40 protein-coding genes and 1 pseudogene (1 of these 41 cut by a window edge) are annotated in these 57671 nt (G+C 32.7%); 26 read left to right on the top strand and 15 right to left on the bottom strand.

Translation table 11 applies throughout. From position 1 onward, the window contains the following. Positions 1 to 35: 35 nt before the first annotated feature. A complete protein-coding gene (locus tag OLM52_RS07690; RefSeq protein ID WP_264547957.1) occupies positions 36 to 1631 on the bottom strand; it encodes a peptide chain release factor 3 in 1596 nt (531 codons plus the stop codon). A 125-nt stretch (positions 1632 to 1756) separates the two neighbouring features. On the opposite strand from OLM52_RS07690, the gene OLM52_RS07685 reads away from it, so the two are divergent. The 8 genes from OLM52_RS07685 to OLM52_RS07650 all read left to right on the top strand — a co-directional run bounded on the left by OLM52_RS07685 (position 1757) and on the right by OLM52_RS07650 (position 14307). After that, positions 1757 to 3724, top strand: coding sequence for a peptidylprolyl isomerase (locus OLM52_RS07685; protein ID WP_264547956.1), 1968 nt, complete (start codon positions 1757 to 1759; stop codon positions 3722 to 3724). After that, positions 3725 to 4576, top strand: a complete 852-nt coding sequence (locus OLM52_RS07680; RefSeq protein WP_264547955.1) for a hypothetical protein — start codon at positions 3725 to 3727, stop codon at positions 4574 to 4576. Beyond that, the gene (locus OLM52_RS07675; protein WP_264547954.1) at positions 4560 to 5912 is read left to right on the top strand and encodes a peptidylprolyl isomerase; all 1353 of its coding nucleotides are present in this window, start codon (positions 4560 to 4562) and stop codon (positions 5910 to 5912) included. Before OLM52_RS07680 ends, OLM52_RS07675 begins: the two co-directional genes overlap by 17 nt. Positions 5913 to 6004: 92 nt before the next feature. After that, positions 6005 to 6958: an AAA family ATPase gene (locus tag OLM52_RS07670; RefSeq protein WP_264547953.1), complete on the top strand. Its 954-nt coding sequence runs from the start codon at positions 6005 to 6007 to the stop codon at positions 6956 to 6958. 40 nt (positions 6959 to 6998) lie between these two features. Beyond that, positions 6999 to 8108: an acyltransferase family protein gene (locus OLM52_RS07665; protein ID WP_264547952.1), complete on the top strand. Its 1110-nt coding sequence runs from the start codon at positions 6999 to 7001 to the stop codon at positions 8106 to 8108. 281 nt (positions 8109 to 8389) lie between these two features. After that, a complete protein-coding gene (locus OLM52_RS07660; protein ID WP_264550527.1) occupies positions 8390 to 11161 on the top strand; it encodes a bifunctional aconitate hydratase 2/2-methylisocitrate dehydratase in 2772 nt (923 codons plus the stop codon). A 123-nt stretch (positions 11162 to 11284) separates the two neighbouring features. Continuing rightward, a complete protein-coding gene (locus OLM52_RS07655; protein WP_264547951.1) occupies positions 11285 to 13549 on the top strand; it encodes an aconitate hydratase in 2265 nt (754 codons plus the stop codon). A gap of 224 nt (positions 13550 to 13773) precedes the next feature. Then, positions 13774 to 14307: a TlpA family protein disulfide reductase gene (locus tag OLM52_RS07650; RefSeq protein ID WP_264547950.1), complete on the top strand. Its 534-nt coding sequence runs from the start codon at positions 13774 to 13776 to the stop codon at positions 14305 to 14307. Between the two features lie 46 nt (positions 14308 to 14353). On the opposite strand, the gene OLM52_RS07645 is transcribed toward OLM52_RS07650, so the two are convergent. Continuing rightward, entirely contained in the window at positions 14354 to 15802 is a 1449-nt protein-coding gene (locus OLM52_RS07645; RefSeq protein WP_264547949.1) for a glyceraldehyde-3-phosphate dehydrogenase, read from the bottom strand. 149 nt (positions 15803 to 15951) lie between these two features. On the opposite strand from OLM52_RS07645, the gene OLM52_RS07640 reads away from it, so the two are divergent. Then, entirely contained in the window at positions 15952 to 16587 is a 636-nt protein-coding gene (locus tag OLM52_RS07640; RefSeq protein ID WP_264547948.1) for an acyloxyacyl hydrolase, read from the top strand. Positions 16588 to 16653: 66 nt separating this feature from the next. On the opposite strand, the gene OLM52_RS07635 is transcribed toward OLM52_RS07640, so the two are convergent. Then, positions 16654 to 18027, bottom strand: coding sequence for a Do family serine endopeptidase (locus OLM52_RS07635; protein ID WP_264547947.1), 1374 nt, complete (start codon positions 18025 to 18027; stop codon positions 16654 to 16656). 123 nt (positions 18028 to 18150) lie between these two features. On the opposite strand from OLM52_RS07635, the gene dapF reads away from it, so the two are divergent. The 6 genes from dapF to OLM52_RS07605 all read left to right on the top strand — a co-directional run bounded on the left by dapF (position 18151) and on the right by OLM52_RS07605 (position 23034). Beyond that, positions 18151 to 18933 carry a diaminopimelate epimerase gene (gene dapF / locus OLM52_RS07630; RefSeq protein WP_264547946.1) on the top strand — a complete coding sequence of 261 codons (783 nt, stop codon included), beginning with the start codon at positions 18151 to 18153 and terminating at the stop codon, positions 18931 to 18933. Beyond that, positions 18933 to 19712 carry a DUF6090 family protein gene (locus tag OLM52_RS07625; protein ID WP_264547945.1) on the top strand — a complete coding sequence of 260 codons (780 nt, stop codon included), beginning with the start codon at positions 18933 to 18935 and terminating at the stop codon, positions 19710 to 19712. Before dapF ends, OLM52_RS07625 begins: the two co-directional genes overlap by 1 nt. Further along, positions 19713 to 20240: a GNAT family N-acetyltransferase gene (locus OLM52_RS07620; RefSeq protein WP_264547944.1), complete on the top strand. Its 528-nt coding sequence runs from the start codon at positions 19713 to 19715 to the stop codon at positions 20238 to 20240. Between the two features lie 16 nt (positions 20241 to 20256). Continuing rightward, positions 20257 to 21297 carry an endolytic transglycosylase MltG gene (gene mltG / locus OLM52_RS07615; protein WP_264547943.1) on the top strand — a complete coding sequence of 347 codons (1041 nt, stop codon included), beginning with the start codon at positions 20257 to 20259 and terminating at the stop codon, positions 21295 to 21297. A gap of 102 nt (positions 21298 to 21399) precedes the next feature. After that, on the top strand, positions 21400 to 22293 hold the full coding sequence (locus OLM52_RS07610) for a YfiM family protein (RefSeq protein ID WP_264547942.1): 894 nt from the start codon (positions 21400 to 21402) through the stop codon (positions 22291 to 22293). Between the two features lie 96 nt (positions 22294 to 22389). After that, positions 22390 to 23034: a peptidoglycan-binding protein LysM gene (locus OLM52_RS07605; RefSeq protein ID WP_264547941.1), complete on the top strand. Its 645-nt coding sequence runs from the start codon at positions 22390 to 22392 to the stop codon at positions 23032 to 23034. Here the strand turns inward: OLM52_RS07605 and OLM52_RS07600 are convergent, their stop codons facing one another. The 3 genes from OLM52_RS07600 to dnaA are packed head-to-tail and all read right to left on the bottom strand — an operon-like array spanning position 23035 to position 25661. After that, positions 23035 to 23772, bottom strand: a complete 738-nt coding sequence (locus OLM52_RS07600) for an SAM-dependent methyltransferase (RefSeq protein ID WP_264547940.1) — start codon at positions 23770 to 23772, stop codon at positions 23035 to 23037. 4 nt (positions 23773 to 23776) lie between these two features. Next, positions 23777 to 24232 (bottom strand): low molecular weight protein-tyrosine-phosphatase, encoded by a 456-nt coding sequence (locus tag OLM52_RS07595; protein ID WP_264547939.1) that lies wholly within the window; start codon positions 24230 to 24232, stop codon positions 23777 to 23779. A 1-nt stretch (position 24233) separates the two neighbouring features. Continuing rightward, on the bottom strand, positions 24234 to 25661 hold the full coding sequence (gene dnaA / locus OLM52_RS07590; protein WP_264547938.1) for a chromosomal replication initiator protein DnaA: 1428 nt from the start codon (positions 25659 to 25661) through the stop codon (positions 24234 to 24236). A 205-nt stretch (positions 25662 to 25866) separates the two neighbouring features. Here dnaA and OLM52_RS07585 point away from each other — a divergent pair, with 205 nt between their 5' ends. After that, on the top strand, positions 25867 to 26268 hold the full coding sequence (locus OLM52_RS07585; protein WP_264547937.1) for an acyl-CoA thioesterase: 402 nt from the start codon (positions 25867 to 25869) through the stop codon (positions 26266 to 26268). Between the two features lie 4 nt (positions 26269 to 26272). On the opposite strand, the gene OLM52_RS07580 is transcribed toward OLM52_RS07585, so the two are convergent. Genes OLM52_RS07580 through ribD form a run of 4 tightly spaced genes read right to left on the bottom strand, consistent with a single transcriptional unit; the run spans position 26273 to position 29399 of the window. Further along, positions 26273 to 26887, bottom strand: coding sequence for an IMPACT family protein (locus OLM52_RS07580; RefSeq protein ID WP_264547936.1), 615 nt, complete (start codon positions 26885 to 26887; stop codon positions 26273 to 26275). A gap of 2 nt (positions 26888 to 26889) precedes the next feature. Then, positions 26890 to 27750: an EamA family transporter gene (locus tag OLM52_RS07575; protein ID WP_264547935.1), complete on the bottom strand. Its 861-nt coding sequence runs from the start codon at positions 27748 to 27750 to the stop codon at positions 26890 to 26892. 7 nt (positions 27751 to 27757) lie between these two features. Beyond that, the gene (locus OLM52_RS07570; RefSeq protein WP_264547934.1) at positions 27758 to 28363 is read right to left on the bottom strand and encodes an HAD family hydrolase; all 606 of its coding nucleotides are present in this window, start codon (positions 28361 to 28363) and stop codon (positions 27758 to 27760) included. Further along, positions 28356 to 29399 (bottom strand): bifunctional diaminohydroxyphosphoribosylaminopyrimidine deaminase/5-amino-6-(5-phosphoribosylamino)uracil reductase RibD, encoded by a 1044-nt coding sequence (ribD, locus tag OLM52_RS07565; protein WP_264547933.1) that lies wholly within the window; start codon positions 29397 to 29399, stop codon positions 28356 to 28358. Before ribD ends, OLM52_RS07570 begins: the two co-directional genes overlap by 8 nt. 174 nt (positions 29400 to 29573) lie before the next feature. Here ribD and OLM52_RS07560 point away from each other — a divergent pair, with 174 nt between their 5' ends. The 4 genes and pseudogenes from OLM52_RS07560 to OLM52_RS07545 all read left to right on the top strand — a co-directional run bounded on the left by OLM52_RS07560 (position 29574) and on the right by OLM52_RS07545 (position 32298). After that, on the top strand, positions 29574 to 30050 hold the full coding sequence (locus tag OLM52_RS07560) for a GNAT family N-acetyltransferase (protein WP_264547932.1): 477 nt from the start codon (positions 29574 to 29576) through the stop codon (positions 30048 to 30050). A gap of 37 nt (positions 30051 to 30087) precedes the next feature. Continuing rightward, the gene (locus tag OLM52_RS07555; protein WP_264547931.1) at positions 30088 to 30996 is read left to right on the top strand and encodes a hypothetical protein; all 909 of its coding nucleotides are present in this window, start codon (positions 30088 to 30090) and stop codon (positions 30994 to 30996) included. Continuing rightward, positions 30996 to 31850, top strand: a complete 855-nt coding sequence (gene prmC, locus OLM52_RS07550; protein ID WP_264547930.1) for a peptide chain release factor N(5)-glutamine methyltransferase — start codon at positions 30996 to 30998, stop codon at positions 31848 to 31850. Before OLM52_RS07555 ends, prmC begins: the two co-directional genes overlap by 1 nt. 79 nt (positions 31851 to 31929) lie before the next feature. After that, positions 31930 to 32298 (top strand): annotated as a pseudogene (locus tag OLM52_RS07545) (four helix bundle protein). A gap of 52 nt (positions 32299 to 32350) precedes the next feature. Here the strand turns inward: OLM52_RS07545 and OLM52_RS07540 are convergent. Then, a complete protein-coding gene (locus OLM52_RS07540; RefSeq protein ID WP_264547929.1) occupies positions 32351 to 33592 on the bottom strand; it encodes an ABC transporter permease in 1242 nt (413 codons plus the stop codon). Positions 33593 to 33747: 155 nt separating this feature from the next. On the opposite strand from OLM52_RS07540, the gene OLM52_RS07535 reads away from it, so the two are divergent. From OLM52_RS07535 to OLM52_RS07520, 4 genes are all read left to right on the top strand, one after another. Further along, positions 33748 to 34110 (top strand): four helix bundle protein, encoded by a 363-nt coding sequence (locus OLM52_RS07535; RefSeq protein ID WP_264547928.1) that lies wholly within the window; start codon positions 33748 to 33750, stop codon positions 34108 to 34110. Between the two features lie 56 nt (positions 34111 to 34166). Continuing rightward, complete coding sequence (hisS, locus tag OLM52_RS07530; protein ID WP_264547927.1) at positions 34167 to 35822, top strand: histidine--tRNA ligase; 1656 nt, start codon at positions 34167 to 34169, stop codon at positions 35820 to 35822. 179 nt (positions 35823 to 36001) lie between these two features. Next, positions 36002 to 36349: a hypothetical protein gene (locus OLM52_RS07525; protein WP_264547926.1), complete on the top strand. Its 348-nt coding sequence runs from the start codon at positions 36002 to 36004 to the stop codon at positions 36347 to 36349. Between the two features lie 16 nt (positions 36350 to 36365). Beyond that, positions 36366 to 36878: a MepB family protein gene (locus OLM52_RS07520; protein WP_264547925.1), complete on the top strand. Its 513-nt coding sequence runs from the start codon at positions 36366 to 36368 to the stop codon at positions 36876 to 36878. A 52-nt stretch (positions 36879 to 36930) separates the two neighbouring features. Here OLM52_RS07520 and OLM52_RS07515 read toward each other — a convergent pair whose 3' ends face one another. From OLM52_RS07515 to OLM52_RS07500, 4 genes are all read right to left on the bottom strand, one after another. Further along, complete coding sequence (locus OLM52_RS07515) at positions 36931 to 41526, bottom strand: LamG-like jellyroll fold domain-containing protein (protein ID WP_264547924.1); 4596 nt, start codon at positions 41524 to 41526, stop codon at positions 36931 to 36933. A 296-nt stretch (positions 41527 to 41822) separates the two neighbouring features. Next, positions 41823 to 42767 carry a tRNA dihydrouridine synthase gene (locus tag OLM52_RS07510; protein ID WP_264547923.1) on the bottom strand — a complete coding sequence of 315 codons (945 nt, stop codon included), beginning with the start codon at positions 42765 to 42767 and terminating at the stop codon, positions 41823 to 41825. 17 nt (positions 42768 to 42784) lie between these two features. Beyond that, the gene (locus OLM52_RS07505; RefSeq protein ID WP_264547922.1) at positions 42785 to 43462 is read right to left on the bottom strand and encodes a prolyl oligopeptidase family serine peptidase; all 678 of its coding nucleotides are present in this window, start codon (positions 43460 to 43462) and stop codon (positions 42785 to 42787) included. A 102-nt stretch (positions 43463 to 43564) separates the two neighbouring features. After that, complete coding sequence (locus tag OLM52_RS07500) at positions 43565 to 48487, bottom strand: LamG-like jellyroll fold domain-containing protein (protein WP_264547921.1); 4923 nt, start codon at positions 48485 to 48487, stop codon at positions 43565 to 43567. 463 nt (positions 48488 to 48950) lie between these two features. Between OLM52_RS07500 and OLM52_RS07495 the strand changes: the two genes are divergently transcribed. Together OLM52_RS07495 and OLM52_RS07490 are read left to right on the top strand one after the other, a co-directional pair. Then, entirely contained in the window at positions 48951 to 53912 is a 4962-nt protein-coding gene (locus OLM52_RS07495) for a reprolysin-like metallopeptidase (RefSeq protein WP_264547920.1), read from the top strand. Positions 53913 to 53925: 13 nt separating this feature from the next. Next, on the top strand, positions 53926 to 57671 hold the 5' portion of the coding sequence (locus OLM52_RS07490; RefSeq protein ID WP_264547919.1) for a choice-of-anchor D domain-containing protein. Its footprint extends 1936 nt past the window's final position; only the first 3746 of its 5682 coding nucleotides appear in the window; it begins with the start codon at positions 53926 to 53928; the stop codon falls past the right edge of the window.

The following is a 57671-nucleotide window of genomic DNA, read 5'->3' as shown; positions in this document are numbered from 1 at the left end:
ACTATTGTATAATTACATGCAATTATACTAATAAATTATCTTTTTTGAAAATCTGATGTAAAAAATAATTCTACTGTAGGATATTTTTGCTGAGTCATTTGTATTGAAAATTCACTATCAGCTAAAAAAACTAATTGACCATATTTGTCAGTCCCCATAAATTTTTGCTTAACTCTTTTAAATTCTGCAAATTCAGTGTTTTTTGGATCTTGTGGTTTTACCCAACAAGCTTTAAATGCAGGGAAGTTTTCATACGTACATTTAGCGCCATATTCGTGTTCTAAACGGTATTGAATTACTTCATATTGAAGAGCGCCAACGGTTCCAATAACTTTTCTTCCGTTCATTTCAAGTGTAAATAACTGCGCAACTCCTTCGTCCATTAATTGGTCAACTCCTTTTTCTAATTGTTTTGATTTTAATGGATCGGCATTATTAATATATCTAAAATGCTCTGGTGAAAAACTCGGAATTCCTTTAAAATTCATCTTTTCACCTTCAGTTAATGTATCACCAATTTTGAAATTTCCAGTATCATGCAAACCAACAATATCTCCAGGATAAGAAATGTCAACAATCTCTTTTTTCTCTGCAAAAAAAGCATTTGGGCTAGAAAATTTTAAATTTTTCCCCAATCTCACATGCAAATAAGGCTTGTTGCGTTCAAAAGTTCCCGAAACTACTTTCACAAATGCAATTCTGTCTCTATGCTTTGGATCCATGTTTGCGTGAATTTTGAACACAAATCCGCTTAATTTTTCTTCTTCTGGTTGAACTAATCTTGTGTCAGATTCTTTGGGTCTTGGTGTTGGAGCAATTTCAACAAAACAATCTAACAATTCTCGAACACCAAAATTATTCAAAGCCGAACCAAAAAATACAGGTTGTAATTCGCCCGAAAGATATTCTTCTAGATTAAATCCAGGATATACCTCTTCTATTAACTCTAATTCTTCTCGTAAACGCTGTGCTGGTTTTTCACCTATGATTTTTTCTAACTCTGGATTGTTAATGTCGTTAAATGCGATGGTTTCCTCAATATTTTTTCTGCTATCACCTTCAAAAAGATTGATATTTTTTTCCCAAATATTATAAATCCCTTTGAAGTCATATCCCATTCCAATAGGAAAACTCAATGGAGTTACCCGAAGTTTTAATTTTTGTTCTACTTCGTCCATCAAATCAAAGGCATCTTTACCTTCACGGTCTAATTTGTTGATAAAAACAATCATTGGGATATTTCGCATTCTACAAACTTCAACTAGTTTTTCGGTTTGCTCTTCAACCCCTTTGGCTACATCAATTACAACAATAACGCTATCTACCGCGGTTAAGGTTCTAAAAGTATCTTCTGCAAAATCTTTGTGACCTGGCGTATCTAAAATATTGATTTTTTTATCTTTATAAATAAAAGCCAATACAGATGTGGCTACCGAGATTCCTCTTTGACGTTCAATCTCCATGAAATCAGAAGTTGCGCCTTTTTTTATTTTATTACTTTTTACAGCTCCAGCTTCTTGAATAGCTCCTCCAAATAAAAGTAGTTTTTCGGTTAGAGTTGTTTTACCAGCATCTGGGTGTGATATAATTCCAAAGGTTCTTCTTCTTGCTATTTCTTCTGTAAAGCTCATGTGTTATAATTTTGTGCAAAAATAACTTTTTTTGCAGAATTTTCTGTTAATACTCGTTGATAAATGTTGTGGAATAGTCTTGAATTGTTATTTTTGTCGATTACAACTTAAAATGTATGAATTATATGAAAATTAGTCGTCTGCTTATTTTTGTTTTTTTACTGACACAAACATTTCTTTCTGCTCAAAATAAAGAAATTTTGTTTACAATTGATAATCATCCGTATTATACAGATGAGTTTGTAAGGGTTTATAATAAAAATTTAGATTTAGTAAAGGATGATTCGCAAAAAGATTTAGATAAATATTTAGAGTTATTTTTAGGTTATAAGCTCAAAGTTGAAAAGGCTAATAAAATTGGATTACAAAATTCATCATCTTATCAAAATGAATTAAAATCCTATAGAAATCAGCTTTCAAAAAATTACATAAACGATTCGAAAGTAACCAATGAATTAGTGAACGAAGCCTATAATCGTATGACTAAAGAGATTCGTGCTTCGCATATTTTGGTGTTAGTTGATGAAGGTGCATCGCCAGAGGATACTTTAAAAGCCTTCAATAAAATCAAGGATATTAAGAATAGATTAAATGCAGGAGAAGATTTTGTAAAAGTTGCCCAACAATTTTCTGAAGATCCATCAGTGAAAGAAAATAATGGCGATTTAGGTTATTTTACTGCTTTTAGAATGGTTTATCCGTTTGAAAATGCGGCTTTTAATACCAATGCAGGTGAAGTTTCTAAACCTTTTAGAACACGTTTTGGATATCATTTAGTAAAAGTTGTAGACAAGCGAGAAAATAGAGGTGAAGTTACAGTTGCTCACATTATGATTGTAAAACCTACTACAGCAGATGCTCCATTAGAAGCCAAAGCAAAACAAACTATTGAAGAAATTTATCAAAAAATTCAACAAGGTGAAGGTTTTGAAAGTTTAGCGTCTCAATTTTCTGAGGATAAATCTTCAGCTTCTAAAGGCGGTGTTTTACAACGATTTGGTGCGGGACAATTAAGTTCGGAAGAATTTGAAAATGTTGCATTTTCGCTTCAAAATAAAAATGATATTTCTAAACCATTTCAATCGCAATTTGGATGGCATATTATTAAGTTAATTGATAAACATCCCGTTCAATCATTTGAGGAATTGAAAAATGAATTGGAAGATAAGGTTCGAAAAGATGAGCGTTCGATGTTGATTACTAATTCGTTAGCTAAAAAGTTAAGAGCAAAATACACACAAACTAAAGATAAAAAAGTGTTGGCTTCCGTAAAAAAAGCAGTTACAGAAGATTTTTATGCACAAACTTGGGAATTGCCAACCAATTTAAAAGACTTCGAAGCAACTCTTTTGACTATTAATAAATCAAAACAAATTTCGGCAAATGAATTTTTAAACTTTATTCAAGTACAACAAAAATCTAAGCTTAAGACTAAACCCGTTTCAAAATTAGTTGATGAATTATTTGAAAAATTTATCGACGATCAAGTAACAGCATATTACAATGACAATTTAGAAAATGAATTTCCAGAATTTAAATATGTTATGGATGAGTATAGAGATGGTTTATTGTTGTTTGATTTAATGGAAAAAGAAATTTGGACAAAAGCTAAAACAGATTCATTAGGTCTGTCAAATTACTTCAATCAAAACAGTAAAAATTATCAGTGGAAAAAACGATATAATGTAAATATCTTTTCCTCAACAGATAAGGAAGCTATTGAAAAAGCAAAGAAGTTTTTGGAAAAAGGAAAATCTATAGATTATATTAAGGAAAAACTTAATAGTGACGGTAAAATTAATATCATGGTAAAATCGGGTCTTTTTGAAGAAGATTATGATATTTTGCCTCAGTATTCTAATTTATCAAAAGGAGTTTCAGATAGGGTTTCAAAAGATCAATATCATTTTGTAGTGGACGTTTTAGAAGTAAAAGATGTTGAAAATAAAGTGCTCTCAGAATGCAAAGGAAAAGTAGTAAATGATTACCAACAATATTTAGAAAATAACTGGGTGAATGAATTGAAAAAAGAGTTTGATGTTAAAATCAATTCAAACACTTTTGATGCTGTAAAAAAACAATTGCAAAAATAAATGAAGATTTGGATTCAAATAGTTTTACTTTCATTATTGGTTACTTCTTGCGACTATTTTAAAGCAGCAAAAGAACCAAAAGCCATTGCGCGTGTTGGAAAAAGTTATTTGTATTTAGACGATATTGCTAATTTAGTTCCAAGCGGAACTTCCAAAAAAGACAGTATTGCAATTGTAAAATCATTCATAGATAGATGGGCAACTCAAAAATTATTATTTGAAGCTTCTGAGCGAAATATTAGCAAGGCAAAAGTTGCAGAATTCAATGCACTAATTGATCAATATAAAGTAGATTTGTATACCAAAGCCTATTTAGAAGATTTAGTAATTAGGCAAATTGATACCGTTGTTACTGAAGCACAAATTGAAAGTTATTACAATGCAAATAAGCAATTTTTTAAAAATTCTTCGGAGTTGGTAAAGATGCGTTATATCAATTTAGTTAAAGAAAATCCAAAATTTGCGAATATTAAAGCAAAGTTTAGTTCCTTTACCAAAAAAGATATCAAGGAGTTAGAGCAACAGGCTGTTAAGTTCAAAAGTTATGCTTTTAATGACTCCATTTGGGTAGATATCAACCAAGTGTATGAAAAATTGCCGTTTGTAAATATTGAAAATAAAAATAAATATATTTCAAGTGGAATAAATTTTGATTATCCTGATTCAACAACTGTATGGTTAGTAAAGGTTAATAAAGTATTGCCTAAAGATAGCCCTACACCGTTAGAATTTTTAAGACCAACAATAAAACAGATTATCATAAATAATAGAAAATTAGAATTAATAAACACATTAGAAAAAGAGATTACCAATGATGCAATCAATGACAATAAATATGAAATTTATAAATAAGCAGTTCATTTTACCATTTTTAATACTAACAACTTCTATCGCTTTTTCGCAAAAGAAAGAAAAAGTTGATGGAGTAATTGCCGTTGTGGGCGATTATATAGTGTTGGATTCTGATATTGATCAAGAATTCATTCAGTTAAGAGCGCAAGGAATTGATACAAAAAATATCACGCGTTGCGAATTATTTGGAAAACAATTGGAGGATAAGTTATATGCTCACCAAGCCATTCAAGATAGTATTGTAGTTACAGATGCCGAAGTGAATAGTTATATGAATGAGCAAATCGACGCCATGGTAGAACAAGTTGGTGGAATGGATAAAGTGCTAACGTTTTACAGAAAGAAAAACGAAGAAGAGTTTAGAAGTTATTTCTATGATATCATCAAAATGAATAAGTTAACTTCTCAAATGCAAAAGAAAATTATTGACGAAGTTTCAATTACACCAGAAGAAGTTAGAAATTTCTTTAAAGGAATTCCTGCTGATGAAATCCCAACATTTGGCGCCGAAATGGAAGTAGCTCAAATTGTTGTTAAACCTATAATCACAGAAGACGAAAAGAAAAGGGTTGTAGAAAAGTTAAACGAAATTCGTCAAGAAGTTTTGGCGGGTTCAAGCTTCTTTAGTAAAGCAGTTTTATTTTCAGAAGATCCAGGTTCAAGTTCAAACGGAGGTTTTTATAAAATGAATAGAAAAACTGCTTTCGTAAAAGAATTTAAAGACGTTGCATTTAGTTTAGGTGAAGGTGAAATTTCTGAACCTTTTGAAACAGAATTTGGTTACCATATTATTATGGTTGAAAAAATCAAAGGACAAGAAGTTGAATTACGTCATATACTGATTTCGCCAAAGGTTTCTTCACAAGCAATCAAAGATGCGAAAGAGAAAATCGATATCATTAGAGCAAAAATTGAAAACAAAGAAATTACTTTTGCAGATGCAGCTAAATCATCTTCAGACGAAAAAGAAACAAGAAATAATGGTGGTGTTTTGTTAAATCCAAGAACAATGGAGCCAAGATTTGAATTGACAAAAATGGATCCAGCTTTGTATGCACAAGTTTCTGAATTAAAAGATGGACAGGTTTCAATGCCAATTTTAGATGAAGAACGTGGTGGAGGGAAATTCTATAAAATAATCACTGTTAATAATAGAACTGAAGAACATCAAGCCGATTTTTCTAAAGATTATTTAAAAATCAAAGAATTGGCACTTCGCGACAAGCAAATCAAACAAATTGCAAAATGGACCGAAGAAAAAATTAAAGAAACATATATCAAAATTAATGACGATTATAAAGATTGTGAATTCACAAATAACTGGTTAAAAAAATAAATTAAATTGCCCTTTGAATTTTCAGAGGGTTTTTTATAAGTTTTTTTCTTATTTTAGTCAATTAATAATTCAATTCAAATTTCAAATTCAATATGTCAGAAGTAGCAGCCATTCAAGAATTAGTTCAAAGACAAAAGGCGTTAAAAAATGAAATTGCTAAAGTAATCGTTGGGCAAGATGAAGTTGTACATCAAATTATTTTGAGCATTTTTTCAGGAGGACATGCTTTATTGGTAGGTGTTCCTGGATTAGCAAAAACGTTAATGGTAAATACTATTTCGCAAGCTTTGGGCTTAGATTTTAAACGCATTCAGTTTACACCAGATTTAATGCCTTCGGATATTTTAGGAAGTGAGATTTTAGATGAAAACCGTCAATTTAAATTTATAAAAGGACCGATTTTTTCAAATATCATCTTAGCCGATGAAATTAATAGAACACCACCAAAAACTCAGGCAGCTTTGTTAGAAGCAATGCAAGAAAGAGCTGTTACTGTTGCGGGTCATCATTATAAATTGAGTTTGCCTTATTTTGTTTTGGCGACTCAAAATCCAATTGAACAAGAAGGAACTTATCCGTTACCTGAAGCACAATTAGACCGTTTTATGTTTGCTATTAAATTAGATTATCCAAGTTTTCAAGAAGAAGTTGATGTGGTAAAAGCAACAACATCAGATTTAAAACCAGTGGTAAATCCATTGTTTTCTGCACAAGAAATTATCGATTTTCAAAACGTAATCCGAAAAATTCCTGTGGCTGATAACGTAATTGAATATGCGGTTTCCTTAGTAAGTAAAACACGTCCTGATAATCCATTGTCAAATGAATTTGTAAAAACATATATCGATTGGGGTGCTGGTCCACGTGCATCTCAAAATTTAATTTTAGCTGCGAAAACCAATGCCGCTTTTAATGGGAAATTCTCTCCAGATATCGAAGATGTTCAAGCGGTTGCAACCGGAATTCTTCGTCACAGAATTGTAAAAAACTATAAAGCCGACGCCGAAGGAATTTCGGAAGAAGATATTATCAAAAAGCTGTTTTAAACAGCTTTTTTTGTTATTTTTATAAATCAATTCAAACTTTTTGACAGTAAATTCACAAAATAGAATCTTTGGTTTAGATGTGCTAAGAGCTGCTGCTATTTTAATGGTTGTAAGTTCGCATGTGCTTTGGATTTATCCAAAAAGTAATGCTTTAATTCCAACACTTTTAGAATTATTTGGCTTTTGGGGTGTGGAACTTTTCTTTGTTTTAAGTGGTTTTCTCATCGGTTCCATTTTGTATCAATCATATGTTTCTAATTCATTTACAATACAATCTGTTTTTCGTTTTTTAAAACGTAGATGGTTTCGAACATTGCCAAACTATTATCTCGTTTTAATTCTGAATATTGGCATTGCTTTTTTTATTGGTTATCAGGTCGAAAATGTTGGGCTGTATTTTGTTTTCTTGCAGAACTTTTTAGGTAAAGCACCTGCCTTTTTTCCAGAATCTTGGAGTTTGTCGGTAGAAGAATTTGCTTATTTGTTATTGCCTTTTGCTTTATTTATGGGAACTTTTAGTGTCGTAAAAAACAAATCAAAACGATTTCTAATTATAGTTTTTTCGTTGTTTATTATTTTCGTTTCTACGAAGGTTGTTTTTAATGAGACACAAATGGTTTCAAATTTAACCGAATGGAATTCAAATTTAAAATCAGTTGTAATTTATAGAATTGATGCAATTTTAGTGGGTGTTTTAATCGCTTGGATTCGTTTTAATTTTGAAGTTTTTTGGAAAAAATATAAAGTGCATTTTGCTTTTTTAGGAATAGGTGTGTTTTTCTTTTTGCTTTTCGGAATTACCTCTTCAAATTTAAGAATCGAACAAAGTTCATTTTTTTGGAATGTGGTTTATTTGCCACTAACTTCATTTGGATTTGCTTTCTTTTTTCCAATTTTCACGGAATGGAAAATATCAACTTCTTGGTTAAAATTCCCTGTAGAATTTACCAGTAAAATTTCGTATTCCATCTACTTACTTCATTATAGTGTCATCTTACAATTGATGAAGTATTTTGTTGATACGACTGTTTTATCATCTTTAGAAAGACACTATTTTACATTATGTTACCTCTTAATTACATTTTTATTCTCTTCCATTTTATTTCATTTTTACGAAAAACCAATGATGAATTTAAGAGATAAAAATTAAGTTTTAGTTCTTTAATTATCACTCTATTAAAACTTAACTAGCTTTTTTGTTAATTTAGCAATAGTTTGTTTTTAAATTACGAATAATTCAATTAATTTTCATTTTGGTGTTTTTTATTGAAATATTAATAGTAAAATAGAATCTTTATAAATAATAATTCTTCTATTTAGGCTTTTTATTAAAAATTTTTAAATCTGATTAAGATTTATTAAATTTGTGCCACCAAAAAAAATACAACAAACACTAATTAACTTATTTATAGTATGGCATTAGCTACTGAAATGAATCTTTATAAAGAGTATATTAAAGAAATTGAAGAGAGAAAAGGTCAAGGATTACACCCAAAACCAATTGATAGTGCTGATTTGTTAAGCGAAATTATTGCTCAAATCAAAGATTCTAACAATCCAAATAGAGAAGAATGTCTTACGTTTTTTATCTATAACACTTTGCCAGGAACCACTCCTGCAGCTGGTGCAAAAGCTAAATTCTTAAAAGAGATTATTCTTGGTCAAGAATTAGTAGCAGAAATTACACCAACTTTTGCTTTTGAATTATTATCGCACATGAAAGGTGGACCTTCAATTGAGGTTCTATTGGATTTAGCTTTGGGAAATGATGCAGCAATTGCAAAGCAAGCAGCAGATGTTTTAAAAACTCAAGTATATCTTTACGATGCTGATATGGCTCGTATTAAAGAAGCTTTTGAAAATGGAAATGTAGTTGCAAAAGACATTTTAGAAAGCTATGCAAAAGCAGAATTTTTTACAAAACTTCCAGAAATTGCTGAAGAAATTAAAGTAGTAACATTCATTGCTGGAGAAGGCGATATTTCAACTGATTTATTATCTCCAGGTAATCAAGCGCATTCACGCTCTGACCGTGAATTACACGGAAAATGTATGATTACGCCTCAAGCACAAGAAGAAATTAAAGCCTTGCAAGCGCAACATCCAGATAAGTCGGTAATGTTAATTGCTGAAAAAGGAACAATGGGTGTAGGTTCTTCTCGTATGTCGGGTGTGAATAACGTAGCACTTTGGACAGGTAAACAAGCAAGCCCATATGTACCTTTCGTGAATTTTGCGCCTATTGTTGCAGGAACAAACGGTATTTCTCCAATTTTCCTAACAACAGTTGATGTTACTGGTGGTATCGGTTTAGACCTTAAAAACTGGGTTAAAAAAACAGATGCTAATGGTGAAGTTGTACGTAATGAAAGTGGCGATCCTGTTTTAGAAGAAGTATATTCTGTTGCAACTGGAACGGTTCTTACCATCAATACAAAAACAAAAAAATTATATAACGGAGACAAAGAATTAATTGACATTTCTAAAGCATTCACGCCTCAGAAAATGGAATTCATCAAAGCTGGTGGATCTTATGCGATTGTTTTCGGTAAAAAAATCCAAACTTTTGCTGCAAAAACACTTGGAATTGAAGCGCCACTTGTTTATGCACCTTCAAAAGAAATTTCGATTGATGGGCAAGGTTTAACTGCCGTTGAAAAAATCTTCAACAGAAATGCAGTAGGAACTATTTCTAAAAAAGCATTACACGCTGGTTCTGATGTTCGTGTAGAAGTAAATATCGTTGGTTCTCAGGATACTACTGGATTAATGACAGCTCAAGAGTTAGAATCTATGGCAGCTACAGTGATTTCTCCTATTGTTGACGGAGCGTATCAATCTGGTTGTCATACGGCTTCAGTTTGGGATAAAAAGGCGCAAGCTAATATTCCGAAATTGATGCAATTCATGAACGACTTCGGTTTAATTACAGCTCGTGACCCAAAAGGGGTTTACCATGCCATGACTGACGTAATTCATAAAGTACTTAACGATATTACAATTGATGAATGGGCTATCATTATTGGCGGAGATTCGCATACAAGAATGTCAAAAGGTGTTGCGTTCGGTGCAGATTCAGGTACGGTTGCTCTTGCTTTAGCTACAGGTGAGGCTTCAATGCCAATTCCAGAATCGGTAAAAGTTACTTTTAAAGGAGAAATGGCAAGTTACATGGATTTCCGTGATGTGGTTCATGCTACACAAGCCCAGATGTTGCATAAATTTGGTGGAGAAAACGTTTTCCAGGGAAGAATTATTGAAGTGCATTTAGGTACACTTACAGCTGATCAAGCGTTTACATTTACAGATTGGACAGCTGAAATGAAAGCAAAAGCTTCAATTTGTATTTCTGAAGATGAAACGTTAATCGAATCTTTAGAAATTGCGAAAGGAAGAATCCAAATCATGATTGATAAAGGAATGGATAATCACAATCAAGTACTTCAAGGGTTGATTAATAAAGCAAATAAGCGTATTGCTGAAATTAAATCTGGTGATAAACCAGCATTAAGACCAGATGCAAATGCAAAATATTATGCAGAAGTTGAAATAGATTTGGATTTAATCGCAGAACCAATGATTGCCGATCCAGATGTAAATAATAAAGACGTTTCAAAAAGATATACGCACGATACAATTCGCCCACTTTCTTTTTACGGAGGTGATAAAAAAGTTGATTTAGGATTCATCGGTTCATGTATGGTGCACAAAGGTGATATGAAAATCTTAGCGCAAATGCTTAAAAATGTGGAAGCACAAAACGGTGAGGTGAAATTTAATGCACCACTAGTAGTAGCACCACCAACATACAATATTGTTGATGAACTAAAAGCAGAAGGAGATTGGGAAGTTTTACAAAAATATTCAGGTTTTGAATTTGATGATAACGCACCAAAAGGCGCTGCGCGTACAGAATATGAAAACATGTTGTACTTAGAGCGTCCTGGTTGTAACCTTTGTATGGGTAACCAAGAAAAAGCGTCAAAAGGAGATACGGTTATGGCAACATCAACTCGTTTATTCCAAGGAAGAGTTGTAGAAGATACTGAAGAGAAAAAAGGAGAATCATTGCTTTCATCAACACCAGTTGTAGTATTGTCAACTATTTTAGGAAGAACGCCTACAATAGAAGAATACAAAAAAGCTGTGGAAGGAATTAATTTAACAAAGTTTGCACCATCTCACAAATTATTAGTAGGATAACATATTAAAGTTTATAAAATAAAAAAGTCTAAGTTATACTTAGGCTTTTTTTTGTTTTTTATCTGTTCTTTTTTTTGTAAATTAGGAGGTTCAAAATAAAATCACTTAAATAAATAATTCATTATGGCATTCGATATAGAAATGATTGAAAAAGTGTACGCTAACATGGCCGCAAGAGTAGACAAAGCTCGTGACTTAGTTGGTCGTCCACTTACATTAACTGAAAAAATATTGTATTCTCATTTGTGGGATGGAACGCCTTCTAATGTTTACAAAAGAGGTGTTGACTATGTTGACTTCGCTCCAGATAGAGTGGCTTGTCAGGATGCAACTGCACAAATGGCTTTATTGCAATTTATGCACGCTGGAAAAAAGACAGTTGCAGTTCCAACAACGGTTCATTGTGATCACTTAATTTTAGCAAAAAATGGTGCTAGGGAAGATTTGGCATTAGCAAATAAACAATCCAAAGAAGTTTTCGATTTCCTTTCGTCTGTTTCAAACAAATACGGCATCGGATTTTGGAAGCCAGGTTCGGGAATTATCCATCAAATTGTTTTAGAAAACTACGCTTTTCCAGGAGGTTTGATGATAGGTACAGATTCACATACAGTAAATGCTGGTGGTTTAGGGATGTTGGCTATTGGTGTTGGTGGTGCTGATGCTGTTGACGTAATGTCAGGAATGTCCTGGGAATTAAAATTTCCAAAATTAATCGGAGTAAAATTAACAGGTAAATTATCTGGATGGACTGCTCCAAAAGATGTCATTTTAAAAGTAGCTGATATTTTAACTGTGAAAGGTGGAACGGGAGCTATTGTTGAATATTTTGGTGAAGGTGCAGAAGCAATGTCTTGTACTGGTAAAGGTACAATTTGTAATATGGGTGCCGAAATTGGAGCAACAACTTCAACTTTTGGTTACGATGATTCTATGCGAAGATATTTAGTAGCAACAGGTCGTCAAGATGTGGTAAATGCTGCAGATAAAGTAGCTTCTTATTTAACAGCTGATGCCGAAGTATATGCAAATCCTGAACATTATTTTGATCAATTAATCGAAATCAACTTATCAGAATTAGAGCCACACATTAACGGACCATTTACGCCAGACAGAGGAACACCAGTTTCTAAAATGAAAGATGAAGCAGCGGCAAACGGATGGCCTTTAAAAGTAGAATGGGGATTAATAGGTTCGTGTACTAACTCTTCTTACGAAGATATGGCTCGTGCTGCTTCTATTGTTAGACAAGCGGTGGAGCACGGAATCACTCCAAAAGCAGAATTCGGAATTAATCCAGGTTCAGAACAAATTCGTTATACTATTGAAAGAGATGGCATTATTGCTGATTTCGAAAAAATGGGAACTAAGGTATTTACAAACGCTTGCGGACCATGTATTGGACAATGGGATAGAGAAGGAGCAGATAAACAAGAAAAAAACACTATCGTACATTCATTTAATCGTAACTTTTCTAAAAGAGCAGACGGTAATCCAAATACGCATGCTTTCGTAACATCGCCAGAAATGGTAGCTGCTCTAGCAATTTCAGGTCGTTTGGATTTTAATCCGTTAACTGATACGTTGTTGAATGATAAAGGTGAAGCAGTTAAATTAAACGCCCCATTTGGTGATGAATTGCCAAAGCGAGGTTTTGATGTAGAAGATGCAGGTTTCCAAGCGCCAGCAGCAGATGGTTCTAGCGTTCAAGTTGCCGTTTCTGAAACTTCAGATCGTTTGCAATTGTTGGCACCTTTTGATGCATGGGATGGTAAAAATTATACGGGAGCTAAATTATTAATCAAAGCTTTTGGAAAATGTACAACAGACCACATTTCGATGGCCGGTCCATGGTTGCGTTTCCGTGGTCACTTAGATAATATTTCTAATAACATGTTAATTGGCGCAGAAAATGCTTTCAATGGTAAAGCAAATTCAGTTAAAAATCAATTAACGGGAGCATATGATGCAGTTCCTGCGGTTCAAAGAGCTTATAAAGCGGCGGGTATTCCTTCAATTGTTGTGGGTGACCATAATTATGGTGAAGGTTCTTCACGTGAGCATGCCGCTATGGAGCCTCGTTTCTTAGGTGTAAAAGCGGTTTTAGTTAAATCTTTTGCTCGTATTCACGAAACCAATTTGAAAAAACAAGGTATGTTAGCCTTAACTTTTGCAAACGAATCAGATTATGACAAAATTCAAGAAGACGATACTATCAATTTCTTAGATTTGACAGAATTTGCTCCTGGAAAACCATTAACATTAGAATTTGTTCACGCTGATGGAACTAAAGATGTAATTTTAGCAAATCATACCTACAACGATAGCCAAATTGGCTGGTTTGTTGCAGGTTCTGCTTTAAATTTAATTGCGGCTGGTAAAGCATAATTAAATTGTATTTTATTTAAAAAAACTCCTATAATTTGTAGGAGTTTTTTGTTTCTAATTTAGTATTTTTGAAAAAATTTAGCATGAAATCACCATTAACTACAAGTTGGTCTAAGCAATTAAAAATCATCTAACTCTGATGAAAAATAAAATAATTGTGAAATAAACATGTAGGATTAAAATGGTGATAACACATGTAACCGCTAAAAATAAATTCTAAACATATGAAAAAAGTAAAAATTATTATATTTCTTATTGCGATTGGTGTTGCAACTTTTATTTTTTTTAAAGATTACTCTAAAGTTAGTAATTTGCCCGAACCAACTTATATTGCATTTGAACAACAGCAAGTGGTGCCTTTTTTTGATTGGTCGTTAATAGGACCAACTGGAAAGACTAAAAATTTATATATTGATCAGGGTAATGTGATGATTATTCATTTTTGGGATGCAAATAATCCTAAATCAGTTGAAGAATTAGAAATTTTTCAAAAATTGTATGATGATTATAAAACGAAAGCACAATTTTATTTTGTAACAAGCAATACTCAAGTCGAAGTTAGATCATTTATAGAAAAAAATAAGTTTAGTTTTCCAGTTTTTTTTAGTCTTAGTCCAGCACCAAAACCTCTTGAAAATAAAGTTATTCCATCTACTTATGTATTGAATAAAAAAGGAAGAATTGTTATTGATACTAAGTTTTCTGCAAATTGGAACTCTGAAAACTTTAGAAAAGTTTTAGATGAATTAGTTAAATAAAAAAAGCGCTTCAATTTTGAAGCGCTTTTTTTGAATTTATAACTTACTAGTAATAAGTGTATCTTCTTACTTTAGCAATATATTTAGCCAAACGAATTACTTGGTGACTGTATCCAAACTCATTATCATACCAAACATAAAGCACAATATTTTTTCCGTCGCCAGAAACAATAGTAGCATTACTATCAAAAATGGCTGGAGCCGAAGTTCCAACAATATCTGAAGAAACCAATTCGTTGTTTAATGAATATTTAATTTGCTCTACAAGTTCGCCTTCTAAAGCATATTTTTTCATAATGTTGTTAACTTCTTCTATCGAAGTTGCTGTGCCAACTTCTAAATTCAATACAACTAATGAACCATTTGGAACAGGAACACGAATGGCATTTGAAGTCAGTTTTCCAGCTAAACTTGGTAAAGCTTTTGCAACTGCACTTCCAGCACCGGTTTCGGTAATTACCATATTTAAAGCAGCAGCACGACCACGACGGTATTTTTTGTGCATGTTGTCTACTAAATTTTGGTCGTTAGTATATGCGTGAATAGTTTCTAAATGTCCTTTAATAACTTGTAAAGTATCTTCAACAGCTTTTAAAACAGGTGTAATAGCATTTGTTGTACAAGAAGCTGCTGAAAAAATAGCAACTTCATCAGGGTTATATTCTTCATGATTAACTCCATAAACAATATTTGGTACACCTTTTCCTGGAGCGGTTAACAATACTTTGCTCGCCCCTTTAGAAATTAAATGTCTTTTTAATGCTTCTTCTGTAGTAAAAGCACCTGTATTATCAATAACTAATGCATCTTCAATTCCATAAGCAGTATAGTCTATTTCTTCGGGAGAATTTGCAGTAATAATGTGAACTGTTGTTCCGTTAATTAATAAAGCATTGTTTTCTGGATCTGCAATAACTGAACCTTGGAAATCACCATGAACCGAATCATATCGCAACAAAGACGCTCTTTTTTCTAATAAATTAGCATCATTTTTATCTCTTGTAACAATTGCTCTTAATCGTAATTGTTGTCCTTTCCCAATTTTAGACATCATTTCACGAGCTAATAAACGGCCAATTCGACCAAAACCATACAAAACAACATCTTTAGGTTTGATTTCCTGAAAATTCTTAGCGTTTTTCAATTTATCAATCACAAATGCTTTGGCATCATTGTATTTATCATCTTCTAAATGATATTCATATGTTAATTTACCGATATCAATTCTTGATGGTGGTAAATCTAAATCAACTATCGCACTTGCAATTTCAACAGAATCAAAAATATTGATAGGTTTTTCAACAAAAGCACCAGCATATTCATGTAAGTTGATGATTTCGCTAACATTTTTGTCAATTAATTGATTGCGAAATAAAACCAATTCAATTGATTTGTCATACCATAAATCACTAATGATTTTGATAAATTCAACACCTGCTTTTCTTCGGTCGGCTTGAAAAGCAATTTCTTTTTCGTACAAAATTGTATTGTCCATTTAAATAGTTATTGTGTGTTTGTGGTGCAAAAGTATATATTTCAAACGTTTTCGTGAAATTTATTTTCCTTTTTTTAAGTGTTTTATAATCAAATTAACGTTGCTTCTTTTTGTCCAATTTATTTTTTCTATTTTTGGCAAAAAATAGAATGAAATTAAAATTAGTATTTATCTTTTGTCTTTTGTTTTTTATTTTTGGTTTTTCTCAAGATTCTATTCCAAGATATAAATGGTTGCGGACTGGTTTTACTTTTGGTTATGCGTCACAAAACACTTTTATTAAGCAAGACAGCGATTATACCTTTGAAAGTAAAATATTTAAGTTTTCTAATCACTTTAAGCTGCACAGAAGCAATAAAAACCATTTTGAAATACTTATTGAGCCTAGTTATTACAGATCACAGCATCAAATGATAAATTTTTGGTTTATCAGTCACACAGTAGAAAATGGAGATGAGTTGAGAGCAAAATACATGGCTTTAAAATCCATTAATGAGTATGTTTTAAATGTTGGAATTGTTTACAGACGATTATTAAGCTCAAATTCGTCTGTTTTTGCAGTTTTAAACACTGGTCCAATGTATATTGATACCGATACAGAACGACTTAAAAAAGGGTTTGCTTTTAGTGATATTCTCGCTTTAGGGTATAATTTTAGATATAAAAACGTGTCGTTTGATGCAAAATGTATGTTTAGACATGTTTCAAATGCTAATTTACAAACGCCAAATTTTGGACTCAACTCTGTAGGATTTGAGTTTGGTTCTTATTTTGAACTTCAATAATTAAATAAAAAGTCGTAAAACTAAATTTGTTTTACGACTTTTTGTTATGATTTTTACGCGTATCTTTTACATGATGATAACATACATTTGTCCGTTAGGCGTAATAATTTTATAACGTGCTTTTTGATTTTCTTTTTTAGCTAAATAACTAGAAACGGTTTCCATATCTTTAGCTACTTGACCATCAATACTTAAAATTATTGCCCCATTTAATAATTCTGCATATTCTGCATATTCAGGATTAGAAATAGATTTAATTTTAATGCCTTCTTTAATTCTAAATTGTTTTTTGTCGCTGGCATCAATATCTTCAAATTCTATTCCGTTGAATTCATAATTAAGAATTTCTTTTTTTGTTAGTTTTACAGGAATTGTTTTTTGTTTTCCGTCTCTCAAAACGCTAACCTGAACAATATCATTAGGTCTTTTTGTATTGATGTGGGAAGTTAATTCAGCAAAACTATTTATTTTTTTATCATCTAATTGTACAATGATATCGCCTTTTGATAATCCAGCTTTTTCGGCACCCGAATTTTTGGTTACTTTATTAATGTAGAATCCTTGCGTTTGGTTCACACCTAATTCTTTTGCAAAGTTAGAATTCAATTCGCCACCTTCAATCCCTAAAACACCTCTTTGTACATTTCCAAATTGCATTAAATCCTCAATAATTTTTCTTGTAATATTGGATGGAACCGCAAAAGAATAGCCTGCATAACTTCCGGTTGGTGAAGAAATCATGGTGTTAATTCCAATTAATTCACCACGAGTGTTTACTAAAGCACCACCACTATTTCCTGGATTAACAGCAGCGTCAGTTTGAATGAATGATTGAATTCCATCATTGGCTAAATTTCTAGCTTTTGCCGATACAATTCCTGCTGTAACAGTCGAATTTAAATTGTACGGATTTCCAACTGCTAAGACCCATTCTCCAACTTTTATGCCATCTGAATCGCCAAAAATAGCATAAGGTAATTTTTCGTTAGCATCAATTTTTAACAAAGCAATATCCATTTTGGAATCTGTTCCTACAAGTTTTGCAATGTATGATTTGTTATTGTTTAAGGTAACTTCTAATTCGGTTGCATCTTTAATTACGTGATTATTTGTCACAATATAGCCATCTTCAGTTATAATTACACCAGAGCCAGTTCCAATTTGTGTTTGCTCTCTGTCGCCTCTGTAACCATAAAAGAAATCCAAATAAGGAACTTTTGAAATGGTTTTGTTTTTAACGTGAACCACTGCATGAATCGTGTTTTCAGCTGCAGTAGTAAAATCGATGTTCTCAGCGCCTAAATTTACATTTTTGGCATAATTAGGTGATGCAAGTGTTAGTTTTCCTGCGTTATTTGGTTCTAAAAATAATTTGTAAGCACCTAATGTTACGGCTCCACTCAAGAGCGATACGAGTAATAAACTTCCAAATTTTTTCATTTCTATTAATTTTTGTTCACTCAAAATTATAACAAAAAATATTCCAAAAAATCACTTTAACGCTCGATTAACAATGTTTAACATCTTATTAATATTTGTACTTTTGTATAAACTTATATCATAATGCAAGTTACATTTTATAAATATCAAGGAACTGGAAACGATTTTGTGATGATTGATAATCGTGCTGAATTTTTTCCTAAAGAAAATACACAACTTATTGAAAAATTGTGCGATAGACGTTTTGGAATAGGAGCAGACGGGCTAATTTTGCTTGAAAATCATGCTGATTATGATTTTAAAATGGTTTATTATAATTCAGATGGAAACGAAAGTTCAATGTGTGGAAATGGCGGAAGATGTTTGGTTGCCTTTGCAAAACAATTGAATGTAATTTCAGAAAAAGCCGAATTTGAAGCGGTTGATGGATATCATTTCGCAACAATTGATGCAAATAATACGGTTTCGCTTCAAATGAAAGATGTAAATGCAATAAAAAACGAATCAAATTATACCTTTTTGAATACAGGTTCGCCTCATCATGTGCAAATGGTTGATGATTTAAAAACAATAGATGTAAAATCTGAAGGAGCAAAAATTCGTTATTCTGATTTGTATGGAAAAGCGGGAAGCAATGTTAATTTTGTGAGTCAATTGGAAAATGACATTTTTGCTGTTCGCACCTATGAGCGTGGTGTAGAAGATGAAACTTTGTCATGTGGAACTGGAGTAACAGCTGTTGCCATCGCCATGCATCAAATAGGGAAAACAAAAAATAATCAAATCGATTTAAATGTAGAAGGCGGAAAATTGAAAGTACAATTTGAAGAAAACAATGGAAACTATACCAACGTTTTTTTAATTGGCCCAGCAACTTTTGTTTTTGAAGGTAAAATAGAAATATAATGAAATTATTCAGAAAGTTACGCGAACAATTTATTGTAAAGTTAGCCTATATAAATTATTTCAAATATGCTATTGGTGAAATTGTTTTAGTTGTTATTGGAATATTAATTGCTCTACAAATTAACAATTGGAACGAAATAAGAAAACAAGAAATTGTTATTCAAAATTACTATGTTAAAATTTCAAATGAAATTGATTCTCTATTAAAATTGTTAGAAAACAATACTGGTTACACAGAATATATGACAAAAGAATTAAAATATTGTATTGATTATATGGAAAGTAAAAGAATTGATTCTAATGCTGTATATTTAGAAAAACTTAAATTAACAACAGATTGTGCGTCTCAAACATTTTTTTATCCTGTAATAAATGAGTTTCTATCGCAAGGATATTTAACAAAAGTAAATGATAAAAAAATTAGCAAGTATTTCGAGAATCTATCTTATTATCAACAGCAAATAAATGTTAATGATGAGGATAGAACTAATTATTGTGTAATGCAATTGCAACCATTCATTCAAAAAAATATTAATTATTCTGATATTATGCTGGACAGTGGTGTAAATCCTCATTTCGATTTGCCTGATGTTTCTACTAAAAATGGACCAAAAACTGATTTTCAAAAAATGCAAAATTCTATAGAACTTTGGAACTTAATTTATAGAAAAATTGAAATCGAAAGAGATGCTTTAGTTATTAATAAGTCGTTAATTTCAACACTAAAAAAAATAAAAAAACAGATTGAGATATTAAAAATCAAAGACGATAAAGAATAAATGATAACACTAACTGGAAATACCATATATCTGCGCGCACTTGAACCCGAAGATTTAGAGTTTATCTATGCTATAGAAAATAACGAATCGGTTTGGGAAGTAAGCAATACACAAACACCCTACAGTCGTTTTTTAATTCGTCAGTATTTAGAAAATGCACATCAGGATATATACGAAGCGAAGCAATTGCGATTGGCTATTTGTTTAAGTGATACTTTTGAAGCAATTGGTTTAATTGATTTGTTTGATTTTGATCCTAAAAATAACAGAGCTGGAGTTGGTATTGTAATCTCAAACGAGAGTAATAGAAATTCTGGAATAGGTTCAGAAGCATTACAATTGGTAATCAATTATGCTTTTAATCAATTACAGTTGCATCAATTGTATGCAAATATAGGAAGCGATAATGAAATTAGTAAGCAACTTTTTACTAAATTTGGCTTTCAAAAAATTGGAACAAAAAAAGATTGGATAAAAGTAGATAACATTTTTAAAGACGAAATACTTTTTCAATTAATCAATAACTAAATAACGAACAAACCCCTTGAACGTAAAAAAAATAATTTCAATCATTGCTGTTGCAGGAATTGTAATTGCAACTGCAGTTGGTGTTTATGTCTATTTTAAAGCATTTACACCAAATACTCAATTTTCTCAAAATGAGGTTTATGTTTATATTCCTTCGAATTCAAACTATGCACAAGTATCCGAAATTGTGAAACCATTAATTAAAGATTTTGAAAAATTTGATTTCGTAGCTACTTCAAGAAATTACAGTACCAACGTAAAAGCTGGAAAATTTCTTTTCAAAAAAGACATGACCAGTTTTGATATGGTAAGAAGCTTACGCTTAAACGTTCCTGTTAAAGTTGCATTTAATAATCAAGAAACGATAGGTAAATTGGTACAACGTTTGTCAACCCAATTAGAACCTGATAGTTTGGCTTTAGAAGTTGCTTTTACAAACACGCCTTTTTTACAAGAAAACGGCTTTACTGAAGAAACAATTTTAGCCTTGTTTATTCCAAATACATACGAGTTTTATTGGAATACACCTGCAAACAAAATAGCTAATAAATTGGCTAAAGAATATAATAAGTTTTGGAACGAGGCCCGATTAGCAAAAGCAAAAGCTAAAAATTTAACACCAATTCAAGTCTATACTTTAGCCTCAATTGTACATAAAGAAACGGCAAAAGTAGACGAGCGTCCAGATGTTGCTGGAGTTTACTTAAATCGTTTAACACAAGACATGCCTTTACAAGCCGATCCAACGGTTATTTATGCTATTAAAAAGCAAACAGGTGATTTTGATCAGGAAATCAAACGCGTTTTTTATAATGATTTACGAATTAAATCAGCATATAATACCTACATCAATAAAGGGTTACCACCAGGACCAATAGCAATGCCAGATGTTTCGGCTATTGATGCGGTTTTAAATGCTACAAATCACGATTATATATATTTCTGTGCAAATCCAGACAAGCCAGGTTATCATGCTTTTGCATCTAGTTATGAAGCACATCAAGTAAATGCAAAAAAATATGCAGATTGGGTAAGCAAATTAGGTATCAACCGATAATTTCTGAAGCGAATGGTATGGGCTTTATCAGTAATCCATTTTCCTGCTTTCCATTTCAATCTATGCTTTCAGTATAGGATTTTCTCTTCAATCAGGGCTGTTTTGCTGTCCATTTTTCTGTTTGTTTCTGTTCTCAGTCAGGCACAATCGTCTATTAATTCGTTTTTAGAACCTTCTGATACGCTTAATAAACCAAAAAGAACTGTCGTTTATGTTGGTGAATCTATTGCATTAGGTGCAACACTTGTAGGTTTAAACCAAATTTGGTATCAAGATTATCCGCAAACCAATTTCCATTTCATCAACGATAATAAGCAATGGTTGCAAATGGATAAATTAGGTCATGTGTACTCTTCCTATCATTTAGGTAGAGTAGGGGCCGAACTTTTGGAATGGAGTGGAGCATCTCAAAAAGAACAGTTGATTTATGGTTCTACGCTCGGATTGGGGTTTTTAACCGTAGTTGAGGTTTTTGATGGCTTTTCACAAGAATGGGGTGCATCTTCTGGAGATATTATTGCTAATGTATCAGGAACTGCATTACATGTTTCACAAGAACTACTTTGGAACGAACAACGAATTACTCCAAAATTCTCTTTTCAGCAAACCAAATTTGCAGCACAACGTCCGGAAACACTTGGCGCTTCGCTAAACGAACAAATTTTAAAAGATTACAACGGTCAAACCTATTGGCTGTCATTTAATATACAATCATTTACTAAAGATAGTTTTACTCCAAAATGGTTAAATATAGCTTTTGGTTATGGTGGAGAAGGTATGTTGTATGGAACAAATACCGAAGCTATTCAAAACAGTATTTTTCAGAGCCCATATCGTCAATTTTATCTCAGTTTTGATGTCGATTTGACTAAAATTAAGACAAAATCACATTTTTTAAAGTCACTTTTTTCGGTTTTTAACACACTAAAAATTCCTGCACCAACTTTGCAATATGATGATTTTAACGGAGTTAAAGCGCACTTCATCTACTTTTAAGAATTATTAACACGCTGTAAATCAATATTATAATTTTTTTTGTATATTTGCATCGGTAATTTCAGATGGGTGACAGACGCTGAGAAATAACAATTCATGATAAAAAAAGGGTCTTACATTTTAGGATTGACACTCCTAGTTTCAGTAGTTTCTTCAGGTTTTATTAGCTTAGAAGAAAAAAAAGTAAAAGGGTTTCATTTAGCAGATAATGAGGTAATTAAATACCATGTTGCTAACGAATATGAAAACGAAGAAAAAGTAGCGGTAGTAGTACCGCATGTTGGAAAATCATTTATTGGTTTTGCTCAAAAAATGGCTTACAAAGAGTCAAGAGGTATATTGCACTTAGTTAATCCTTACGGTTACATGGGTAAATACCAATTCGGAAAAAGTGCACTACGTACTGTAGGTATTTATGATTATCAAGAATTTTTACGTAATGCAGAATGGCAAGACAAGGCTTTTGAAGCATTAATTGCGCGCAATAAATGGGAATTACGTAAAGAAATCGCTAAATTTTCTGGTAAAGTAATCAACGGTGTTGAAATTACAGAATCGGGTTTAGTAGCTGCAGCTCATTTAGGTGGTGCTGGTTCAGTAAAAAAATATTTAAGAAGTAACGGTAAAAACGGTTTTAAAGACGGTTTTGGAACTTCATTATCAAGTTATATCAGAAAATTTGCAGGATATGATACTTCTCATATCAAAGCTGATTTATACGCGAAAGTAAATTTAGAATAATTACATTTTGTGAATAATAAAAATACAAGGTCGATTATGTAAATCGGCCTTTTCTTTTTTCCACTCGTTTATTGTTTTTGTTTTTATGTATTCCGTTGGTAAAGTAATATCGCAAGCCACACATAAATAGGTGCTTGGTTGTAAAATTTGCAATAAATCTTCCATTAATTTATTGTTTCTATACGGTGTTTCAATAAATAACTGCGACTGATTTTTTTCTTGTGACAAGCGTTCAAAACTTTTTAAAGCTTGTTTTTTATCGTTTTTATCAATAGGTAAATAGCCATTAAAGGCAAAACTTTGTCCATTCATTCCGCTTGCCATTAGAGCTAATAAAATAGAACTAGGACCAACCAGTGGCACAACTTGAATGCCTTTTTCATGTGCGATTTTTACAATTACAGCGCCAGGATCAGCAATTCCAGGACAACCAGATTCGCTCATTAATCCAATATTTTCTCCACTTAAAAGTGGCTTGATAAATTCGTAATGTTCAGCAGTTTCTGTATGTTTATTTAATACTGAAATTTTTAAATCGGGTTGCTTTTTATCGGGATGAATACTTTTTATAAATTTTCGAGCGGTTTTTTCGTTTTCAACAATATACGTATCTATAAAATCAATTGTTCTTTTGATGGTTTGAGGCAAAACATCTTCAGGAGCCACAGTAGTTTCTCCCGGATTGGAAAGCGTGATAGGGATTAAATACAGTTTGCCTAAAGAATTTGGTGATTTCATGATTTTATTTCTTAAGTTTTCTTGCAATTTCGTCACAAGCTTGGTCTAACATATTGTAAACATTTTCAAAACCATCAATGCCGCCATAATATGGGTCCGGAACATCATTGTTATCGTTTGGGAAAATTTCGTTTAAAATGAGTTTAACTTTTGATTTTGTTGCTTCATTTGGTGCTAAAGCTATTACCTCTTTGTAGTTGGTGTTATCCATTACAAAAATATGGTCAAATGTTGTAAAGTCTGAAACTTTAAATTGTCGCGCTCTTTGATTGGAAATATCCAAACCTTTTAGTCTGGCTATCGCAATCGAACGTTTATCAGGTAATTCGCCTGCGTGCCAACCACCAGTTCCGGCAGAGTCTACTATAAATTTTTCAGAAAGTTTAGAACGTAAAATACCTTCTGCCAAAGGAGAACGGCAAATATTTCCTAAGCAAACCATTAAAATTTTAACCGACATTTTACAGCGATAATTTCTTGTTGATGTCGTCAACAAATTTTTTAAATTGTTTATCAGTAGCTACCAAGTTGTCGACTGTTTTGCAAGCATGTAAAACCGTTGCGTGATCTCTGTCGCCAATTTGTGAACCAATATTTGCTAACGAAGCTTTTGTGAATTTTTTTGCAAAAAACATGGCTAATTGTCGCGCTTGAACCACATGACGTTTTCTTGTTTTAGATTGCAAAGTTTCAATATCCAATTGAAAATAATCAGAAACTGTTTTCTGAATGTAGTCTATTGAAATTTCACGTTTTACATTTTTTACAAATTTTTCAACCACTTGTTTTGCTAAATCAATAGTAACTTCACGCTTATTAAAAGAAGATTGCGCAATCAATGAGATGATGGCACCTTCTAATTCACGAACGTTTGATTTAATGTTTTTAGCTACATATTCAATTATGTCATCTGGCATTTCAACGCCATCTCTAAATAAAATATTTTTTAAGATAGAGATACGAGTTTCATAATCGGGTTGGTGTAATTCTGCAGAAAGTCCCCATTTAAAACGAGATAACAAGCGTTGCTCAATATCTTGCATATCAACTGGCGCTTTGTCAGAAGTAAGAATTACTTGTTTTCCATTTTGATGTAAATAATTAAAAATGTGGAAAAACACATCTTGTGTTCCAGATTTTCCAGATAAAAACTGTACATCGTCAATGATTAAAACATCAATTAATTGATAAAAGTGAATAAAATCATTTCTTGTATTCTTCTTAACCGAATCAATATATTGCTGCGTGAAAATTTCAGCCGAAATATATAAAACCGTTTTTTCAGGGTATTTATCTTTGATTTCTACTCCAATAGCATGTGCTAAATGCGTTTTTCCTAAGCCAACTCCGCCAAAAATTAACAGCGGGTTGAATGAAGTTCCTCCTGGTTTATTTGCTACAGCCATTCCGGCGCTTCTAGCTAATCGGTTAGAATCTCCTTCAAGGAAGTTGTCAAAACTATAATTTGCATTTAACTGTGATTCGATTTTTAAGTTACGAATTCCAGGAATTACAAATGGATTTTTAAGTTCAGGATTTTTATTAACAATTGGCACATCTACTTCCTGAGGTTTTACCGCAGTTCTATTGTAACTAGGAATTTGCTCAGTAAATGGAAGTTTATTGCCATAAGTGTTTTCCATCTTAATTTTATACAATAACTTTGCACTTGGACCCAATTCTTTGGTTAGTGCCACTTTTAACAATTTTACATAGTGTTCTTCTAGCCATTCGTAGAAAAATTTACTAGGTACCTGAATAGACAACGCGTTATCGTTTAGTTCAACTGACTGAATAGGTTCAAACCAAGTTTTGTATGCTTGATCTTGAATATTGTCTTTGATAAAAGACAGACAGTTATTCCATACCGATTGCGCAGTTTTAGTCATAAATTCTATTCTTGTTAATAGTTGTTTTTTTAGTTTTGTATAGGTTATCTTACAAAAAAAAAATAGGGGTTCTTTTTTTAATCTTTGGGATAGCAAATATGTGAACAATTTTCTTTAAAAAAAATTTTTTTGCTATTGATTTTTTAAAAAAAATATTGTAAGTCGTTTTAATAATTTTTTAAGAATAATTTAATATCAGTTTAATATGAGAGAATATCAATTTCAAGTTCGTGTGCGGTATGCTGAAACCGATCAAATGGGAGTAGTTTACCACGGTAATTATGCACAGTATTTTGAGATGGGACGCGTGGAATGGCTAAGAAATATGGGGGTTTCCTATAAATGGATGGAAGAAAACGGAGTGATGCTTCCAGTGGTTTCGTTGTCAATGAATTACAAGAAACCGGCTCGTTATGACGACTTATTAACTGTTAAAACTATATTGAAAAGTCAGACGTCAGTGAAGATAGAATTTGACTATGAAATTTATAATGAAACAAATGAGTTATTAACAACTGGTTATTCTATGTTGGTGTTTGTTGACATGAAATCGGGACGTCCAATGTTACCTCCAAGCTATGTTTTAGAAAAAATAAATGCCTTGTAAAATTTTAAATTTCAGTTACTTTTAGTTCATACAAATTTTCAAAAGTGTCCAATAAATTTTGGGCATTTTTTTTTCGGATTGAAATTTCGATTTCACAGTCCATTTCCATTTTTTGAGCAACGATTTGCAGATTTTTTTCTTTGATAATTCGCATCACTTTATTCATGTGGGCATAACCAAATGAAATGACAAAATGTTTATTAATTGTTTTTTCAATAATAGTTGCATTTTCCAAAGCCATTTGTGCTGCTGTTTTGTATGCGGAAATTAATCCGCCAACCCCTAACTTTACACCGCCAAAATATCGAACCACAACAACTAATGCATTTGTTACTTCAAACGACTGAATTTGTCCGTAAATAGGCATTCCAGCACTATTATTTGGTTCACCATCATCATTAGCACGGTATTGGATTTTCTCTGTGCCAATTTGATAAGCATAGCACCAATGGCGCGCCGAAAAATGTTCTTTTCGTAATCGGTCTAAAATTTCTTTTACTTCTTCTTCAGAAGATATGGGAAAGGCGTAACCAAAGAATTTGCTATTTTTTTCTTTGAGTAATACCTCTTCCGAGGGAAAATCTATTGTTTTATATAAATCGTTTTCTGAAAAATCCATTTTTAATAGGTAACTAAATAAAGTGCGAATAAGGCTAATCCTATTCCGATTGCATTGCGAAGCGAAATTTTTTCTTTAAAAAAAAGAATGCCTACAAAAGTAGAAACTAAAACGATAGAAATGTTGTGAATTGTAAATAAAGTGGCGCTTTGAAAGGCTTTTGCTTCTAGCATTTTAACCAAATAATACAACGAAAAGTAATTGGGTAAACCCAAAGCAATTCCGCCTAGAATATTTCTTCCAGAAAATTTTATCTTTCCTCGTATGGTTAAAAAAATAAGGGTTAGCATTCCAACACTGAAAGCACAAAAAAAAGTTACTGTTGAAAACAATCCAATTTGATTAACAGCTACATGATGCGTTTGTAAATATTTTAAACTTGAATCTATCGTTCCAGCTCCAATAAAAACCAATGCAGGAAATAAGATATTGGTTGCTTTTTGAATTTCGCCTGTTTCTTTTTTAGAAGTAAAATACACGGCAATCAGCGCTAAAATTATACCAATAATCTTTATAATTCCTAGTGTTTCATTATACAAAAGTACGCCTAAAGAAATTGGAATTATAACGGACATTTTAGAAGCTACAGAAGCCACTGAAAGACCGTTTCTTTGCGAAGTAATTGCTGTTACATAAAAAGTGCTGATGAAAATAAAACCTAATAAAACACTTCCGGTGAACCAATTTTGTTGCACAATTTCTGAAGTATTTATCTCATTTTCTAAAAAGAAAAAACCGACAAAAAAAGCAATTAAGTAATTTACTACTAACGCTTGTAAGGCGTCAATATTGAATTTTGCAAAAAGTTTAACAATAACAAAAAGCACAGCATTAAAAAGAATGCTTAAAAATAAGTAAATCACGAGGAGGTTATATTATAATTTTTTTATCAAAAAGTTCCACAACATCATCTATGCCAACTTGTAAATTCCAAACTTGAAAACCTAACTTTTCAGCCATATCGGTGTTTTCTTTTTTATCGTCTACAAATAATGTTTTTTTAGGATTCAAATTATGATTATTAATCACGTATTTGAACGCATTTTCATCGGGTTTACGAATTCCGATTTCGTATGAAAAATATACTTTTTCAAAACAACTATAAAAATCACGAGCAAAAGTTTGGCCTTCGTTGTGTTCAAATTTTTCAATGTGTGTATGATCGGTATTGCTTAAAAGAAACAAGCGATATTTTGATGAAATCATTTGCAAAAATTCCAATCGATACAATGGAAAATCGCCTAAAATTGAATTCCAAGCGGCTCTTATTTCCACTAAACCAGCATTGGGAAGATGTTTCTGAAAACCTTCCATAAACTCCAATTCATCAATTTTTCCAATTTCGTACTTTTTATTTAAGGCATCTAAATCGTCATGCCAAGCTGTTAACCCTAATTTTCTAAATTCGGTATCAATAGCTTGTTTGTTCAAATCGATAAAAACATCGCCAAAATCAAAAATAATTGCTTCAATCATAATTCTTGAAAATTTTAAGTTCATCATCTATTATGTCAAAACTAGCAACCGGATTTCCGGAAATAATTGGGGCTGTTATGCCGTTTTGAAATATTGTTTTTCCTTTAAAAATTCTTGCTTCATCCCATAAATTCAAATTTATGAACGATTGCAAGGTTTTACTTCCTCCTTCAATAATAACCGATTGTATGTTACTTTTATACAAAAGGGTGCAAATTGAAGAAATCAGGTTAGTATCAAAGATAGCATTTTCAAAGATACAATTTTCAGTTGAGGTGTAATTTTCACTTTCGGTTATAAAAATTGTTTTTTGTAAATTGTTTTTTACATGATAGTTTTCAGAAATCTTACCTGATTTATCCAACACAATACGAATTGGATTATTTCCAGAGAAATCGCGTGCATCTAATTTTGGATTATCGTCTAAAACGGTAGTTGTTCCCACTAAAATAGCTTGTTCTTCAGTGCGCCATTTGTGAACCAATTGTCTGGAATATTGATTTGTAATCCAAATTGGACTTTTTTCTTCTTTCGAAATCGGAGCAATAAATCCATCAGCTGTTTCTGCCCATTTCAAAATAATATAAGGTCTTTGTTTTTGATGGAAGGTAAAAAATCGTTTGTTGAGCTCATTACATTCGTCTTCTAAAATGCCAACGGTTACATTTTTGCCGCTTTCAATCAGTTTTTTGATGCCATTACCGGCAACTTTTGCAAATGGGTCAACGGTACCAATCACTACATTTGGAATTTCATTTGCTATAATTAAATCACAACACGGTGGTGTTTTTCCGAAATGGCTACAGGGTTCTAAACTTACATAAATTGTGGCTTCTTTCAATAATGATTTATCTTTTACCGAATTCACCGCATGGACCTCCGCATGAGGTTCGCCAGCTTTTTTGTGCCAACCTTCGCCGATAATTTTGTTTTCATGTACAATTACACTACCCACTAACGGATTTGGATACGTAGTTCCCAAACCATTTTTAGCGAGTTCAATACAGCGTTTCATGTAAAATTCGTGCGTTGTCATGATACAAAAATAAGATTTTTAACAATTAAAAAATGGATTTTATGCGAACTTTGTTTTCTGTAAGGGTACCACAACCTAACCTTTGATATACCTTTGCTATGGCGTATCTATACTTGTGCTACGTAGTTGTATAAAATTTAAATTTACGTACTTTTACCCAACAATAAAAATGCTATGCTAATTAGAGAAATCCAACAAAAAGATAATGAGTCGATTGCGAATGTAATTCGTGCTATTTTTCATGAATTAGATGCGCCAAAAGTAGGGACTGCTTATGCTGATCCAATTTTAGATACATTATATGAAGTCTATCAAGCGCCTCGTTCAGTGTATTATGTAGTGGAACACGATGGAAAAGTGGTTGGGGGCTGTGGTGTGGCGCCTTTAGAAAATGGTGATGATTCGGTATGTGAATTACAAAAAATGTATTTTGCTCCCGAAATTAGAGGAACGGGTTATGCAGAGAAAATCATTGAAAAATGTTTGGAATTTGCCAAAACACAAAGTTTTAAAATCTGTTATTTGGAAACTTTATCGTTTATGACCATCGCACAAAAACTATATAAAAGAATAGGTTTTGAAAATATTTGTGGTCCAATGGGAAACACTGGGCACAGTAGTTGTGAAGTTTGGATGACGAAGCAGTTATAGTATTAAGATTTGAGTAGTAAGTAGTAAGACAAGAATTATGAAGATTAAGATTTTAGTTTTTTTATTGATTTCTATAGTCGGGTTTTCTCAAAAAAAGAAAGTCAATGAGGCATATGATTATATCAACAATTATTATCAGTTTGTGTATCAGGCACATTATGAATATTTGAAAGAAGATTATCAAAAAGCCTATGACTTATTAAAAACGGCTGAAAAGAATTGTCCGTTGTTAAAACAAAAGGAAGTTAATGAACCTGCAGTTTTAGCTGAATGTGCTATGCGATTAAATAAGCCTGATGAAGCGGTTCATTATATAGAAATTTTAGTTAGAGATTATGGTGCTAAGTTTGAAAATTTTAAAGATGCTCCTCTTTATAAGGATATTCAAAACACAAAATCTTGGAGAAAATTAGAACGAAAAGCTAAAAAATATCATCAGGCTTATCTAAAACAAGTGAATTTAGATTTGAGAAATGAAATTTTTAAAATGAGAGAGGAAGATCAAAAATTAAGAATCAATCGTGATTATGAAGGAGTGAAAAGAGTGGATAGTATCAATGATTTAAAGTTAAGAAAAATTGTAGCAGATTGCGATTGTTTTCCCGATGAAATGTTTCCTCAATTTGGAAACTCTATGATTGATGATGAATTTTTAAATTTTACTTTTTTTGCTTTTCATATCAATAGAGAAAAAGCAGAATATTGGAAACCCATTTTTCTTGATTTAATCAGAAGAGGCAGAGCTCCAGCAAATATTTATGGAGATTTAATAGATAGTAATTTAAGAGGTAATGGCGTTTATCTTTATGGGATTTATAGTGGAATAGAAAAAGATTTGATTGAGGATTTTGATAATTTAGATAAGCGAAGAATAGCAGTGGGCTTGCCTCCGTGGCAATTAAGAAAAGATATTTTAGAGCTTATTAAAAAGAAATACGGTATCTAATGCTACTAAAACAATACAAAAACCTTTTTTTCGACGCTTTAAAAAATATTCAAGACGAACAAGAAATCGAAAGTTTCTTTTTTATCCTTACTGAATATTTGCTTCATTTGAAGCGAGTAGATGTAGCTTTGAATCCGGATTTTGAGATTTCAGATGCAGCAATTGAAAAGTGGAATGCCTTTTTAGTTGAATTGCAACAAGAAAAACCCATTCAATACATCACTGGAGAAGCTTGGTTTTATGGTTTGCGATTTGAAGTCAATGAAAACACTTTAATTCCAAGACCAGAAACAGAGGAATTGGTAGAATGGATAATTGAAAGTCAAAAGTCAAAAGTTCAAAGTCAAAAGTTAGAGATTTTGGACATTGGAACGGGTTCAGGTTGTATTCCCATTTCATTAAAAGCAAATTTACCACAAGCAAACGTTTCAGCGATTGATGTTTCGGAACAAGCGTTAGAAGTGGCTAAAATAAATGCGGTATCAAATAATGTTGAGGTCAATTTTATTCAAGCTAACATTTTAGAAGTGGAAGATTTGAATCAACATTTTGATGTTATCGTTTCAAATCCGCCATATGTTCGCAATTTAGAAAAGCAAGAAATCAAAAAAAATGTATTGGACTACGAACCGCATTTGGCGCTGTTTGTAGAAGATACTGATGCGTTACTTTTTTATAGAAAAATTGCGCAATTGGCGTTAAAAAACTTGTCTCCAAACGGATTATTATTCTTCGAAATCAATCAGTATTTAGGCAATGAAACGGTTGAGTTACTAGAAAATCTAGGGTTTAAAAATATCGAATTGAAAAAAGATATTTACGGTAATGATCGAATGATAAAATGTACAAGGTAAGAAGTACGTGGTACGAAATGTATTTGAGTTATTAGGTAGGAAATTATATATTTACGATAATTTACTTAAAAATAAAAATATGAGAATTGATATGAAAGCAAGAACAAAAAAGTTTACAATTGATTGTGCTATTTTGTGTTCTAAATTACCTCACTCAAGAGAATTTAATGCTTATGTTAACCAGCTTATTAGGTGCTCAAGTTCAGTAGGAGCAAACTATAGAGCATCATAGCGAGCCAAATCTACTGCCGATTTTATTAATAAATTAAAAATTGTTGAAGAAGAAGCTGATGAAAGTAATTTTTTTCTTGAAATAATTTTAGAAATAAACAAGAACCAAGAATTAAAAGCAGAACTAGAATCTCTATTAAAAGAAGGAAATGAAATTTTAGCAATTATAGTAGCTTCAATAAAAACCTCAAGAAATAATCAAAATTCTAAAAATTAGTATTTCGTATGTCATATATCGTACCTTGTACTTTGTATCTCGTACCTCAAATTTATTCGTAACGCAACGCTTCCACAGGATCTAATTTCGAAGCTTTTATGGCAGGATATAATCCTGAAACAATCGTTACAATAAAAGTGGTAATAAAAGCCGCAATAATCGCCATCCAAGGGATTACAAAATCAAAACCAAAACTTAGCGCAATAACTGAACCGAGAAGAATTCCTAATATTATTCCAAGAAGACCACCCATTTGACTAATTATAAAAGTCTCAGTAAAAAATTGCCAAGCAATCGTGCTTCTTGTGGCTCCAAGTGATTTTCGTACACCAATTTCTCTTGTACGTTCAGTAACAGAAACCAACATAATGTTCATTAGTGCTACTGTTGAACCAAAAACGGTAATGGCACCAATAATTACGGCAACCCAATTAATAACAGCTATATTTGAACCTAACGTTTGAATTAAATCATCACTACGTTCAATTCCGAAATTTTCTTTTTCTACTGGGCTTAATTTTCGCACTCTTCGCATGGTAATAATGGCATCATCAACTGCTTCATCTAAAAGAGCTTCGTTGTTGACCATTACATCTAAATCGTAGTTGATATTGGGTGCCGAAAATAAAGAACGCGCTATTTGTGTTGGAATCAAAACCCGTAAATCTTGACTGTTTCCAAATGTAGAACCTTTTTCTTTTAAAACGCCAATTACTTTAAACTTTGCGCCACGAATTGAAATGATTTTATCAATCGGATTCAAATTGGCAAACAAACCTTTTTCAAAATCGGAACCCAAAATACAAACGTAATTGTTATTAGAAACATCAAATGAGTTCATATTTCGACCTTTCACTACTTCCAAACCTTTATTTGGACAATAATTTTCGTCAATTCCAACCACCGAAATTTCTGGATCGGTTTTTTTGTCCTGATATTTTACTTCAATAGCCGAACCTGCTGTAAACGATAGGGAAGTAGTGGTAAATGGGAAATTATATTTGTCTTGAAATGCCTTTGCTTCTGGATAACTAATGATAGGATTTACACGTTGTTCAGTATCATTTTGATTGATTTCGGAAGAAAAATCGTATTGGCTAATTGAAAAAGTATTCGCTCCCATTGAAGCAAAATTTCCAAATAGATTATTTTCTAATGCTTTAGTTAGTGTTAATATTCCAACTAAAAAAGTAATACCTAAAGTAATAATCATCACCGTAAGTGCTGTACGCAAAGCCTGACTTTTAATAGAATCAAGCGCAATTTTTGTGTTTTCTTTAAATAATCCTACCATGACTATAAGACTAAAGTACGAGCGAAATGTTACACATAAAAAGTAAGAATTTAGAATTTAGAATTTAGAAAGTGAAAATCCCGATATTTTAAATCTCTGAATTGATTTTTAATACTGCTAAATATATTCGATATTTGCATGAAAATAATTGGTTAATGAAAGAATTTGACTTAAAGAAGCGAACAAAATCATTTACAATTTCAATTTTGAATTTGGTAGATAATTTACCAATGAAAAATTCTACAAGAATTATTGCAAATCAATTGGGGAAATCTGGAAGTTCTGTTGGGGCAAATTACAGAGCTTCTTTACGAGCAAGAAGTGATAATGAATATTTATCAAAGATGAATATTGTTTTAGAAGAAACAGATGAATCTCATTTTTGGTTAGAAGTTCTTCAAGAATTAAATGTTGTTGATCAAAAAGTGTTGAACGAACTTCTAAATGAAGCAAATGAATTAACTGCTATTTTTGTAACAACTTTAAAAAACACAAAAAACAGAATTAACAATAAATAAATTATTTTTTAGATTTCTCATTTTCAGAATTCTAAATTCTAAATTCTAAATTTAAAATGGCACAAAAACCAAGTATACCCAAAGGAACCCGAGATTTTTCACCAGCAGAAGTGGCGAAACGCAATTATATTTTCAGTACGATAAAAACCAATTTTGAAAAATTTGGCTTTCAACCGATTGAAACGCCTTCGTTTGAAAACTCAGAAACCTTAATGGGAAAATATGGTGAAGAAGGGGATCGCTTGATTTTTAAGATTTTGAATTCGGGAGATTTTTTTGATGTTTTCAATAAATCCTTGATGGAAATTATAAAAACGATATTATTCAATTTACAGAATTTTATTAAGGCAAATCCAGACAGTAATAAGAATTCTGAATTTGTTGAAGCGATAACGTCAAAAGCAGTACAAGAAGCATTTTTACGCAATCCTGTTGTAGAAAAAATTGATTATAAAAATTTAAAGGAAGAATTAAATTTAATTATTTCAAATCATTTTCTATATAAACCTGATTTATTGGAAGAACTTAAAAATTCTAATAATGATTTATTAAGTCTTTATTCGATGACAGTATTTGGAATTTTTATTTCAAGTGCACAATCTAGACATTTAAGTACAAATATTACTGAAAAAGCGCTTCGTTACGATTTAACGGTTCCATTTGCGCGTTATGTGGTGCAACACCAAAACGAAATTGAGTTTCCGTTCAAGCGTTACCAAATTCAACCGGTTTGGCGTGCCGATAGACCTCAAAAAGGACGTTTTAGAGAGTTTTATCAATGCGATGCTGATGTGGTGGGTTCGAATTCGCTTTGGCAAGAAGTAGAGTTGGTGCAATTGTATGACTCGGTTTTTAGTCAGTTAGGTTTAGGTGGCGTTACGATTAAAATTAACAATCGTAAGATATTATCTGGAATTGCTGAGGTAATTGGCGCTTCGGATAAATTGATTGATTTTACGGTTGCGTTAGATAAATTAGACAAAATAGGAGCCGACGGCGTGAAAAAAGAAATGTTAGAAAAAGGCATTTCGGAAGCGGCGATTGAAAAAGTACAACCGTTGTTCAATTTCACAGGAACTATAAACGAAAAAATAGAAAAATTAGCGCAATTATTAGCTAATTCAGAAGAAGGAATGAAAGGTGTAAACGAGTTGCAATTTATTTGTGACAACGTTACGACTTTAGGTTTGCAAACCGCTTTCTTGGATTTAGATGTTACATTAGCGCGAGGTTTAAATTATTACACAGGTGCCATTTTTGAAGTCGCTGCGCCAAAAGGTGTGGCTATGGGTTCCATTGGTGGCGGTGGTCGTTATGATGATTTGACGGGGATTTTCGGATTGAAAAATATGTCGGGCGTTGGAATTTCATTTGGTTTAGACCGAATTGCTTTGGTAATGGAAGAAGTAGGTTTATTCCCAGAAGCCGTTTTAGCGACCTCAAAAGCTTTATTCTTAAACTTTGGTGACAAAGAAGCTCTGTATTCGATGAAAGCTATCGGAAAATTACGTCAAAAAGGAATCAAAGTCGAATTATATCCAGATCAATCAAAAATCGATAAACAATTCAAACACGCCGATAGAAGAGGTATTCCATTTGCAGTAATTGTAGGAGAATCGGAAATAGAGCGTGAAGAGTTTGGTTTAAAAAACTTAGCTACTGGTGAACAGCAAAAAGTAGACTTTGCAACATTAGTTACGTTATTACAATAAATAAAAGCCTAGCTTTGTTAAACGCAAACTTGTCACGCTGAAAAGCGTCTCTTTTTACACAGAGATTCGCTGAGTTTTTTTATTTTGATTGTGTTGAATAGAGATACACAGAGCGTTTCACTTATATGAGCTTGATTTTGCCCTTGAACTTGTAATTGAATTTGTAATTGATTTTTGAAATGAATGTAGACGACGAAGCTAAAAAAGTAATTTGGTCACTTCAGCACAATAAGCGTACTGAAGCAGAGCGAAGTGCGTTTGAACCAACAGGTAAAAAACCGATGAATAAAAACGTGGTTTATGTTTTATCAGCTATCGGAATTACTTTTTTGATGAGTTTTGCTTTGTCGCAATTTTCAAAAGAAACCACTCAATTTTGTTTTTTTATAGAAAGCTATTGCTTCAATTCAACTGAAAATCCATTGGCGTTCACGTTTTATATTTTCATGAATCTTTGGATTTTAATTTTAGGAATTGGAATCGCTTATTGGATTGGAAAAAAGTTAGGAGATCGATTCAAAATTTAGATAAACCATTCCATTTATGGCGACAGAACGTTTTCAAAATGATTTGCAACTTGCTGAAAAATTACTTTATAGCGAATGTGGTTTTCAACTTCAACATCTTGTTTGGAATTCTGAAAGCGCAAATTATGGCGCTTGTTCTTTTGAATTGAACAACTATAAAATTCAATACCGTGTTGCCAATATCACGCCTACAAAAATCGGTCAGTTTGTAGCTATTTGGAAACGAAATAACAGCGGTATAACAGCTCCTTTTGACGTGGCTGATTCGTTAGATTTTTTGATTATCTCTGTGCGAGATTCGGAGAATTTCGGTCAATTTGTTTTTCCAAAATCGGTTGTAGTTGCTAAAGGAATTTTTTCTCAGAATGAAAAGGGAGGAAAGCGTGGTATTAGAGTTTACGCACCTTGGGATAAACCCGAAAATAAACAAGCTATAAAAACACAGGCTTGGCAAGAACATTATTTTGTAACCATCAAAGAGGACTTTTCAGAAGACTTAAAAAAAATAAAACGGATACTTTTGGTTTAGAAAAGCACCCGTTTTTAATTTCTATTTATGGTTTAACCCTATTCTTTTGGGGTTATTCAATTATAATTTTATGACTGAAATAGTTGTTTCCATCAAGTTTTATTTTCACTATATAAATTCCCGTTTCAACGCGTTTAACAGGTAATTTTATATTGGTTTCTGAGCTGTTTATTGCCCAATGATTTATTTTTTGACCTAAGATGGAGAACAATGTAACGGCTTCAATAGTTTGATTTTTGGTATTTATGATTTCAATTTTTTCATCATCCGCATTATAAAAAGCTAGGGTTGAATTGGTTTCTATATCGTTTGAAGATAATGTTTGATTTGTAAAGCGAAGTGAAAATCTATTTGCTGTTTCACCTGCAGGAAGCATAAGACTTAGGTTTGATGCCGTAATATCATGATAGCTATTGTTTGAGTTGTCGTGAATGTATATTGGTTGGTTTAAATCAAAATTTTCTAAACTATCAATCATAATATTCACTAAACCTGCCTGACTTGATTTTAAAGTTAACGGATAAGATGCATTAGCATTAAAATAGCCTACTCCTTGAATTACTAAATTGTAATTACCACATCGAAAATAGATATCATCTGGTTGAATGTCTATAATTTCCCCATCATAACCTAAATTATGCGAGTCATCCGCATTTTCATTCATAAAACCAATTAATAGTTGGCGGTGTGAATTTGTAGTTCCAGAATATCCTAATCTTATTTTTGCAAACGTATCAGTTGTTGTTTGTTGATCACTAGAATTGCTAGAGTTTGGTAAATTGCTTTGTGTTTTAAACATTTCATTTGAATCGGCATCGTCTTCTTTGATAAATCCGCGCTGACTGTTTTGATAAATGATTTGACCTCCCGTCGAATTTCCTTTTACAAAGAACCCTAGAGCAACAGGGATATATCTACCAGGAACTCTCAAACTTGAGCCCAATCCACTTATTGTAGGAGGTGAAACTGGAGGTGTTCCGCCAACTAAATTGCGTGCTGCGTAGCCACCTTGGTATCCTGCTAGTACATGAGAATTGTTTGATGGATAGTGTTCCCAAAAATATAAAGTCCCAGTAATTGCCCCTATATTATCTGTAATAAATGCATTTGCATCAAGAGCTGATGGATATGGATTTCCAATTAAATTGATGTTGTTAATGCCAATTTGAATTCCACTGTGATTGATTAATCCATTGTTTGGCTTTCCAGAGAATACATAATTTTGTGTTGCAATAGCTGGAGGTGTTGCAATTCCACTTCCTTTCATGGTATATGCTTGAGCGGTTTGAAGAACTGTATTTTCATTAATTTGTTCCCAATTTGCATACTCTGATGTTAAGTTTGTAAACTTAAATAACCAGTATCGCGCTATATTCATTGGGTTTGCCGAGCCATTAAAACCGGCCACCCAAGTAATTGATTGTGGTGTTGCTGGATTAGTACCATCTTTAAGTGCATTGGCGATGGTAAATCCTGTATTGTTACTTACTGCACTAACGACTGTACTAACTGGAGACGACCAATAGTTGTAGTTGTAAAGGTTTCCACTTCCTTGTTGATCTCTTTCTAAGATTCCTGTTCCACTAGGATCTAAATCACTATCAGTTGTTTGTATTAATTGTGATTTTCCTGTTAAATCAATTTTTCCATTAATTTTTAGGTAATGTGAAACCTCCAATTTTGAGTCGTTGTCAATTTCTAAAGTATTGTTATCAACAATAACCGCCAGAAGCGTTTTATTGCCCACAGAAGTTACATTATGTGCAGTTTTTATAATATTCCAATCAATTTTTGTTGGAATGCTATTGATGGTTAAACTACTGTTTGGATAATACATCTCTGTACCATTCGTCCATGCTGACGATGAATCCCAAGTTGCATTTGCTGCCGAAACATAAGGTAGTGGGGCTGTTTGTTCTTCAATGGTATAACGGGTATAATTACTTAAATTACCTCTTAGTTTTTTTCCTGATGCATCATTCAAACTGGTTCCTATGTAGTTGTTCAAGTTGAAATAGGCAAAAATATCTGAAGTCCATGTTTTTGAACTGATATCATTTTTTGTAATGGTTGCAGGAATGATTTTACCGCTTACCGTATTTCCAATTCCTTGTTCAATTTCTTGATTCATTACAAAACGAATTTCACTTGCTGTAAGTGCGCTATTCCAAATGCGGATTTCGTCTAATTTGCCTTTAAAAAAGTCAACTGTACTACTTTCGTTTACATATCTAGCTCCAATTACGAATACGTTACTAATGTCTGTGCGTGCATTCATATTGGTTTGCACATCAAGAACACCGTCGATGTATAGTCTTCCTACATTTGATCCATCAAGCGTAAAGGTTACGTTGCGCCACTGATTTGAATTTAATGCAGTATTACTAACAATTTCTGAAGTAGTGGTTCCATTATTAAAACGCATTACTACTTTATTGGTATTGTCAATTAAAAAGTGATAACTGGTTTGTGTACTTCCTTTTTTAGAGACAATAGTTTTGTCATTATTAGAAGAATTTGATCCTTCACCGTTTACCCATGCAGAAATTGAAAAAGCACTGTTTACAACTGGAATGTCATTAAATCGCACATAATCGTCAGTTCCATCAAATTTGATGTGTCTAGAAGCAATTATTTCTTCTGCAACACCAATTTTCATGTATTTAGTTCCGTTGAAATTGTATACAGCTTCTAGGTTTGTACTTACTGCATTTAGAAAAACGGTTTCTATATTAGTTGTAAAATTAGCATCGTCTGCTATTATTAGGACATAGTCACTATTTCCTGATAATGCAGGAAGAGAGGCCAAAGAGGCGGCTGGAATTGAAATTTTTACATTTCCAATATCTGTAATTGTTTTTTCAACGATTTTCCAAGTTCGGTTAGTAGCGTTTGTTACAGTAGTAACAATAGTGCTGCCTAAGTTTATTTCAATAGGAGAAGCCATTGTGGTTAAAGGATCTATGGTGCTTCCCCAAATTAAGTAATCGCCATCATTTGCAAAAGTATTTGTATTTAATGCATTTGTTGCATAAATGTCAGAAAGTCCAATAGTTAGATGACTCTCAGGATCAATACTTTTACTTTGTTTTTGGTTTAATCCCGTACAATCATCACGGCCAATTCCAGCTACATTATAAGTAAAGCCACTGTGAAGTGTGTTGTTCCATAATGCAGTTCCATCTGAAGCAATAAATTCTCCAGGAACGTGTGGCAAACTAATTGCTGTTACAGGAAATAAACCTGGGTTGATACCATATTTAATTCCAAGGTAGGTTTCTATTTTTTTTCTATCAGTATCTGATTTACGTGCCGAAAACATCATGATTTCTAATATATCTCCATTAAAACTTGGTCCAAAATACTCACTTCGGCCAATCCAAAAACGAGAATTTAATATTAGTTTGAACGTTCCAACATTTACTTCTGACATTAACGCAGGGTTTAGGGTTACTCCTAAATCAACTCCGTCTAAAAATAAATCCATACCCGTTCCAGCCGCATTTAGTCGGGCGTTAAAGATAACTGGACGATCATAAGTTATCGTGTTGGAAATAATGGCTCTACCATATTTAGTATTAGGGCCTTGGTTATAAGCAGCAATATTTGGTACGCCTGCACCATATCTTGTTGAAGTGTTATTTACTGATAGTCCAGTAATATCTTCATTCCCTGCAATTTCTAAATAATCATCACCCATTAATACATCTTGTGTAGCGATAGCAGCACTAATTGGTGTACCTGGATTTATGACAATAAAAATATCATGATTATAAAATCCTTGTCGTGAAAATAGTGATTTTGTACCATCAAAATTTACTACTGGATTAAAGTTTACATTGCTAGTTGCATTGTTTTTATAGAGCGGTCTAGTTGTTGAGGTTCCAACTGCATTTGTCCAATCTGGATTTATTCCTGTTGCGTTTGGCCATATATCAATTGCAGCATTATTAGCTAAAGCTGATAAATTATCTGGTTTATACCAAATTTCTAATTTATCATAAGCACTACAGCTAGGATATGTTTTGGCGGTAACTGGATAACCTATAATTTTGAAATCATCAACGGCAACGCCTCTAAAACTATTATTACTGCTATCCGATCTAAATTGTATTGCGAATCTAATGTTGTCTTTGTTGTCAAAACCTTGTGACGGTAAGTCAATACTCGCTGAAAACCAAGTATTTCCAGGATTACCACTCCATGCCCTTTGATTGCTTCCAAATGCACCAACATTTGTTCTGGTGTACCAATTGACTGCTTGATCGCTTTCTTTTCCTAAAGTATTCCAAGTTGCTCCGTCATCTGTTGAAAATAAAATTTTAAAACCATCGTAATCTAATTCGGTTTGGTAATTAAATTTTAAGGATAGGGTTAATCTTTCATAACCAGTAAGATTAATCTTAGGTGTAATTGCTGATGTATTCAAACTGTTTGCATAACCTGCAAGATATAAATAAGGAGCTGTAACACCAGTAGTAGTAAAGTTGGCGTTGTTTCCTCTAGTCCAACTTCCCATTGTAAATGCATTATTGCCTGTTCCTGAAGAAAAATCTGCATTAAAAATGGTAGTTTGTGCTTTTGTTTCTATAACAGTTAATAGAATTAAAAACAAAAGATTTTTAAAAGTAGTTTTGTTGACTTTCATATTACCGGGGGTTTTAGAGAAAAATTTTTATGATCAATCTTCTTTTTTATTGAAGCGATTGACTGTTTGTACCATTAGCAACCAATAAATTATTATTGAGCCGTAACTAGCAATAGTTTTTGAAAGTAAATTATTGATTGTAGGGCTTTTAAACTTAAAATAGTTACAGCAAATGTTATTAAAATTACCTTGGATATGTAATTGTGAAGTAATAACTGTAATGGTTTTTTTAATAACTGATTCGTTAAGACTTATCGATTGAGTTAAAAAAAGTGTATAGATTGAGTTTCTTGGGATTACCCATTTTTAAAAATTTCTTTTACAGCAATTTCATAATTTTTACTATTTCCTGCTTTTTTGATCTTTTTAAATGTTTTTTGAGGATTTGAAAAGGATTCTGAAAAGTATTCCCAAAAGCCTAACATTTTCATTCGGATAGGTGTTGGACCAGATAAATAAGCATCATATTCTTGGTAAATTTCATCATGAAATGCTTCAAAAATTTCTAATTTATTTTTTGGATATGCAGTAGTATCATTTTTAATCATGCTTGGTAAAAATGGATCGGCAATTAAGCCACGACCAATCATCCAATGGTCAATTGATGGAAAACGTTCTTGTAATTCTTTAAATTTAGAAACGGAAGTTATATCTCCGTTGTAATATATTTTATGTTTTGTATGATCTAAGCACTTTTGAAACGAATCTAAATCCACACCACCTTTATAAAGTTGTTTTCCTATTCGCGCATGAATAGCGATGTTTTTAATTGGATATTGGTCTAAAATGGGGAATACATCTAAAATTTCGGTTGCGTTTTCATACCCCATTCGCATTTTCATAGATACAAGAATATCCGTTTCGTTATGAACACGCTTTAAAATATGTTCAATTTGCGACGTATTGCTAATTAATCCTGAACCCATTCCGCATTTTGCAACCATTGGATAGGGGCAACCTAAATTCCAATTTAATTCTTTGTAACCAAATTGCTGCACGTATTTGGTAACAAATAAAAACTCTTCTGCATCATTAGTAATTATTTGAGGAATTACTTCTAAAGTAGTGTTGTTTTCGGGTAAAATATCTCTTTCGTAGGAACCTTTAACTGCTAATTTTCCATTTAATTTGATGTATGGCGAATAAAATGTATCGATTCCGCCAAAGTGTTTGTGGAAGGCGTTTCTGAATCTAAAATCGGTAAATCCCTGTAAAGGCGAAGATAATAAGGTAATGCTCATGCGGCAAAGGTAATAGATTATTCTCTTTTTTGTTCAAATAACCAATTATACATGGCATCTTGATGAAAAATATTTTCAACGCTTCCGTGATTTCCCCCTTTTATGACGGTAAAAATTAGTTTTGCTTTTTCATTGCATTTTCGTATTGCATTAACTACTTTTTGTGATTCTGAAATAGGAACTATATAATCTTTGTCGCCATGTTGAATCCAGATAGGAATTGTGGATAATGTACAACCATCGCTTGTGTTTCCGCCGCCACAAATTGCAACTGCTGCTGTAATCTTATCGGCATGTTTTCCAGCAAAGTGTAATGTTCCATAACCGCCAAGACTCATACCACAAACATAAATTCGGGATTCGTCTACGTTATAATTTTTCTTTACATATTCTAAAACTTCCAACACTTTATCAGGATTCCAACTGCCTTTTGCTAATTGAGGCGCTACAACAATTGCAGGTATTTTTCGACCTTTATCCATTGCACGAAGCACGCCATATCTTCTAACACGATTTAAATCGGTTCCAGAGAGACTTTTTCCGTGAAGAAAAATAAGAATGGGTTGTTTTTCGGTTTTTTCAGTTTCGGGAACATTAATCCAAAAAGGGTATTCGGTTTGGTTTGTAATGGTTTGTAATTGTGCAAAACCAGAGTTGAGCCCAAATAGAAATAAAATAAGATAAAAAACTTTCATAAATTTTAGATAATGAATTACAAAAGTAATCTATTTGTTTTAAGCGAAAAATTTAAAATGTTTCTAAAAAATAAATCCCAGTAATTATGGTATTTGTGGCGTTTATTTGAGGATTATTTTCTTACTGTAATATTTGCCTTCATTTGATTTTATTTGAACAATGTAAATGCCATCACTTAGTGTTTTTGTTTTTACAGAAATGTTAGATTGTTCTTGGTTAGCTACATTCCAGCTTTGTATTTTTTGACCTAAAATCGAAAACAGTGTAACCTCTTCTATGCTTACATTAGTCATTAGATTCTCGATTTTTATTTCATTAGATTCAGCAACATGATATATATTGAATGTGTTTTCTATACTATGATTATCTGCTGATAACGTTTGATTCGTAAAACGCAAACTAAATCGAGAAGTAATTGTACCTTCAGGAATCGTAACTTCAAATATATTATTTCGAATGTCAAAATAAGTATCGGTTAAATTATCGTGAATATAAACAGGTTGATTGCTATCAAAGTTTTCAATTTCAATTAGCATGAATTTTACCACTCCAGTTTGGCTACTAACCACTGTTAAAGGATAAATATTTGATGCATTAAAGTATCCTTCACCTTGAATCATTAGTCTTATGTTTCCTAGTTGAAAATATGCGTCATTGCTTTGTGGATCCATTATTTCACCATCATATCCTGGGTTGTAATTGTTGTCTGCGTACTGGTTCATAAAGCCCAATAAAAGTTGTCTGTGCAAGTTTGTACTTCCAGTGTATCCTAGCCTAATTGTTGCAAAACCAGAGTTTGTTGCTGTAGTTTCAATTGTGCTAACTTTGGAATTACTTTTAAACATGTTATTCGAATTGCTATCATCTTCTTTTACAAATTCTCTTTGGCTGTTTTGGAATGTTACTTGACCACCAAGATTATTACCCTTTACAATATACCCTTGCCCAATAGGAATGTTTCGTTCAGGAATTCTTGTACTAGAGCCGAGACCACTTATTAAGGCAGGTGTGATTGGAGGTACTCCACCAACCAGATTTCTTGCAGCATATCCACCTTGGTAGCCAGCTAAAATGTGAGTATTATTTGAAGGGTAATGTTCCCAAAAATATAATGTTCCAGAAAGGGCACTCAAATTATCTTGAATAAAATCATTTGCATCTAGGGCTGATGGATAGGGGTTTCCAGTTAGTAGAATATTTTCTGGACCAATTTGAATTCCGCTATGATTAATTGTTCCGTTATTTGGCTTTCCTGTAAAAACATAGTTTTGTAATACTATTGCTGGTGCTGTTGCAATAGCTGATCCTTTCATGGTATATCCTTGACCAGTAAGTATGATTGAATTTTCATTTATTTGCTGCCAATTGGCATAAAGAGGTGTTAGGTTTGTGAATTTATACAGCCAATATCTAGCTATTTGCAATGGATTTGAAGAACCATCATATCCAGAAACCCAAGTAATAGGTTGTGGATTGTTAGCATCTGTGCCATCTTTTAAAATGGAATTAATCGTAAATCCAGTATTGTTTTCAGTTGAAGATGCTACTGAACTAACCGGTGAAGACCAATAATTGTAATTGTATTTGTTTCCGCTGCCTTGTTGATCACGTTCTAGGATTCCACTGCTTGATGGGTCTAAATCACTCTCAGAAGTTTGTAAGAGTTGAGACATTCCTTGTAAGTCTATTTTTCCATCTAATTTCAAATACCAATCATTTTGTAACTTAGTGTTGTTTTCCATTACGATATTAGCCATTGAATCAATTAATAGCCCTAAATCAATATTGTCAATTATTGAAGTAATATTGTGTTTAACATGAAGTATAGACCAATCATAATCATCAGCATCTAGGCCTCTAATTTCTTTTGTAACTGAATGTACTGCAGTAGCAAAATCACCATTTTGTTCTGTTACAAAAGGCATTGGAGCTTCTTGATTTTTAATGGTTTTAATATTGTAGATTTTTGCACCCACAGTATTGTCAATTGAAACGGTAGTATGATTGTCGATAATATCATCTTTATAATTATCCATTCTAAAATAGCGAATTAGATTAACCCAAGGCAGAGATGGAACATCTTTTGGAATGATTTCACCTCTAATTTGACCGTTATTATTATAGATTTCTTGATAGACTATTTTTTGTAACTGCTCGTCTGAAAGCGCAACATCAAAAAGCCGTACTTCGTCAATTTTTCCTTTGAAATAATCTGTATCAGCAATTGGATTTTTTCCGATAGTAAACAAAGATGGGTCTGTATTTATAGCTCCTGAAATTGAAATGCTATCTGTATGTTCCCCGTTGATATATAAATTCAGCATGCCATTAGCACCATCAAAAATTGCGGCAACATGAATCCATTGTGAATCAGCCATTGAAACGTTGTGTTCAAGAAGTGTTCCGTTAGCAATGATTTTTATTTTTTTTGAATTGTCAACTGCAATTTTGAATTTGTCTTGGCCAACAACTACTCCTTCTGTTGTAAACGAACTATTTATATTTATCCAAGCCATTAACGAAGCATTTTGCCATCCGCTCATTAATGTTGCATCTGTGGCATAGTCGTTTCTTCCATCAAAGGCCAAAAAAAGTTTTCGTTCTAAATCTCTTGGAGAACCAAATTGGTTATTATTTGTGTCAAAGTTGTCGATTATTCCATCTTTATCAAGGTCTGTTGTTCCATCAATTATCCCATCATTATTGGCATCTAGATTCGCATAAAGTGTTTTAGCAATATCAAAATTAGTTCCATCTGAAGTTGTATCAAGATAATTTGGAATTCCATCACCATCTGAATCTAAAACATAATAATAAAAAGGGGCAATAATAGTTCCTTGATCTAAATTGCCATAAATACCAAAATTATAATCATACTTGTCTAATATTCCATCTCCAAATCCTTCTAAAACACCATCGGCATTTGTGTCTTTATTTCTAAATGTTTCCGATTCTGGTCCGTCTCCCGTTCCATCACCATTAATGTCGCCATCACCATTTTCATAACCTGCATACGCATTTGGATTTCCTGCCCAAGATTCATCTACGTCAAAAACACTATCATTATCACTGTCTAGATCTAAGTAGTTAGGAACACCATCGCCGTCATGATCAGGAACTAAATGTAATTCTGCAGCATCATGCATTCCATTTAAGTTAGCATCTATCCAATTAACGACATAAGCTTTACCTTCACTCAGGTTTCCTAAGCCTACTTCAACCACGTCTGGAATTCCGTCGTTATCTGAATCCAAGTCAAAAACGTCTGCCACGCCATCATTATCTAAATCGCATAAAGTTTGTGAGATTAAAATGTCGTCTAAAGCTAAGTCATTTCCTGTGCCACCTGTTTCGTTATTGATGAAAATTACTTTAAAAGCACTCACATTTAGTACTAAGTCGGCTGTAAAATGTTGCCAATCACCTGCTAAGTTTCCTGCTGTGGTAGGTGTAATGTCTCCTGTTTCGATAAAAGTAATTAGAGCATCATTCATATCTCTAAATTCAACCCTAACATCTGGTCTCAATCTAGTAGCAATACCCGGCGCGTTGGTTCTGTCTAGGTTTAACACCCAAAAACTATAGGTTATAGGAATGTTTGGTAGTGCACCTGAAATAGTTGCTGTATAAAAAATACCAGGCGTGTAGGAAGCATTAAATATAGCCATTCGACCATTAGTGTCGCCAGTATGGTCTCCGCCTAAATGCCAATAATCAGCAGCCCAAGATGCTATTTGAGCCGATGAACCCACCGTGTATTTTCCATCGTTTAAATCTACTGTGCTTAAATTTGGACATTCAGGGGTATTAATACCAGCGGTTCCATCTTCGTAACAGTAGGTTGTTATTGCATCATAAGTTGTATTAATGGTTGTTCGAACTCCTGTGCCAAAAGTTTCATTTAAAAATTTATAGTTTACTTTTGGACCGTTCATTAAATTACAATTGTTTTCTTCAGTAGCATCTTCGATACCATCATTGTCATCATCAATATCAATATTATCGTAAATGGCGTCATTATCACTATCAAAAAAAGTTTGTATGCCTTCTCCTTTGATTTCAAATAGGTAGGGGTTGTTTGTGTCAGCATTACTTGGTATTGAAACAATAGCTGTTTTTGTTCCCAATACTAAAGGGTTAAAAGTAATTTGAAAAGTTGTTGATGTTGCAGTATTTATTGTGTTAGCCGGGAAACTGGAGACGCTAAAATCGCTACTTCCAGTTATCTGAACTGTAGGACTACCAGATAAGTTTATGGTATTCGATCCGATATTTTCAATAGTAAATGTTTTAACAATTGGAGTTGCAGCTACTTGTGTTGTGCCAAAATCTGTTCCATTACTTATAATCGCAGCACCATTGTATGGAACAGCGATTGAATTGGTGCCACTTACATTAATATAGCTTCCAATCAGTGTTCCAGACAGGCTTACATTATCAATAAAATAATAATCTCCTGTATTGGCTTGATTATCTCTTTCGTCAAATCTAATTCGCACTAAAACTTGTGAATTTCCATTTGGGATATTAAAAGTATAAGAGGAGCCAACTGTATTTCCTGCTGATGACGCATGCGAAAAGCCAAGATTATCACTTGTGTCATTTTTTCCGTCAATAAGTTTGGTTGAGGTGAATGTTAAGCCATTATTATACGATACATCTAAGTAAAAGTCATCATTATCATCAGGAGTACCGTTACAAGAAAAATGTATTTTTAAATTAACATTTGTATATGCGCTAATTGATACATTATTGAATAAAATTTCTGGGTCATTATAGGTAATTCCAGCTGTAGAAGTATTTGAGCCACCAAATCTCAATGAATTTGGTGAGGAAACAAAAGTAGAAGTATTTGTTTCAATTGTTCCTGTATTGATTGAATTTGAATAATTCCAAGTGTCTGATGCAGTGCTGTCAAATCCTTGGTATTGAATTTGATATTGAGCAACGCTATTTAGGAATGTGAATGCAATTAGAAAAGTAAAAAAAAGTTTATTTGTTTTGCGTGTAATTTTCTTATTCATCTTCTTTTCAATTTAGAGGGTTATTGATACTTAAAGCTCAGTGAAATAAGAAATTTTTGGAGGTGTAATTTGGAATTGAAACTGTTAAAGAAATTCACTGCAACACAAAGATGAATAAACAATAAATGAATAGCTATTGTTAATTAATAAATGTTAACTAATTGGTAATAAGTGTTGTGAATTTAAAAGAAATGTAAATGTTAATGCAGTGTTTTTATCTAAAAAAAGCATTAAATGTCTTATTTGTAAATAGTTACATAAAGTATGGTATTTGTTGGAAGGATGTATGTTAGCTGATAATTAAGTCGAAATCAACAAAAAATCACAGAATATTATTTTTTTGTTAAATTTATAAATTGTTTCATCAAGACTGAAATACTTGTAGGTAAATACATTAATTTAGCATAAATTTAGTAAGATATTTTTGTGATCAGTCACAGAAAAATCACCCCCTATTTGAACTATGAAAAAAAACCCCCTACAATTCATAGCAATTGCTTTGCTGTGTTTAAATTTTTCATTAGCGCAGTCAATTTGGAAACAAGTTGAGGTTAATGAAGTGCTGACTAAAATTGGAAATGGAACAAAAGAGCAGCTTCCTTCTTCTTATTACTTATATAATTTTAGTTTTTCAGATTTAAAAAATCGTTTAGCGCAAGTCCCAGATGAAATTATTGATGGCGAAAATAATTCGTTAGTGTCAATTCCTTTTCCGTTTGAAGATGGTCATGTTGAAGATTTTTACCTGAAAAGAGTTTACTACATGCACAGAGATTTGAGTGCGCTGTATCCAGAAATACAATCGTATGTAGGAGTAAGTAAACAAAATCCTTTGCATAAAATATACATCAGCTTATCGGCAGATAATTTTTATGGTGTTATAAATGGCGAAAAGATAATTTACTTAGATCCGTATAAAAGAGGTGAGTCAGATTTTGTATTGGTTTACAATAGAAAAAACTTCAATAAAGCAACTGATGATGATTTCAGTTGTGCCTATGTTGATGAAGAAAATGCCGATGAAATAGTTCAATTTGGAACACAACAACTTCAAAGAAATATTACAGACGGAAGATTTAGAACTTATGATATTGCGATTGCATGTACTTCAGAATATGCTGCTTATCATGGTAATACTGTTGCAGGAGTTTTAGCCGCTATGAACACTACAATGACAAGAGTTAATAGTGTTTTTGAAAGAGATATGGGATTAAGGTTTCAAATTGTTCCAGCTAACAATAGACTTATTTATATTAACGGATTCAATATAGATAGCACACCAGACCCAGATCCGTACGATAATTATAGTGGTTCACAAATGTTAGGAGCAAATACAGCCAATATTTCTGGATTAATTACAGCAGGAGCTTATGATATTGGCCACGTATTTAGTACTGGTGGTGGTGGAGTTGCTAGTACAGGTCCATGTGGAACAAGTAAAGGTGCTGGTGTAACTGGAATTGTAACGCCTGAATTTGATCCTTTTGATATTGATTATGTAGCTCACGAAATTGGTCATCAGTTTAGTGCCGGTCATACCTATTATAATCCTTGTTTTGGCTCTAAAGTAACCGATGATTATGAACCAGGAAGTGCTTCAACAATTTTAGGTTATGCCGGAATTTGTGCGCCAAATATTCAAGCCAATAGTGATGGTTATTTTCACGCAAGAAGTATTGAGCAAATGACCACGGCTGTAACTTCGCATACCTGTGAAACAGAAACCACATACTCAAATGTTGAACCTACAGCAAATGCAGGTTCGAATTATACCATTCCAAGAAGTACACCTTTTATATTGAATGGTAACTTATCATCTGACCCAACAGCTGGAGATATTTTGACATATTGTTGGGAACAATATGATACAAATGACGGAGGCACACAACCACCACTTTCCACAAATACTGCTGGGCCTGTTTTTCGTTCATTTTTTCCAACTACAGATCCTGCAAGAGTTTTTCCAAATATGGATGCCATTATTGCCAATCAAACCCCAACTTGGGAAGTTTTACCATCTGTAGGAAGAACTTTAAATTTTAGATTAACGGTTAGAGATAATAATGTGCAAGTGGGACAAACCAATAGTGATAATGTTCTAATAACTGTTAATACAACTGGGCCATTTGTTGTAAATTCTCCTAATTTAGGAACAGAAGTTTGGTATGCAGGTGAAACCAAAACAGTTACTTGGGCGGTGAATTCAACAAACACATTATCTGCTAATGTAAATATCAAATTATCACTTGATGGAGGTTACACTTATCCAATAACATTAGTTTCAAGCACACCAAATGATGGAAGTCAGGCAATTACAGTTCCAAATAATATAACAAAAAGAGCAAGAATAAAAATAGAAGCTGCAACCAACATCTTTTTTGATATTTCTAATCAAGATTTTGAAATTAAAGCAGGTACGTTCGAATTTGTTGCAACAGATACAAATATTCCAGTTTGTAAACCAAATACAGCTTCTTTTATTTTTGATTATGCAAAAGCACCAAATTTCTCTGAACTTGTTACTTTTTCGATGGATAATTTACCAGTTGGAATCACAGCAACTTTTTCACCAACTTCTCTTTCGGTTAGCGGGCAAGTTACAGTAACGCTTACGGGTGCTGCATTAGTTTCTGCCGGAAGTTATCCTGTTGTTTTAAAAGGAACTGCTACAACTGCTACAGAAACATTGCCAGTTTCATTAAATGTATATGAAGATTTTATTGATCAATTGACTTTGAATGCTCCGGCAAATGGTGCAACCAATTTAGAAACTTCTGTTTTATTGCAGTGGAATGCTTTAACAAGTGCTGAAGAGTATATTTTAGAAATTTCAGAATCACCACTTTTTTCAACAATTGCCGAAACAATTACAACTTCAAAGTTAGAATATCAAACCAGTTCATTGGTAGAAGGTAAAATTTACTTTTGGCGAGTTCGACCAAAAAATTCTTGTATCTATGGCTCTTATTCCGAAATTTATTCTTTTCAAATTTCTAGAGATTTCTGTAATACTTATACAGATGAATATTTTGAAGGAGGTGACGATATTTGGAATACCAATTCAAATAATGCTGTAAGTGCAAGAATTGATGTTGCAGATAATTTAATTGTGAGTAAAGTGAGTTTCTACATGAGAGCTACGCATCCATTACTTTCGGATATAAAAATGCAATTTAGAGCTCCAGATGGCGTTTTTTCTGAAATTTATAACAGAGATTGTTCTGGATCCAACTTTAATGTCACTTTTGATGATGACGGTATTCCTTTAACCTGTGGAAATGTTGTTCCAAATGTGGTTGCTGGATTAGAAGGAATTCAACAACCAGGTCAAGCTTTTTCAAGATTCATAGGGTCAAACGCTCAAGGAACTTGGGTATTATTAGCAACAGACCGAGTTTCAAATTCTTCAGGTGGAACATTTAATGAATTTAGTATTACAATTTGTGGGAAATTACAAATAGTAAATAATGTGACTTTGGTTAATAATGCCTTAACGGTTAATCAGGGAGCAACTCAAAATATAACTTCGGCATTTTTAAACGCCACTCAATCGGGTGCAACAACGGCACAGCTATTATATACAGTAACTAAATTGCCAACAAACGGTTATTTATTACTAAATGGTCAACGTTTATTTGCTGGAGATTCGTTTACTCAAGCTGATATTAACACTGCGCAACTTTCCTACAAACACAATGCATTAAATTCTGTCGCAGACCATTTTGTTGCAACTATAAAAGGAAATAATTTAGCATTGCTAGGTGGACAAACTTTTACGATTAATGTTACACCACAAACTTGCGCAACTTCTACAACTTGGAACGGTTCAACTTGGAGTAATGGCACACCTGATAAAAATAAAAATGTTGTTTTTAATGGCAACTTTACTACGGTTGCAAATTTAGAAGCTTGTTCTATTCAAGTAAATGGAACAGCTGTACTAACAATTGTTTCCGGAACAAATGTTACAGTGAATAGAGGAGTTTCAATTGCTTCTTCTGCAAATATTATTGTTCAAAATAACGCTAATTTGATTCAGGTTGAGCATTTAAATAATTCAGGAATTGCCACTGTAAACAGAAATAGTACTCCAATTGTTCGTCTAGATTATACGCTTTGGTCTTCGCCAGTTGCAAATCAAAATGTATTAGCATTTTCACCACAAACGCTTACAAATAGATTTTATGTTTACAACCCATTTACAGCAACCAATGGAGCTTATGATGCGATAGACCCTAATTCAAATGATTTTATTCCAGCTAAGGGTTATCTTGTAAGAGCGCCAAACAATTGGTCAAGTACGGTTTATTCTAACTATTCAGGAGTTTTTACAGGAACATTTAATAATTCTTATTTTAAACCAGTGGTTAAAAAAGGAATTTCTGGATATAATGCAATAGGAAATCCTTATCCTTCGACCATAAGTGCCAATGATTTTATTTTAAAAAACACTTTTAATAGAGGGACAGAAAATCAAACCATTGATGGAACTTTATATTTTTGGACCCATACGCAACAAGCTGTAAATGGTGTCTATCCATTAAATAATTATGCAACCTATACATTATTAGGCGGAACAGCATCTGCTGCAGGAGGTGCAACGCCAAACGGAATTATTCAAGTGGGGCAGGGTTTTATTGTAAATGCAGTTGTGCCTAGTTATATTTCTTTCTCAAATGAAATGCGATTGGCAAATAATGGAAATCAGTTTTTCAAAGCATTCAATTCTTCTGTAGTTGCTCTTAATTCAGAAGAAAAGCACAGAATTTGGTTAAATCTTAAAAATAATTCTGGACAATTCAGTCAGGTTTTAGTTGGTTATATGAATGACGCAACAAATGAGTATGATTTTGGAATTGATGGTCTTGCTTTTGGGAACCAAGGGAGTAATCTGTACTCAATTATGGATGTTAATAAATATGCGGTACAAGGTCGAACACTTCCTTTCACAGATGAAGATGTTATTCCGTTAGGTATTTCAATTGTTGAGCCAAGCGCGTACCAAATTGAGATAGATACTTTAGATGGTTTATTTCTTGGAAGTCAAAACATTTATTTAAAGGATAAAATGCTAAATGTGTTGCATGATTTAAAAAATTCGGCATACACTTTCAGTGCTACAATTGGAACTGTCGAGGATAGATTTGAACTTGTTTTTAAAAATGAGTTGTTGTCAAATGATTTAGTTGAAACTTCAGATTTGATAGTTTATCAATCGGGTGATTTGGTTCATCTTAACTCGGTAAATGATGAAATTCAACAAATTGAAGTGTATGATTTATTAGGAAGACGTGTGTTTCATAAATCAAAAGTATACCAAACAGAATATAGTTTTTCAGTACAAGGTTTTAAAAATCAAATGTTAGTTGTTAAGGTAATCACCCTAAATCAAGGGATGATTGCAACAAAAATAATTACGAATTAAATCTTTTCTATCTATGGTAGCAATTCTACTAAAATCCCCGAAAGTAAAAATAATGCTAACTTTAATGTTGGTCTTGTTTTTAAATTTTGCAAATGCACAAACCACTTTTTTTAATGCAGATTTTGAAAATGGTACAGGTGTAAACGCGTGGACTTCTTCAACTTCTGGAGGTAGTGCAAGTAACTGGATTAGAGGTGTTGATAATACAACTAGTTTAGGTCACAATCGACCATTTATTTTAGTCGTTGATCCAATTAACATTGGAAACACAACTAATAGTTACTATTCTAGAAGACATACTGGACAGTATCAAAATGATACAGAAATTCAATCCACTTCACCGGTTATTGATTTTTCAGGATATGAAAATATTACTTTGTCAATAGATACGAGAACAGATACTCAAAACAATGATGGTATGAAAGTACAGTATCGTTTAAATGGAGGAGCTTGGCAAAATTTAGGAAATGGTGCTGGTTGGTATGATGGTAATGTTGGTTCTTTAGGTTCAAATGGATGGTTTGGAGGTACACCTAATTCAGTATGGCAAACTAGAAGTATTAATATTTCTTCAGAAGATATTAATTTTAATGGGAATGATTCTGTTCAATTTAGAATTGTTTTTGCATCTAATGGAAATGGTCGTGATGTCGGTGTGGCTTTTGATAATTTTAGATTATCTGGTTTTGCTGCGCCAGAAATTGCAGTTTCTGGAAATGGAAATAATATTGTGGATGGAACAGCAGTTACAACTCTAGCTGATTTTACTGATTTTGGAGCAACAACTGTTGGAACTCCCATAACAAGAACCTTTCAAATTTCAAATACTGGTTTATTGCCTTTAACCATCGGAACTTTTACTTTTGGGGGTGCTAATTCAGGCGATTTTACATTGTTAACCCCTCCAGCGGCAACACTTGCCATTGGAGCTACAACAACATTTACGGTTAGTTTTTCACCTGGAGCAGTAGGTGTTAGAAATGCAACCATTTCATTTGTTAACAATGATTCTAATGAAAACCCCTTTAATTTTTCAATTAGAGGAACTGGTGGCGAACCAGAAATTAATTTAACAGGATTAGGGAATAATATCGTTGATGGTGCTTCATCTGGAGCTGCTGGAAATGGTACTTTATTTCCAACAGTCGCTCCAGGAGGTTCATCAATAAGAACTTTTACGATTCAAAATACAGGGACAACACCTTTAACATTAACGGGTGTTCCTTATGTGGAATTGACAGGTAGTGGCGCATTTACTGTTACTGGTTTTCCAACTTCACCCATCCCAGCAGGTGGATCAGTTACGTTTACTATAACTTTTAATCCAACCGTTGTTGGAAGTTACTTAGCTATCGTAACTATTTTAAATAATGATTCGGATGAAAGTATTTATGACTTTGTAATTCAAGGAAATTGTATTGTAACCGGAAGAGAAATTGACGTTCAAGGAAATGATACTTCTATTCCGGATGAAGATATAACTCCTTCAACAATTGATTTAACTGATTTTGGAACAACGTATGTTGGATTACCAATTTCAATTCCATTTCAGGTGTATTCACTTGGAACTAACACGCTTGATGTTAGTTCTGTAACAATTACAGGAGGAACAGGATTTACAACAACAAATTTAAATACAAATATTAATTCTGGAGGAGTTGCATCCTTTGTGGTTACATTTACTCCAACTGCTACTGGAACGTTTACTGCTACTGTCACGGTTAATAATGATAGTAATGTAACTGCAGGAAAAACAGTGTATAGATTTACAGTAAGAGCAACAGTTGTCGCAATGCCTGCAATTTCAAATGCTCCAGGAGGTGTAACAAACAACTTAAGACTTTGGTTAAAAGCAGACGGTAACTTAGGAACATATGCAGATGGTGGAGCTGTGAGTACGTGGCAAGATAATGTGTTTGGCAATACTAGAAGCGCTACAGCAAAGCTGTCAAGAAATCCAATTTTTTATAATAATGCAACAAATAATGTTAATTTTAATCCAGTAGTTCATTTTACTGGAGGTAGTGCAATGTATGCTGGACAAGGTTTTAATAATCACGATATATTTATAGTTGTTAAACCAACAAACCCTGTTAATAGAATTACTAGTGCACAAGATATTTTTTGCGGTGATGATGTAAATACCAATCAAGGAAGTCAAGATGTTACTGGGTTTTACATGGGAAATTCATCTTCTCGCTACTCTAACGAAATCGTCGCTTATAACCAAGCAGCCAATACCGAATATGGAGAAGCTGAGATAAGTATTACAAAATCATATGTAGGGCCACAAATTTTTAATCCAAGAAAAAGAGATAATTCGGCATCCAGTTTAATGCACTTGTTTAATAATGGACTACAATTAGGAACAACAAATATTGCAACAGGAACTTATAAAAACATATTAAATTCTAGATATTGGTTAGGAAGAAGCGAGTTTTTTGATGCAAGTTATAACGGAGATATTTTAGAAGTTATTACTTATGATGCTAGAAATAATGATGGTAACCGAAGAAGAATTGAATCATATTTGGCTATCAAATACGGAATTACATTAGGTACAAACGGAACTAGCTTAGATTATGTAGATTCTAATGGAACAACAATTTATAATGCTTCTGCGGGATATAATTATGATATCGCTGGGATTGGAAGAGACGATGTAGCACAACTCAATCAAAAACAATCAAAAACAGTTAATAAAGCAGATGATATTACATTAGGATTAGATACTATTTTTGCAACAAATAATTTAAACACAAATACATTTGCAGGTGATAGAAGATTTTTAGTTTGGGGAAATAATAATGCAAGTTTAGCTGCAGCTGCTCCTTTGACGGTTAATATTAGTTCTGGAATTGCACCAGCATTAACAACTAATGTCGATTTTACAGCTGTTCAAAGAATTTGGAGAGTAGTAGAAACTGGGGGAGATGTTGGAACTGTTAGAATTTCACTTCCTTCTGTTATGTTAACAGCCACTTTATCGCCTCCAGGTGATTTTTATATGTTTATTTCTGATACGCCGGTTTTTACACCTACTGCAGAATATAGAGTTATGACTGTTAATGGAGCAAACTTAGAAACTTCTTATGATTTTAACGGAACTAAATACATCACTTTTGGATTTGCTCCAGAAAGAACATTTGTGCGTTCAATCGATTTTAATGGAACTACCGATTATATCAATTCGGGAAATAATGTTAACTTAAATGGCGCTTTTACAGTTTCGGCTTGGATAAAAAGAGATGCTGCTAATGGTAGTATTTTAAGTAAGAAAAACGCTACTACAGGTTACGAGTTTTTTATAAATGCCGCTGGAAATGCTCAAATGACATGGACAAATGGTGCAGCAACTCAATCGATCACTTCTACTATTGTAATTCCGGATTCAAGATGGCATAATGTAGCTGTAACTTATGATGGTACAACAGCAAGTATGTATATTGATGGAGTATTAAATAATACAGCAACTTTATTAGCACCTCAAACCAATACCTTTGATTTCTTAGTAGCGGCATCAAATGCTTCTTCATTAACAAGATATTTTAATGGTACTATTGACGAAGTTAGAATATGGAATATTTCTTTATCGGTGAATCAATTGCGATTTATAATGAACCAAGAGATGGATAAACATACCGATGGTTACACGAAAGGGATGATTATTCCACAAAATATTACATCAAATGAAGTGGCTACTTTATCATGGAGTAATTTGCTGTTGTATTATCCAATGTCAACTTACACTTACACTAA

This window comes from Flavobacterium sp. N2820 (assembly GCF_025947285.1).
In the GTDB taxonomy this organism is placed as follows: domain Bacteria; phylum Bacteroidota; class Bacteroidia; order Flavobacteriales; family Flavobacteriaceae; genus Flavobacterium.
The sequence above is the reverse complement of the archived record's forward strand: the minus strand, read 5'-3'. Positions and strand labels throughout refer to the sequence as shown.

Coding starts and splice junctions, on each gene's coding strand:
- OLM52_RS07645 (WP_264547949.1), bottom strand. CDS start 15,802: ATGGACAATACAATTTTGTACGAAAAAGAAATTGCTTTTCAAGCCGAC.
- hisS (WP_264547927.1), top strand. CDS start 34,167: ATGGCACAAAAACCAAGTATACCCAAAGGAACCCGAGATTTTTCACCA.
- OLM52_RS07595 (WP_264547939.1), bottom strand. CDS start 24,232: ATGTCGGTTAAAATTTTAATGGTTTGCTTAGGAAATATTTGCCGTTCT.
- OLM52_RS07560 (WP_264547932.1), top strand. CDS start 29,574: ATGCTAATTAGAGAAATCCAACAAAAAGATAATGAGTCGATTGCGAAT.
- OLM52_RS07495 (WP_264547920.1), top strand. CDS start 48,951: ATGAAAAAAAACCCCCTACAATTCATAGCAATTGCTTTGCTGTGTTTA.
- OLM52_RS07670 (WP_264547953.1), top strand. CDS start 6,005: ATGTCAGAAGTAGCAGCCATTCAAGAATTAGTTCAAAGACAAAAGGCG.
- OLM52_RS07525 (WP_264547926.1), top strand. CDS start 36,002: ATGAATGTAGACGACGAAGCTAAAAAAGTAATTTGGTCACTTCAGCAC.
- OLM52_RS07520 (WP_264547925.1), top strand. CDS start 36,366: ATGGCGACAGAACGTTTTCAAAATGATTTGCAACTTGCTGAAAAATTA.
- OLM52_RS07540 (WP_264547929.1), bottom strand. CDS start 33,592: ATGGTAGGATTATTTAAAGAAAACACAAAAATTGCGCTTGATTCTATT.
- OLM52_RS07555 (WP_264547931.1), top strand. CDS start 30,088: ATGAAGATTAAGATTTTAGTTTTTTTATTGATTTCTATAGTCGGGTTT.
- OLM52_RS07640 (WP_264547948.1), top strand. CDS start 15,952: ATGAAATTAAAATTAGTATTTATCTTTTGTCTTTTGTTTTTTATTTTT.
- dapF (WP_264547946.1), top strand. CDS start 18,151: ATGCAAGTTACATTTTATAAATATCAAGGAACTGGAAACGATTTTGTG.
- OLM52_RS07510 (WP_264547923.1), bottom strand. CDS start 42,767: ATGAGCATTACCTTATTATCTTCGCCTTTACAGGGATTTACCGATTTT.
- OLM52_RS07505 (WP_264547922.1), bottom strand. CDS start 43,462: ATGAAAGTTTTTTATCTTATTTTATTTCTATTTGGGCTCAACTCTGGT.
- OLM52_RS07605 (WP_264547941.1), top strand. CDS start 22,390: ATGATAAAAAAAGGGTCTTACATTTTAGGATTGACACTCCTAGTTTCA.
- OLM52_RS07680 (WP_264547955.1), top strand. CDS start 3,725: ATGAAGATTTGGATTCAAATAGTTTTACTTTCATTATTGGTTACTTCT.
- OLM52_RS07580 (WP_264547936.1), bottom strand. CDS start 26,887: ATGGATTTTTCAGAAAACGATTTATATAAAACAATAGATTTTCCCTCG.
- OLM52_RS07660 (WP_264550527.1), top strand. CDS start 8,390: ATGAATCTTTATAAAGAGTATATTAAAGAAATTGAAGAGAGAAAAGGT.
- OLM52_RS07585 (WP_264547937.1), top strand. CDS start 25,867: ATGAGAGAATATCAATTTCAAGTTCGTGTGCGGTATGCTGAAACCGAT.
- OLM52_RS07625 (WP_264547945.1), top strand. CDS start 18,933: ATGAAATTATTCAGAAAGTTACGCGAACAATTTATTGTAAAGTTAGCC.
- OLM52_RS07675 (WP_264547954.1), top strand. CDS start 4,560: ATGAAATTTATAAATAAGCAGTTCATTTTACCATTTTTAATACTAACA.
- OLM52_RS07570 (WP_264547934.1), bottom strand. CDS start 28,363: ATGATTGAAGCAATTATTTTTGATTTTGGCGATGTTTTTATCGATTTG.
- OLM52_RS07650 (WP_264547950.1), top strand. CDS start 13,774: ATGAAAAAAGTAAAAATTATTATATTTCTTATTGCGATTGGTGTTGCA.
- OLM52_RS07690 (WP_264547957.1), bottom strand. CDS start 1,631: ATGAGCTTTACAGAAGAAATAGCAAGAAGAAGAACCTTTGGAATTATA.
- OLM52_RS07515 (WP_264547924.1), bottom strand. CDS start 41,526: ATGAAAGTCAACAAAACTACTTTTAAAAATCTTTTGTTTTTAATTCTA.
- OLM52_RS07620 (WP_264547944.1), top strand. CDS start 19,713: ATGATAACACTAACTGGAAATACCATATATCTGCGCGCACTTGAACCC.
- OLM52_RS07535 (WP_264547928.1), top strand. CDS start 33,748: ATGAAAGAATTTGACTTAAAGAAGCGAACAAAATCATTTACAATTTCA.
- OLM52_RS07635 (WP_264547947.1), bottom strand. CDS start 18,027: ATGAAAAAATTTGGAAGTTTATTACTCGTATCGCTCTTGAGTGGAGCC.
- dnaA (WP_264547938.1), bottom strand. CDS start 25,661: ATGACTAAAACTGCGCAATCGGTATGGAATAACTGTCTGTCTTTTATC.
- OLM52_RS07655 (WP_264547951.1), top strand. CDS start 11,285: ATGGCATTCGATATAGAAATGATTGAAAAAGTGTACGCTAACATGGCC.
- prmC (WP_264547930.1), top strand. CDS start 30,996: ATGCTACTAAAACAATACAAAAACCTTTTTTTCGACGCTTTAAAAAAT.
- OLM52_RS07600 (WP_264547940.1), bottom strand. CDS start 23,772: ATGAAATCACCAAATTCTTTAGGCAAACTGTATTTAATCCCTATCACG.
- OLM52_RS07685 (WP_264547956.1), top strand. CDS start 1,757: ATGAAAATTAGTCGTCTGCTTATTTTTGTTTTTTTACTGACACAAACA.
- OLM52_RS07500 (WP_264547921.1), bottom strand. CDS start 48,487: ATGAATAAGAAAATTACACGCAAAACAAATAAACTTTTTTTTACTTTT.
- ribD (WP_264547933.1), bottom strand. CDS start 29,399: ATGACAACGCACGAATTTTACATGAAACGCTGTATTGAACTCGCTAAA.